Here is a 54503-nt window from a genome sequence, read left to right as displayed (position 1 = left end):
AACGTGCAGCCGCGGTCTTTGGCGTGCAGCACAATTCGCTGACCGGGTGAGGCCAGCCGTTTGGCGTGGTAGAGCCCGATCGCTTTGCCGTTGTCGAAAATCGACAGATAGTGATGGGCATGCGATGCCAACCGGATCACGTCGGACATGGGTAGCAGGGTGCCGCCGCCGGTGCGGGCTTTGCCGGTGCCGGATTCCAGTTCGGCCAGGGTGGTGGACACGATGATGGTGGCCGGCAGCCCATTGTGTTGACCCAGATCACCGGAAGCCAGCAGGGCGCGGGCGGCGGCGAGCAGCGCGTCATGGTGGCGTTGGGCGGTGCTGCGGGTGTCGCGCTCGATGGCCTCTTGGGACGGGGTGCCGCTCACACACGGGGTGGGGTCCTCAGGGTTGCACATGCCGGGGGCGGCCAGCTTGGCCCATATCGCTTCGATGGCCGCCCCCAGCTCAGGCGTGACCCAGCCGGTCAGCTGCGACATCGCATCGGGGTGCTGATTGCCCAGGGCCAGGCCGCGGCGTCGGGCCCGGTCGGTGTCGGTGTAATCGCCGTCGGGGTTCAGACAGTCGGTGAGGCGGTCGGCGAGCTTGGCCAAGTCATCGGGGCGGTGTTCGCCGGCCAGCTGGGCGAGGTGGGCTTCGGCGCGTTCGCGGGTCTCCACGTCCACGGCATCGGGCAGTCGGTGACAAAAGCTGCGGATCACCGCCACGTGCCCGGCTCCGAGGTGTCCGGCGCGCTGCGCGGCGGCGGTGGCGGGCAGCAGCGGTTCGAGCGGTTCGCCGGTGATCGCGCGGCGCGGCCCCAGATCGGCGGCCTCGCCGATACGGCGGGCGGCGTCGGCGCGGGTGATGCCCAGCCGTTCGGCCAGCGCGAACCCCAGCTTGCCGCCCAGTTCGGCTTCGCTGGCCTGGTCGGCGAGTTGGTTGATCAACGGGTGTTCGACGGCGGGCAGCTGGCGGCGCAGCGTCTCACAGCGCTGCAGCATGACCAGGCGCTCGGGAGTGGTCAGCCCGTCAAAGCACAGGTCCAGGGCCCGTTTGAGGTATGCGGTCAGCCCATCGAAGACCTCATCGATCTCGTCGCGGCAACTCGAACGCATGTTCGAATGATATCAGGTCGGGCGGACAACTGCCATAGTCGTCCACAGGTAAAACTGTAGTGACACAAGTGGTTTGAGGGACACCAGTGGCTAAACAACCAAAGCTGACGGCTATTCCAATGGGCGGCGCTGAACGCCTGGCAAACGCGAAGGCGGGCGGCTGGCCGGCCCCGCGCATCCGGCGTTGGCGCTGGACCCCGCAGCCCGACATAATGACGCCAAGTGTGCAGGTGAGCGGCATAGCGGCCAATGTCCGACACACCGGGCACGGCAACCCAGTCACAGAAGCAACACCAGGCACACTGGTAACAACAACGATGCCGGAAGGGTGTTGCCGTGTACCGAGTTTTTGAAGCCCTGGACGAACTGGGCGCGATTGTCGAAGAAGCCCGCGGGGTGCCGATGACGGCCGGCTGTGTGGTGCCGCGCGGCGACGTGCTGGAGCTGATCGACGACATCAAGGACGCCATTCCCGGCGAGCTGGACGATGCTCAGGATGTGCTCGACGCCCGCGATTCGCTGCTGCACGACGCCAAGACCCACGCCGACTCCATGGTGTCCTCGGCGACCACCGAATCCGAGTCGATGCTCAACCACGCCCGCTCGGAGGCCGACCGGATCCTGTCCGACGCCAAGTCGCAGGCCGACCGGATGGTGGGTGAGGCACGCCAACACAGCGAGCGAATGGTCGGCGAAGCTCGCGAGGAGGCAGTCCGCATCGCGGCCTCGGCCAAGCGTGAGTACGAGGCCGCCACCGGCCGGGCCAAGGCGGAATGCGACCGGTTGGTCGAGGAGGGCAACATCTCCTACGAAAAGGCTGTGCAAGAGGGCATCAAAGAACAGCAACGGCTGGTCTCGCAGACCGAAGTTGTGGCGTCGGCCCACGCCGAGGCCACCCGGCTCATCGACTCGGCGCACGCCGAAGCCGACCGGATGCGCGGCGAGTGCGATATCTACGTCGATGCCAAGCTCGCCGAATTCGAGGACTACCTCAACGGCACGCTGCGCTCGGTCAACCGCGGTCGACACCAACTGCGGACCGGTGCCGGCACCCACGACTACGCGACGCGTTAGTCGGGATACCTGGCCGGCGACCCGCCGCGCCCGGCTTCGCCGCACTTGCGATCGCCGGTGGCGGCGACCCGCCCGTAAAATCGCGGACATGCCCAGGCAGCACAGTTCGACACGCCACCGGCACACAACGTCGCCTCTCGCGATCAACGTCGCGCGGCTGCCGCGACGTCCGGGAGCGATGTTTTCGGTCCAGGACACCGTGGCCAGCCCGTCGCGCATCGGGCTGGACTTGATCGCCATCGACCGCGGGGCGCCGATGCAACGGGACCTGCGAGTGGAGTCGGTGTCCGAAGGTGTGCTGGTGACAGGCACCGTGGACGCGCCTACCAGCGGCGAGTGCGCCCGTTGTCTGAGGTCGATCACCGGGCACGTGCACGTCGATTTGACTGAGCTGTTCGCCTACCCCGATAGCGCCACCGACGCGACCACCGAGGACGACGAGTTCGGCCGCGTCGTCGACGACATCGTCGACCTCGAGCAACCGGTCATCGACGCCGTCGGCCTGGAACTGCCGCTGTCGCCGGTGTGCCGCACGGATTGTCCCGGGTTGTGCCCGGACTGCGGGGTCCCGCTGGCCACCGCAGAACCCGACCACCACCACGACCAGATCGACCCGCGCTGGGCCAAGCTGGCCGGCATGGTGCGCCCGGACGAGGACGCGGCGCAGTCGTGAACAGCCTGCTCGAGGCGCTCGGGGCGGACCTGCCCGACGAGCTGTTGACATTGGCGCTGACGCACCGCAGCTACGCCTACGAGCACGGTGGGCTGCCCACCAACGAGCGACTGGAGTTCCTCGGCGACGCGGTGCTGGGGCTGACCATCACCGACGAACTTTTCCGCCGTCACCCCGACCGCTCGGAGGGCGATCTGGCCAAGCTGCGGTCCAGCGTGGTCAATACCCAGGCGCTGGCCGACGTCGCACGCGGGCTGACTGACCAGGGGCTTGGCGCGCACCTGTTGTTGGGCCGCGGCGAGGCCAACACCGGCGGCGCCGACAAATCGAGCATTCTCGCCGACGGGATGGAGTCGCTGCTGGGCGCGGTCTACCTGCACCACGGGATGGATACGGCCCGGCAGGTGATCCTGCGGTTGTTCGGTGGGCTGCTGGACGCCGCGCCAACGTTGGGCGCCGGTCTGGACTGGAAGACCAGCCTGCAGGAGTTGACCGCGGCGCGCGGCTTGGGCGCCCCGTCGTACCAGGTCACCTCCACCGGGCCCGACCACGACAAGGAGTTCACCGCGGTCGTCGTCGTCATGGACACCGAGTACGGGACCGGCGTGGGTCGATCCAAGAAGGAAGCCGAACAGAAGGCCGCTGCAGCAGCCTGGACCGCTCTCGACAGCGCGTGATCTAGATGCCCGAACTACCCGAAGTCGAGGTGGTGCGGCGCGGGTTGGCCGACCATGTGGTCGACAAGACGATCACCGCGATCCGGGTGCATCATCCCCGCGCGGTGCGCCGCCACGAGGCTGGGCCGGCCGATCTCACGGCGCGGCTGCTCGGCACACGAATCACCGGCACCGACCGGCGCGGCAAATATCTGTGGCTGACGCTCGACAGCGACGAGGCGCTGGTCATCCACCTGGGGATGAGCGGACAGATGCTGCTCGGCACGGTCCCCAATGTCAGCCATCTGCGGGTCGCCGGGGTGCTCGACGACGGGACCACGATGAGCTTTGTCGACCAACGCACATTCGGGGGGTGGCTGCTGGCCGACTTGGTGACTGTGGACGACAGCGTCGTTCCCGCGCCGGTGGCACATTTGGCCCGCGACCCGCTCGACCCTCGCTTCGATGCTGCTGCCGTGGTTAACGTGTTGCGGCGCAAGCATTCCGAGATCAAACGCCAGCTGCTCGACCAGACTGTGGTGTCGGGCATCGGCAATATCTACGCCGACGAAGCGCTGTGGCGCGCCAAGGTCAACGGCGCGCGGTTCGCCGACGGATTGAGCCGACCTAAGCTGACGGCGGTGCTGGCAGCGGCCGCCGACGTGATGCGTGACGCGTTGGCGCAGGGGGGCACCTCGTTCGACGCGACGTACGTCAACGTCAACGGGCAGTCCGGCTACTTCGACCGGTCGTTGAATGCTTATGGTCGCGACGGCAAACCCTGCCCACGCTGTGGTGCGGCGATCCGCCGCGACAAGTTTATGAACCGCTCGTCGTTCTACTGTCCGCGCTGCCAACCCCGCCCGCGGCGCTAATCCTTGGCGCGAGCGCGCGTGTCCCCGGGCGACACGCCGGGCAAAATCCCGGGAACACGCACGCTCGCGCCAGGGCCCGGCAACGTCAGTCGAAGATGTCGCGGCGTACCGGTCCCGGCGGCGCGTCCGGGTCGACGAACCATTCTCGGGCAAACAACAGGCCGAACACCTGAGGTGGCAGGCGTAGTAACACCCCGAACACGCGCGCGGCCGCACCGGTACTGCCGATCTGCGAGCGATGAGCTGCCAACGCGTCCCGCTTCTGCCGCGCAAAACGGAAAACACCGATCCGGTGGGTGATGGTTGCCCGCGGAGCGTATGCGGTGCGCACGACGTCCGGCTCATACGGCGCCGGCAGCCGCAGCATGCGAGCGAGATCGCTGATGCGGCACAGCGTTTCCCGCGGCATCGTCACCTCGAGCACTCGCGGCGTGCCAGCGAGTTCGGCGGCGCGTTTGCCGACATGGTGGACCTGCACATGGTCGCGGTGGCGGTAGCCGCCGTTGGATTGGTAGTTCAGCAGCAGGTCTGCGTTTTCGGCGCGAAGTATCGTCGCCAGTCGTAGCGCCGCCTCCTCGACATCCGCTCGCCCGAACCGGACTCGTCCGGGCGGGTCGGGATAGAACTGCGGCCCGTATCCGCTGTCGGCATAGCCGAGGCACTCGACTCGATGCGCTCCGAGAATGCTTGCGCTCAACCGCAATTCGTCCAGACGAGATCTTTCTTCGGCATTGTCCATGTGGCCATCGGTGGCCGTGACGACAACCACGCGGTGCCCTGCTGCCGCCGCTCGGGCCAGCGTGCCGCCGGTCAGGATCACCTCGTCGTCGGGGTGGGCGTGGAATGCGACGACCGTGGCCATGGGTTGCAGTATGCCTGCCTACGGCGCTTTCTCGGTGCGGCGAGATCGACGTTAGCGTCACGTCCACTCGAACTTTTCCGCGCTACCGTCGATCTCGACGCGAAACGTCGCCCGGTAGCACGGTAGAACTGACCCATGACGCAACTGTGGGTGGAACGCACCGGGGTCCGTCGCTACACCGGACACAGCTCGCGGGGCGCAGAGGTCCTCGTCGGGTCCGAGGACGTCGACGGAGTGTTCACACCGGGCGAGCTGCTCAAAATCGCGCTGGCGGCCTGCAGCGGAATGGCCAGTGACCTGCCGCTGGCCCGTCGCCTCGGCGACGACTACCAGGCGGTGGTGAAGGTCTCCGGCCAAGCCGACCGCGACCAGGAGCGCTATCCGTTGCTGGAGGAGACCCTCGAACTCGACCTGTCGGGGCTTGACGCCGCCGAAAAGGAGCGGGTGCTGACGGTTGTGCAGCGCGCCGTCGACCAGGTCTGCACGGTCGGGCGCACGCTCAAGTCGGGCACCACCGTGACTTTCGAGGTGACCAGTGGCTGAGGTTCGGCTCACCGCCTGGGTGCACGGCCGGGTGCAGGGCGTCGGCTTTCGGTGGTGGACCCGCTGCCGGGCGCTGGAACTGGGTCTGACCGGCTACGCCGCCAACCGGCCCGACGGACGGGTTCAGGTCGTCGCGCAGGGATCACGTGACGCCTGTGAACAGCTGTTGCAGCTGTTGCAATCCGGCAAAACACCAGGCCACGTCGACAAAGTTGTCGCGGATTGGTCGCAGCGCGGCGAACCCATCAACGGCTTTAGCGAACGGTAGTCTGCACGCCGTGTACCTCAAGAGTCTGACGCTCAAGGGCTTCAAGTCCTTCGCTTCGCCGACGACTCTGCGTTTCGAGCCGGGCATCACCGCTGTGGTCGGGCCGAACGGCTCGGGCAAATCCAACGTGGTCGACGCCCTGGCGTGGGTGATGGGCGAGCAGGGCGCCAAGACGCTGCGCGGCGGCAAGATGGAAGACGTCATCTTCGCCGGCACCAGCTCGCGGGCGCCGCTGGGCCGTGCTGAAGTCACGGTCACCATCGACAACTCCGACAACGCGCTGCCGATCGAATACTCCGAGGTGTCGATCACCCGGCGGATGTTCCGCGACGGCGCCAGCGAATACGAAATCAACGGCAGCGGTTGCCGTTTGATGGATGTTCAGGAGTTGCTCAGCGACTCCGGCATCGGCCGCGAGATGCACGTCATCGTCGGGCAGGGCAAGCTCAACGAAATCCTGGAGTCGCGGCCGGAGGACCGTCGGGCGTTCATTGAGGAAGCCGCCGGTGTGCTCAAGCACCGCAAGCGCAAAGAAAAAGCCGTCCGCAAGCTCGAGGCGATGTCGGCGAATTTGGCCCGGCTGACCGATCTGACCACCGAATTGCGTCGCCAGCTCAAGCCGCTGGGCCGCCAGGCCGAAGTGGCCCGTCGCGCCCAGACCATCCAGGCCGATTTGCGCGACGCGAAGCTGCGACTGGCCGCCGACGACGTCGTCACCCGGCAGGCCGAGCTCAACGACACCAACGAGGCCGAAACGGCGTTACGCCGCGAGCACGACGAGACCGCCACCCGCTGTGCGGTGGCCTCCGACGAGCTGGCCACGCACGAGAGCGCGCTGGCCCGCCTTTCTGAACGCGCTGAACGCGCACAGCAGACCTGGTTTCGGTTGTCCGCGTTGGCCGAACGGGTCAGCGCGACCATACGCATCGCCAGCGAGCGAGCGCAGCACCTCGACGTCGAGCCCGCTACCACCGGGGGCCCGGACCCCGACGCGTTGGAGGCCGAAGCGCAACAGGTGGCCGCCCAAGAGCAGCGGCTGCTGGCGGAGTTGGCCGGCGCTCGCACCGGGCTGGAGGCCGCCCGGGCGGAGTTGACGCACCGTGAGCGCAGCGCCGCCGACGCCGAGCAGGCACACCTGGCGGCGGTGCGCGCCGAAGCCGACCGCCGCGAAGGTCTGGCCCGGCTGGCCGGCCAAGTCGAAACCATGCGTGCGCGGGTCGAATCGATCGATGACAGTGTCGCCAAGTTGTCGGAGCGCATCGAGGAGGCCGCTACCCGAGCACAGCACGCGGTGGCGGAGTTCGAAACCGTGCAGAGCCGCGTGGGTGAGCTCGATCAGGGCGAGGTAGGCCTCGACGAGCATCACGACCGGATGGTGGCGGCGCTGCGACTGGCCGACGAGCGGGTCGCCGAACTGCAGTCCGCCGAGCGCGGAGCCGAACGTCAGGTGGCATCGCTGCGGGCCCGCATCGACGCGCTGTCGGTGGGACTCGAACGCAAGGACGGCGCCGCCTGGCTTACCGAAAACCGCAGCGACGCAGGTATTTTCGGCACTATTGCAAAGCTGGTCCGGGTTGAATCCGGCTACGAGACGGCGTTGGCCGCGGTGCTGGGCGCGGCCGCCGACGCCGTCGCCGCCGACAGCTTCGGTGCCGCTCGCTCGGCGGTGACCGCGCTCAAGCAGGCCGACGGCGGTCGGGCGGCGATCGTGCTGGGCGACTGGCCGGCCGGCGAGCAGGCCTCGACCGTCACAATTCCCGACGGCGCCCGCTGGGCCGTCGACCTCATCGAGGCGCCACCGCGGCTGCGCGGCGCAATGACTGCGATGCTTTCCGGTGTCGCAGTCGTCGCGGATCTGAGTGCGGCGCTGGATCTGGTGGCGGCAAGCCCGCAGTTGCGCGCGGTCACCCACGACGGCGATCTGGTCGGGGCGGGCTGGGTCAGCGGCGGATCCGATCGCAAGCCCTCGACGCTGGAGGTGGCCGGCGAAATCGACAAGGCCAGTAGCGAACTGGCCGCCGCTGAGACTCAGGTCAGCCAACTGTCCGCCGCGCTGTCGGGTGCGCTCAGTGAGCAGGCCGCGCGGCAGGACGCCGCCGAGCAGGCGCTGGCCGCGCTCAACGAATCCGACGCCGCGATCTCGGCGATCTACGAGCAACTGGGCCGGCTGGGCCAGGAGGCCCGCGCCGCCGAGGACGAATGGCGCAGGCTGTTGCACCAGCGCGAGGAACTGGAGGCCGGTCGCGTTCGGACCCTCGAGGAGCTCGGTGAGCTGGAGACCCGGCTGCGCAACGCCGAACAGACCCAACACGTATCGGCCGCCCAACCCGTCGACCAGCAGGAGATCGCCGCGGCCCGCACTGGTTTGGAGGCCGCCCGCACCGCCGAAGTGGAAGCCCGGCTGACGGTGCGCACCGCCGAAGAACGCGCCAATGCCGTTCGGGGACGGGCGGATTCGCTGCGCCGGGCCGCCGCGGCCGAGCGGGAGGCCCGGCTGCGCGCCCAGCAGGCCCGCGCCGCGCGGGAGCACGCCGCGGCGGTGGCGGCTGCGGTGGCCAACGCCGGCCACCTGCTGGCCGGGCGGCTCGACCAGGTGGTCGGCGCCGCCTCGCGCAACCGCGACGCGCTGACCACCGAGCGTCAGCAGCGGTCGACGGCGGTCACGGCGGTTCGCGACGAGGTCAACACCCTCAACGCGCGGATCGCCACGCTGACCGAGGCGCTGCACCGCGACGAAGTGGCCAAGGCGCAGGCGGCGCTGCGCATCGAACAGCTCGAACAGATGGTCCTCGAACAGTTCGGCATGGCGCCCGACGACCTGGTCGCCGAATACGGCCCCGAGGTCCCGCTGCCGCCCACCGAACTCGAAATGGCCGAATACGAGCAGGCCCGCGAGCGCGGCGAGCAGGTCACCGCGCCGGCGCCGATGCCGTTCGACCGGCCCACTCAGGAGCGGCGGGCCAAGCGCGCCGAACGTGAGCTGGCCGAACTGGGCCGGGTCAACCCGTTGGCGCTCGAGGAGTTCGCCGCGCTGGAGGAACGCTACAACTTCCTGTCCACTCAGCTCGAAGACGTCAAAGCCGCCCGCAAGGATCTGCTCGACGTCGTCGCCGAGGTCGACGCCCGCATCCTGCAGGTGTTCACCGACGCCTACACCGACGTGGAGCGCGAGTTCCAAGGGGTGTTCGCCAGCCTCTTCCCCGGTGGAGAAGGTCGGCTGCGGCTGACCGATCCCGACGACATGCTGCACACCGGCATCGAGGTGGAGGCCCGCCCGCCCGGCAAGAAGATCAAGCGGCTGTCGCTGCTGTCCGGTGGCGAGAAGTCGCTGACCGCCGTGGCGATGCTGGTCGCGATCTTCAAAGCCCGGCCGTCGCCGTTCTACATCATGGACGAGGTGGAGGCCGCGCTCGACGACACCAACCTGCACCGGCTGCTGCAACTGTTCGAACAGCTGCGCACGCAGTCGCAGCTGATCGTCATCACTCACCAGAAGCCGACGATGGAAGTGGCCGACGCCCTGTACGGGGTGACGATGCGCGACGACGGGATCACCGCGGTGATCTCGCAGCGATTGCGCGGCCAGGAGCTGGTGACCGCGGGCTAGCGCCGCCAGCGACCGGCCCTCCGCGGTGTGTGCGGCCCCTGGAACAATGGCGTGGTGTCTGAAGGTCTGTGGATCGCCATCGCGATCATCGCTGCACTGGTCGTCATCGCCGCACTGGTCTTCGGCCTGGTTCGCTACCGCCGGCGACGGATCAGCTTGTCGCAACAGCCAACCGCGCTCGACCGCTCCGGCGGCTACACCACGTCAGCGGGCATCACCTTCAGCCAGACAGCCCCGCCGGTCCAACCGGCCGAGCGCATCGACACCACCGGCCTGCCCGGTGTCGGCGACGACGCGACTATCCCGCGTGACGCCCCGAAGCGCACCGTCGCTGATGTTCAGCTGCCCGAGCCCGAAACCGAAGCACCGCCGGCACCGCCGGCTCCAGCTGAAGCGCCCCCAGCTCCGCCCGCGCCCAAAGCCCCGGACCTCGAGGAGATTGCCCCGGCCGAAGGCCGGTTGGAGCGGCTGCGCGGACGGCTGGCTCGATCGCAGAACGCGTTGGGGCGCAGCATGCTCGGCCTGCTGGGCGGCGGAGATCTCGACGAAGAGTCCTGGGAGGAGGTCGAAGAGACGCTGTTGGTGGCCGACCTGGGGCCGACGGCCACCACGTCGGTGGTGTCCCGCCTGCGCAGCGAGCTCGCCAGCAAAAACGTCCAGACCGAGGCCGAGGCCCGCGCGGTGCTGCGGGACGTCCTGATCAGCGAGCTGCAACCCGGGTTGGATCGCTCGATCCGTGCGCTGCCCCATGCCGACCATCCCTCGGTGTTGCTGGTGGTCGGTGTCAACGGCACCGGCAAAACCACCACGGTCGGCAAATTGGCGCGGGTCCTCGTCGCCGACGGCCGACGGGTGGTGCTCGGTGCGGCCGACACGTTCCGGGCCGCTGCCGCCGACCAGCTGCAGACCTGGGCCGCCCGGGTGGGCGCCGAGGTGGTCCGTGGACCGGAGGGCGCCGACCCGGCCTCGGTGGCGTTCGATTCGGTGGACAAGGGCATCGCCGCGGGTGCCGACGTCGTCGTCATCGATACCGCCGGGCGGTTGCACACCAAGACCGGGCTGATGGACGAACTGGGCAAAGTCAAACGGGTGGTCACGCGGCGCGCCGCCGTCGACGAGGTCCTCTTGGTGCTCGACGCGACCATCGGGCAGAACGGGCTCGCGCAGGCGCGGGTATTCGCCGACGTCGTCGACATCACCGGGGCAGTGCTGACCAAGCTGGACGGAACCGCCAAGGGCGGCATCGTGTTTCGGGTGCAGCAGGAATTGGGGGTGCCGGTCAAACTGGTCGGCCTGGGCGAAGGACCCGACGATCTCGCGCCGTTCGAGCCCGCCGCCTTTGTCGACGCGCTTCTGGGCTGACGCCGGCACCGGTGCGATCGCCAGCGCGGCGCAGCCGGGCGCAGCGGGTCGCACCCATCATCACCGGTGAGCATCCTGTAACGCTGGCGAAACCACGCCGCGTCGGAGCCGAAACAACGACTGCGCATTGTTTGACCAGGTCATTGGTGGCTTCGGCGAAGGAGGTCTGAGCGCGTGGACCAATATCCGATCATGGGGGTGCCGAACACCGGCGATACCGCCTGGATGCTGGCCAGCGCCGCGCTGGTGCTGTTGATGACACCGGGCCTGGCCTTCTTCTATGGCGGCATGGTCCGCGCCAAGAGCGTGCTGAACATGATCATGATGAGCATCAGCGCGATGGGCGTGGTGACGGTGCTGTGGGTGCTCTACGGCTACTCGCTGGCTTTCGGCGACGACGTCGGGTCGATCGCGGGCAATCCGACCCAATACTGGGGCCTGAAGGGACTCATCGGCGTCAATGCCGTCGCCGCCGACCCGGCCGGTCAGTCGGCGGCCGTCGAGATTCCACTGGCCGGGACCGTGCCGCAAACCGTGTTCGTCGCATTCCAGCTGATGTTCGCGATCATCACAGTCGCGCTGATCTCCGGAGCGGTGGCCGATCGGTTGAAGTTCGGCAGCTGGATGCTGTTCGCCGCGCTGTGGGCGACCTTCGTGTACTTCCCGGTGGCGCACTGGGTCTTCGCGTTCGACAAGGTGACGGCGGCGCACGGCGGGTGGATCGCCAACAAGCTGCACGCCATCGACTTCGCTGGCGGTACGGCGGTCCACATCAACGCCGGCACGGCAGGTTTGGTGCTGGCGATCATCCTCGGCAAGCGCCGCGGCTGGCCCGCCATGCCGATGCGGCCGCACAACCTGCCGCTGGTGATGCTCGGCGCCGGTTTGCTGTGGTTCGGCTGGTACGGCTTCAACGCCGGCTCGGCGCTAAGCGCCAACGGCGCCGCCGGCTCGACGTTCATCACCACCACGGTCGCGACGGCCGCGGCGATGCTCGGCTGGCTGCTGACCGAGCGGATCCGCGACGGCCACGCGACGTCACTCGGGGCTGCGTCGGGCATCGTGGCCGGGCTGGTTGCGATCACACCGTCGTGCTCGTCGGTCAACGTAGTCGGCGCACTGGTGATCGGCGCGGCGGCCGGCGTCGCATGCGCATTGGCCGTCGGCCTGAAATACCGATTCGGCTTTGACGATTCGCTCGACGTGGTCGGGGTGCATCTGATCGGAGGCCTGGTGGGCACCTTGCTGGTGGGCTTGCTGGCGGCCCCAGAAACCGTTGCCATAGCCGGCGTCGCGGGCGTCTCGCCGGGTTTGCTCTACGGCGGCGGTTTTGATCAGCTGTGGCGGCAGACCATCGGCGCAGGCGGTGTTCTCGTTTATTCGGCTATCGGCACCGCTATCTTGGCTCTGATCGTGAAATACACGATCGGACTGCGGCTGGGTGCAGAGGATGAAACCTCGGGCATCGACGAAGCTCAACACGCCGAAGGTGGCTACGACTTCGCTGTCGTCGGCAGTTCGGTTCTCGCGCATCACGACTTAGCGGACGGAGCAGAGGGACACCACGATGAAGCTGATTACCGCGATCGTCAAGCCGTTCACGCTGGAAGACATCAAGGCCAGCCTGGAGGAGGCGGGACAACTGGGGATGACGGTCAGCGAAGTCCAGGGCTACGGACGGCAGAAAGGTCACACTGAGGTTTACCGCGGTGCCGAATACTCGGTCGACTTCGTGCCGAAGGTGCGCATCGAAGTCTTGGTGGACGACGTTGCCGCCGACAAGGTCGTCGACAGTATCGTGCGGGCCGCGCGCACCGGCAAGATCGGTGACGGCAAAGTGTGGGTCTGCCCCGTGGAAACCGTTGTACGGGTACGCACCGGCGAGCGCGGGCCGGATGCGATATGAGATTCGCGATGAAGTCCTGCCCGCGGCCGGGCAGCAATGACATCACGTCGTCCCGAGCCGCCAGGGCCGGGGGAGCGCCAGCTGGCGAGGAGCGAAAGTCCCGGCGCGGCAACCGATTTAGTCGCCGCCAGGACTGAGTTACTCGCCGCCGCGCCGGATCAGCTGGACTCGCGCGCCCTGCGCCAAGCTTGGGGGGAGCTGCACGAGTCCTGGCTGGCCGCCAAGGCAACCGAGATCGGCATCACCGGCGGCAGCGGGTTCGCCGTCGTCGCCACGGGTTCTCTGGGCCGTCGTGAACTGTTGCCGTATTCCGACTTGGACCTGGTGCTCATGCACGACGACATGCCGGCAGGGATCGTCGAGCAGACCGCAGAGTCCTTGTGGTATCCGCTGTGGAACGCCAACATTCGTCTAGACCACAGCGTGCGCACGGTCGGCGAAGCGCTAGAGGTCGCGGGCGCGGACATTTCGGCGGGCCTGGCGATGCTCGACATTCGCCACATTGCCGGCGATCAGCAGTTGTCGGCCCGGCTGGTCGACGCCGTCCGGCGCCATTGGCGAACCGGAATCCGTTCTCGCTTCGACGAACTCGTCGAGGCGACACAATCACGGTGGCATCGCAGTGGCGAAATCGCACACCGCGCCGAACCCGACCTGAAATGCGGCCGCGGTGGCCTACGTGACGTTCAACTGCTCGACGCGCTGGCCATCGCCCAGCTGGCCGACCGCTTCCCATCGGATAGTTCGACCGACTCACTGACCGGTGCATACCTCAGCCTGCTCGACGTTCGCACCGAGTTGCACCGGGCCTCGCGCCGCGGGCGTGATCTGCTGCTGGCGCAGTACGCCGACGAGATCGGCGCGGCGCTGCACGTCGGCGACAGATACGACCTATCGCGCATGTTGTCCGACGCGGCGAGGACCATCAGCTACCGCGTCGACGCCGGGTTGCGGACCGCTGCCAACGCGTTGCCGCGTCACGGGATGTCGAGCGTGCGGCGGCTGCTACGCCGGCCACTGGATGACGGCGTCGTCGAGCACGCCGGGGAGGTCGTGCTGGCCCGCCAAGCCCGGCCCGAACGTGATCCCGGTCTGGTGTTGCGAGCGGCGGCAGCATCGGCCGTCACAGGATTACCGATCGCGGCGTCCACGCTGAACCGGCTGGCCCACACTGCAGCCGAGCTGCCCACGCCGTGGCCGCGCGAGGCGCTGGACGACCTCCTGGTTCTGCTGACCGCCGGCCCCGCGGTGGTCACGACAATCGAAGCGCTCGATCGCACCGGGCTGTGGGGCCGACTGTTCCCGGAATGGGCCGCAGTCCGCGACCTGCCGCCGCGTGACGTCGCTCATGTCTGGACCGTGGACCGACATCTGATCGAAACCATTGCCCGGGCAAGGATTTTCACCACCCGGGTGGCGCGGCCCGACCTACTGGTGCTCGCCGCGCTGCTGCATGACATCGGCAAGGGCCGAGGCGCCGACCACAGCGTGGTCGGTGCCCAGTTGGCCACGCAGGTCGGTACCAGGCTAGGGATGTGGCCCTCTGACGTCGGGATGCTTTCGCGGCTGGTGTTGCATCATTTGCTGTTGTCGAAGATCGCCACCCGCCATGACCTGAACGACCCGGAAGTCGTTTCCACCGTTGCGGACGCCCTCGACGGGGACCTGGTACTGCTCGACGTGCTGCACGCGCTCACCGAAGCCGACGCGCTGGCCACCGGCCCCGCCGTGTGGAGCGATTGGAAGGCATCGCTGGTCGGCGAGTTGGTGCGAGCCTGCCGACTGGTGATGGCCGGCGAGCCGCTGCCGCAGCCCGACCCGATCGACCCCGACTACCTCGCGCTGGCAGCCGACCACGGAGTCCACGTCGAGATCGGCAGCGGCGGCGGTCGGCGCACCTACCGGGTGACGATGATCGCCCCGGATCAACGCGGCCTGTTGTCGAAAGCCGCTGGCGTGCTGGCACTGAACAGGCTGCGAGTGCATTCGGCGTCGGTGAACATCCACGACGGTTCGGCGATCAACGAGTTCGTGGTCTCGCCGCACTTCGGGGCGCCGCCCGCGACTGGACTGCTGCGCCAGCAGTTCGCCAGTGCGCTGGACGGCGGTCTCGACGTTCTCGGCGTGCTGGCCCAGCGTGACGGCGACGCCCGGCCGGTCCGTGACGTGCCGACCGCAGTTCCCGCCGACCTGTCGACCGCCCCGCCGCGGGTTTTGTGGTTCGACGGCACCGGCGACCGGCTGACCGTCGAGATCCGGGCCACGGATCGCGCCGGCTTGCTCGCGCGGGTGGCCGGGATGCTGGAGCGGGCCGGAGCGGACATCATCTGGGCAAAGGTCGCCACCCGGGGCTCGACGGTGGACGACACGTTCTGCGTCGTGCTGCCAACCGGCACGGCCGGACAAACCGCCCGCCTGCGCACGGCGATCGAGCGGGAACTGGTCGCGATGCTGCGCGGCGATGCCGCTGAAATTCCATCGACCGTCTGAACCCGGCCGACACTAATTTCTGGCCCACTGCTCGAAGTGAAAACCATATTAAGGTCGTCACGCTCGCGACACACGACGAGCCAAATCCGGTAAATCTTCGGGGCCGCCCGTTAAAAGACAGTTACCCACCTATTCATTGGCGAATTCGGCGGCAAAACTATGAGCAGAAATGGCTAGCTATCCCGCGTCATCGGCGGGTTTATCAGAAGGAGTCCATGACGTTATGACTACACAGCCCGAATCGTTGTCGGCAGCAGTCAAGCAGTTACGGGACACCGGCGTGGCCATGGCGGCGCAGAACGCCGCCGTGGCCATCCCCACAAGCGCAGTACATCCGGCCGGTAGCGACGCGGTGTCGGCAGTGGCCGCGGCGCAGTTCGCCCTGCACGGTGAGATGTATCAGGCGGTCAGCGCCCAGGCCAAAGCCATTCACGAGGTTTTCACCAGCATCCTGGCCCAAGCCGCCAACACCGCCGTCGACAGCTAAACGTGTGCTGGCCGCGTGGGGCGCAGCTTGCCCCACGCGGCTGGCCCGACTATCCGCCCTCAGACGAAGACCGATTTGGGCATCACCGTGGGTTTGACGCCGTAGCGCGGAGCGCCGAAACCGAAGCCGCCCCGCCCGGCCGAGGCCACCGACGGCATCCCCGCTGGCACGGTGGCCACAGCGCTTTCTTCCGCGGCGGCAGCCCAGCCGGTGCCCGCTAGCGTCGCAGCACCAGTGCCGGCCGGGGTCGCCGCAGACCAACCCGCCGGCACCGACAACCCGCCGACCGAGGACGCCTGGCTCAGGCCGGCCACTATCGGCGCCCCGCCCAAGCCGACAGAGCCCGCTGGGCCTGCTGCGCCCGCGAGCATCGTGCCCAAGCCCGCTCCCAGACCCTCCGCACCCGCGGCCTCGGCGGCGACAGCCGCGGGCGCGCTGCCGGCCAGGGTATGTCCCAGTGATACCGCGTTCGGAATGGCAGCCATCACGAACCAGGCGGCGGTGTTGACCGCCCCATTCGTAGCGTTCGACACGAACGGGATGCCCAGGAAGCTGTCGATCGAGCCCAGGAATCCGGTGGTCCCCGCCGTCGCCGCGATGGGGGTGGCCAGTTGCTGCACAGTGGTGGGCAAGGCGGTGACGAGCTGGGAGAGACCGGTTTGGGTGCTGGCGGTAGAGGCTTGGGTGACCGCCGCGGCTTGGGCTGCCAGGCCGACGGGATTGGTGGTCGGTGCCGGCGAGGTCAGCGGTTGCAGAATCCCGGCGCTGGCCGAGGCGGCGGCATAGCCGTACATGGCGGCGGCGTCTTGCGCCCACATCTCGGCGTAGAGGGCTTCGGTGGCTGCGATCGCCGCGGTGTTCTGGCCGAGGAAATTGGTAGCGATCAGCATGGCCAGCTGAGCCCGGTTGGCCGCGATCACCGGCGGCGGCACGGTCATCGCAAAAGCGGCCTCGTAGGCGGCCGCCGAGGCCATGGCCTGGACCGCAGCGTGTTCGGCCGCAGCGGCGGTGGTGTTCATCCAAGCCAGGTAGGGAGCGATCGCTGCGCCCATCGCCGCCGCGGCCGGGCCCAGCCATTCCTCGCCGGTGAGCATGGCGACCACCGACTCGTACGACGCCGCGGTGGTGGCCAACTCGGCACCCAGGCCGTTCCAGGACGCCGCGGCGGCCATCATCGGTGCGGGGCCCGGGCCGGCGTACATGCGGGCGGAGTTGATCTCGGGGGGCAGTGCGGCGAAATCCATGGTGTGCCTCGTTTCTGGGTCGGCGACGCGGAGTGGGTGCCTAGACGACGGCGGGTTTGGGCATGACGGTGGGTTTGACGCCGTAGCGTGGCGCGCCGAAACCGAAGCCGCCCCGGCCGGCGCTGGCCGCCGACGGCATCCCGGCCGGCATCGTGCTCACCGGGGTGCTGTGCGGCGCAGCGCCGGTCCAACCCGCCCCGGTCAACGTCGCCGGGGTTGCGCCCGACACGGGCCCCGTGGGGCCGGCCCAACTCGGCGGCACCGACAGCATGCCGACCGAAGAGGCCTGGCCCACCGCAGCCGACACCGGCGCCGCGATGCCTCCGGTCCCCGTCGGCGACGCCACGCCTGCCAGGAGCGTCCCGTCCAAGCCGCCTGCCAAGCCGCCTGACTCGGCGTCGGCGGCCACCTCGGCAGGGGCATCAAAGAGCCCGCCGCCCGCCATTCCGAGCAGGTTGGATCCAGCAGAAGCCCAGTTCCCGGTCCCGATGTTGAGGATGTTGCTGAGGTTGCCCGACAGGCCACCCGGCCCGGTACCCCCGAGGAGGTCGGTGAGCCACGACAACGGGCCCGAGCCTGACGACGACGACGTGCCCAGTCCACCGAGAAGGCCCGAGAGCCCCGACGAGGTACCGGCCGCGACCGAGTTGGCGGTCTCGGTCTCGCCATACGAACCCGCGCTGATGCCCAGGGTGTGCACGAACATCTCGTGAATCGCCGTGGCTTGGGCGCTGACTTGTTGGTACAGGGCGCCGTAGGCGGCGAACTGGGTCGCCTGCAGCGCCGACACTTCGTCAGCGGCGGCCGGGACCACACCCGTCGTCGGCGCCGCCGCTGCCGCGTTCTGCGCCGCCATCGCCGAGCCGATGCCCTGCAACGTGCCCGCCGCGGCGGCCAACGCTTCGGGATGTGTCGTCACAAAAGTCATGCAATTCTCCTCACAATGCGCGCGGTTCGAAAATGGGAGGCCCGCTGTTGGCGCTCGACCCATTGCACGGTGATGAGGTTTCCGCAGATTGGCAGCCGAGAATGGTGCGGTAACGGTCTCTTAACGGCGATGCCCGGAACTTTAACGAAATCCGACGAGCTGTGAGAATTCGGCAATTGCTCTTTAAACGCCGCGACGCAGAACAGTAACCGTCAGATTTCTTTTACTCCTCAGTTACATTCACGGCGTAGGCCTTATTGTTGGGAATTCGCAACCGCAGCCCCGGCCAGCATCGGACGGCTGTCGCCGTCCCGGCCAGCATCGTCGCCCGGTGGCGTCCAGCTAGCATGGCGGCGTGTTTGAATCGCTGTCCGACCGCCTCACCGGTGCACTGCAGGGGCTGCGCGGCAAGGGCCGGTTGACCGACGCCGACATCGACGCCACCACCCGCGAGATCCGGCTGGCGCTGTTGGAAGCCGACGTGTCGCTGCCGGTGGTGCGGGGTTTCGTCAACCGGATCAAAGATCGCGCCAAGGGCGCCGAGGTCTCCGCGGCGCTCAATCCCGCGCAGCAGGTCGTCAAGATCGTCAACGAAGAACTGATCGGCATCCTGGGCGGTCAGACCCGCCAACTGGCCTTCGCCAAGACGCCGCCCACCGTGGTGATGCTGGCCGGTCTGCAGGGCTCGGGTAAGACGACGTTGGCCGGGAAGCTGGCCGCGTGGCTGCGCGGCCAGGGCCACACCCCGCTGTTGGTGGCCTGCGATCTGCAGCGGCCGGGCGCCGTCAACCAGCTGCGCATCGTCGGCGAACGCGCCGGCGTCGCGGTGTTCGCCCCGCATCCGGGCACCTCCGCCGAAGCCGACCCGACACAGCAGGCCGGCCCCGGTGACCCCGTGGCCGTCGCCGCGGCCGGGCTCAGCGAGGCACAGTCCAAACATTTCGACGTCGTCATCGTCGACACCGCCGGACGGCTGGGCATCGACGACGAGATGATGACCCAGGCCGCCGCCATCCGCGCCGCAGTCGACCCCGACGAGGTGCTATTCGTTCTCGACGCGATGATCGGTCAGGACGCCGTCACCACCGCCGAGGCGTTTCGCGAGGGCGTCGGATTCACCGGTGTGGTGCTGACCAAGCTGGACGGCGACGCCCGCGGTGGCGCGGCGCTGTCGGTGCGCGAAGTCACCGGTGTGCCAATCCTTTTCGCGTCCACCGGCGAGAAACTGGAAGACTTCGACGTCTTCCATCCCGATCGGATGTCCAGTCGCATCCTGGGCATGGGTGACGTGCTGAGCCTGATCGAGCAGGCCGAGCAGGTCTTCGATGCGCAGCAGGCCGAAGCCGCCGCGGTCAAGATCGGTTCCGGCGAGCTGACGTTGGAGGACTTCCTCGAACAGATGCTGGCGATCCGCAAAATGGGTCCGATCGGCAACCTGTTGGGCATGCTGCCCGGCGCCGGCCAGATGAAGGACGCGCTGGCCGCCGTCGACGACAAACAACTCGACCGGCTGCAGGCCATCATCCGGGGGATGACCCCGCAGGAGCGGGCCGATCCGAAGATCATCAACGCGTCGCGTCGGCTGCGCATCGCCAACGGCTCCGGGGTGACGGTGTCAGAGGTCAACCAGCTCGTCGACCGCTTCTTCGAAGCCCGCAAGATGATGTCGTCGATGGTGGGCTCGATGGGAATCCCCGGTCTTGGCCGCAAGTCGTCGTCGCGAAAAAACAAGGGCGGCAAAGGGAAAAAGAACAAGAAGCGCGGCCCCACGCCCCCCAAGGCGCGCAGTCCCTTCGGGCCCGGGATGCCGGCGATGCCCGCCGGCTTCCCCGACCTGTCCCAGATGCCCGAGGGCCTCGACGAATTGCCGCCCGGCCTAGCCGATTTCGACTTGTCCAAGTTGAAGTTCCCGGGCAAGAAGTAGCCGCATGCGGCTCCACGTCCGCGGCCGCGGATTACCCGATGGCGAACCGGTGCAATGGTGGATCGTCGACGGAAAGCTCAGCGCCGAACCGGTCCCCGACGCGGACACCGTTTTCGACGACGGCTGGATCATCCCCGGACTCGTCGACGCGCACTGCCACCTCGGCATTGGTCCCGACGGACCGGTTGAGGTAGACGAGGCCATTCGGTACGCCGAGACCGAGCGCCGCGCCGGGGTGCTGCTCCTGCGTGACCCCGGGGTGCCCATCGACACCCGCAGCCTCGACGACCGTGACGACCTGCCACGCATCATCCGCGCCGGGCGTCATCTGGCCCGGCCGAAACGCTATATCCCAGGCTTGCCGATCGACATCGAGGACGAAGCGCAGCTTCCTGCTGCGGTGGCCGAACAGGCGCGCGCCGGCGACGGGTGGGTCAAGCTGATCGGCGACTGGATCGACCGCGGCATCGGCGATTTGGCGCCGCTGTGGTCCGACGACGTGCTCAAGGCGGCGATCGACACCGCGCACGCCCACGACGCGCGGGTGACCGCCCACGTCTTCGGCGAAGACGCGCTGCCTGGACTGATCAACGCCGGCATCGACTGCATCGAGCACGGCACCGGGCTCACCGACGACACCGTCGAGTTGATGCTCGAACACAACACCGCCCTGGTGCCGACGCTGATCAACGTCGAGAACTTCCCCGGTATCGCCGATTCGGCCGGGAAGTACCCGGTCTATGCCGCCCATATGCGTGACCTGTATGCGAAGAGCAAGCAGCGGCTGTCCGCAGCGCGCGAGGCCGGTGTACCCATCTACGCCGGCAGCGACGCAGGGGGCATGGTCAGCCACGGCCGCATCGCCGACGAGGTCGACGCGCTCACCGGGATCGGGATGACGGCCACCGAGGCGCTCGGCGCCGCCTGCTGGGACGCCCGTCGGTGGTTGGGACAACCGGGACTGGAGCACGGCGCGCCGGCAGACCTGTTGTGCTACCGCGAAGATCCCCGCCGCGGGGCGGCCGTGCTGACCCGGCCGGACGCGGTGATCCTGCGTGGGCGGGTGTTCTGACCGGCGCACCCGGTGACGGCCCGTTAGCATCGAGGCATGTCGTTGGCCACCGGCGCGACGTTTGCTGGATACACCATCCAGAAAATCCTGGGCTTCGGCGGGATGGGCGAGGTCTACCTGGCTCGGCACTCCACGCTGCCGCGCGAGGTCGCCTTGAAGGTGCTGCCCGCGGCGGCGTCAGCCGACCACGGGTTGCGCCAGCGGTTCACCGCCGAAACGCCGACGGTCACGACGCTGTATCACCCGAACATCGTCGAGGTAGCCGACCGCGGTGAATCCGACGGCCAGCTGTGGGTCGCGATGGATTACGTCAACGGAATCAGCGTGGCCCAGCTCGTCGCCGACCAATACCCGGCCGGGATGCCGGCCGGTGAAGCGCTTACGGTCGTCGCGGCCGTGGCCGGCGCGCTCGACTACGCACACCGACGGGGGATTGTGCACCGCGGCGTCAAACCCACCAACATCGTGCTCAGCGATCCGCGGGATGGTGAACAACGGATCCTGTTGACCGACTTCGGACTCGCCCGATATTCGGGGCAGCACCGCGAAACGGCCGCCTACGCGGCACCAGAACAGTTGACTGGTCAATCCATCGACGGGCGCGCCGATCAATACGGCTTGGCGGCCACCGCCTACTACCTGTTCACCGGTGGACCGCCGCCGCATCTCGGCTTCGCGCCGCCGAAGCTCAGCGACCGGCGCCCCGACCTGGCGCGGCTCGACAACGTCTTGGCCACCGCGATGGCCAACAACCCCGCCGATCGGTTCGGTCGCTGCAGCGAGTTCGCCGCGGCGCTGTCCGAGCGGGCCGGCGGGTGGCTCGGCGATCGCAGCCCCGAAGCCGCCTTCACCGTCGTCGACTATCCGGACGACCCGGAGCCCGAAACAGCCGCTGCAACGGCGCCGCCATCGTCAAAGCGCATGCGGCGCTGGGGTTTGCTCGGGTCGGCGGTCGGCGCGGCGCTGCTGCTCTTGGTCACCGGCCTGCTGGCCGGCATCATGATCGGCCGGAAGCACGACGCGTCGCCTCCACAGGCGGACGGCCCCTCGCTGCCTCAGGCTCCGGCGGCCATCCCGACGAGCAGCGCCCCCGCGCTACCTCCGGCCGGCCGACAGCTCGATGGCACCTACCAGGTGGACGTCAACCGTGCCCAGCAGACGTTCAACGATCGGCCTGATCCACAACCGCCCAACGTGACGACATGGTGGGCATTTCACTCGTCGTGCACGCCGACGGGTTGTGTCGCCACCGGGATCCAACTCGACGACCAGGACCACCAGAGCCCACACCAGTCAGCCGGCCTGCGGCCACTTGTCTTCGATTTCCGCGACGGCGCCTGGCAGTCCCGCCCGGAAACGCTGCAGTTTCCGTGCGTCGGACCCAACGGAGCGGCGGACAAGCAGACCATGACCCAGGTGTTGTCACTCGAGCCGCAAAGTCACGGCCCGTTGCGGGGCGTGATGACGGTGACGGTCCAAACCGATGAGTGCGGCCAGCAGGGCGGCCACATCGTGATCCCGGCAGTGGCCGGACGGCTGGGCGCGGTGCCGCCCGCGGTCACGGTGCCCGGCGTCCCGCCAGTCGCCGAATCCCCGACGCCGAGTCCCTCGAGCCCACCCCCACCGGCCAACCCGACTCCGCCCACGCCGGGCCGCTGAACACACCGGACTCAAAAGATTGTGAGTACTTACTATCTATGTTACGGTGGCCGATAACGGCAGCCTGGACGACGCAGAGGAGCGACGCTGTAATGACGTATGACGTGATCGTGCGCGACGGCTTGTGGTTCGACGGCACCGGTAGCCCACCGCAGATCCGGACGCTGGGCATCCGCGACGGCGTCGTGGCGACGATTTCGGCGACCGCTCTCGACGAGACCGGCTGCCCCGAGGTGATCGACGCGGCCGGCAAATGGATCGTCCCCGGCTTCATCGATGTGCACACGCACTACGACGCCGAGGTGCTGCTGGATCCCGGATTGCGGGAATCGGTGCGACACGGTGTCACCACAGTGCTGTTGGGCAACTGCTCGCTGTCGACGGTCTACGCCGACTCCGCTGATGCCGCCGACTTGTTCGCCCGGGTCGAGGCGGTGCCCCGCGAATTTGTGCTCGGCGCGCTGGACGACCACAAAACCTGGTCCGGGCCCGCCGACTACGTGCGGGCACTTGAAGCACTGCCGCTGGGCCCGAATGTGGGCTCGCTGCTGGGGCATTCAGATCTGCGGACGGCGGTGCTGGGACTGGACCGCGCCACCGACGCCACCACCAAGCCCACCGACGCCGAACTCGGCCGGATGGCGGCCATGCTCGACGAGGCTCTCGACGCCGGACTGCTCGGCATGTCCGGGATGGACGCGGCAATCGACAAGCTCGACGGTGATCGCTACCGGTCACGGGCCTTGCCGTCGACGTTCGCGACCTGGCGCGAGCGCCGAAAACTGATCAATGTCCTGCGCAAGCGCGGCCGGATTCTGCAGAGCGCGCCGGACGTCGCCAACCCGCTGTCGGGACTGTTGTTCTTTTTGTCCAGCAGCGGAATGTTCGGCCGTCGCAAGGAAGTTCGGATGAGCTTGCTGGTGTCGACCGACGCGAAGTCGATGCCGGGAGCAGCCATCGTCTTCGGGCCGATCATCCGGCTACTCAACGCGGTCCTTGACGCCAAGGTGCGGTTTCAACACCTTCCGGTGCCGTTCGAGTTGTATTCCGACGGCATCGACCTTCCGGTCTTCGAAGAGTTCGGGGCGGGCACTGCCGCGCTGCATCTCCGCGACCAATTGGAGCGCAATGCGCTGCTGAAGGACACCGCATACCGTCGCAACTTCCGCCGCGAATTCGACCGCCGTAAGCTCGGGCCGACGTTGTGGCACCGCGACTTTCACGATGCGGTGATCGTCGAATGCCCTGACAAGGCTTTGATCGGCAAGAGTTTCGGGCAGATCGCCGACGAGCGCGGCCTGCACCCGCTCGATGCATTCCTCGACGTCCTTGTCGACAACGGCGAGCGCAATGTCCGGTGGACCACCATCGTCGCCAATCACCGGCCCAAGCAGCTCGACAAGCTGGCCGCAGATCCCAGCATCCACATGGGCTTTTCCGACGCCGGTGCGCATCTGCGCAACATGGCCTTCTACAACTACGGTGTGCGATTGCTCAAGCGCACGCTGGACGCCACGCAGGCCGGCGCGCCGTTCCTGACCGTCGAACGCGCCGTGCATCGGTTGACCGCCGAGGTGGCCGACTGGTTCGGTCTGGACGCCGGCACGCTGCGTCAGGGCGACCGTGCCGACTTCGCGGTGATCGACCCGGCCGGTCTCGACGAGTCGGTGGACGGCTACTACGAAGAAAAGGTGCCGTTCTACGGCAATTTGAGCCGGATGGTGAACCGCAACGACGCCGCCGTCGTCGCTACCGGGGTCGGCGGTGCGGTGGTGTTCCGCAACGGCCGCTTCCGCGACGGCTACGGCACGACGGTCAAGTCCGGCCGTTTCCTGCGGGCGGGCACCCGTCAACTCCAGCAGGCGTGAGATGGCCCGAACCCAGCAGCAGCGCCGCGAGGAGACGGTTGCGCGGCTGCTCGACGCCAGTATCGCGACCATCACCGAAGTCGGCTACGCCCGCGCGTCGGCCGCGGTGATTACCAAGCGCGCCAACGTATCTGTCGGCGCGCTGTTTCGGCACTTCGACACCATGGGCGATTTCATGGCGGCCACCGCCTACGAAGTGATGCGCCGTCAGCTCGACGAATTCAGCAAAAAAGTCGCCGAAATACCGTCCGACAAGCCGGTTCTGGAGGCTGCGTTGGCGATCCTGCGCGATCTCACGGCGAATTCCACGAACACCGTGATGTACGAACTCATGGTTGCGGCGCGCACCGACGAAAAACTCAAAGCCACCTTGCAAAACGTCTTGGCGCAGTACGGCGCCAAGATCCACGACGCCGCGAAAGCGCTGCCCGGCGCCGACAGCATCCCCGAAGATGTCTTCCCGGCGCTGGTGGCGGTGCTGACCAACACCTTCGACGGAGCCGCCCTGGTGCGCGCAGTGCTGCCGCAACCTGAGATCGAAGCTCAGCGGATCGCGCTGTTGGCGTCGCTGCTGAGCGGAATGTACGTCGCCGACGCCGCGGCGGACTAGGGCCCGGCTAGATCCCGGACAGCCTGCTCAGCGCATCGTCGAGCGTGCGGCACAGCGACATGATCTCGTTGAGGCCCAGCAGCGTGAGCGGCCGATGGGTGGCCGGCCCGTCGGCGACGACGGCGAAGCGGTTGGTGTCGCCGATGTTTTCGTGGGCGGTGATGATGACACTGATCCCCGCCGACCCGAGGAACTCCACACGGGACAGGTCGACAACCAAGCCGGCCGGGCTTTTTGCCAGCGCGGCATCGAGCGCCTCGGTCAACCAGGGCGCGCTGAGCATGTCCACGCTGCCGCTCACCGAGACCACGGCCAGCTGATCAACCCAGTTCTCGTCGACGTTGAAGTCGTTCTTGCCGGGCTGCGGTGTGGAACCCGGGGGAGCCTGCTGGTGTTCGGCCATCATTTTCCTCGTTCCTTGCACGCTTCTGCGCGCCTGCTTGCGGCGCCGGCATGTTCGGCCGTGGGCTGTGGCCTCAACCCGGTAACCAGCGCCGACGGCTGCCAGCGCATGCCGCACATCCGACTCGCGTACAACAGGATGCCGCGGCATCAGAAGACTAGCCCACAAACCTGCACCCCACAGGGGAGGGGATGGGTTTTCGGAGCGTCGCCGCAGACTTAGCCTCGATCCACCGATGGGCTGCGTTGAATTGAGGGCGCAGGAATTGATCTTGGTTCCGGTGGGTGGGCGTAGGCGATCTGCTGGTCTGCCCAGCTTTCCTGTGGAATCGGGTCGCGCCTTTCACCGGCGCGGCCAGATCGGTGCTGATGCGCCAGATTGTTGCTTCAGGAACATCAATCTGGTGAGTTCAGGCTCAGCCGTCGGCAAGTTTTCTCAGCGCGTCGTCCAGCGTGCGGTACAGCGGCATGATCTCGTCAACACCCAGCAAAGTGAGCGGCCGGTGCGTGGCCGGCCCGTCGGCCACCACCGCGAAGTGGCCTGATTGCGCAATGCCGCTGTGAGCAGCGATGAGAACATTAACCCCGGCTGAGGCGAAGAAATCGACATTGGAAAGGTCGATGATCACGCCGCTCGGTCCTTTGGCGCGCGCGGCGTCGATGGCCTCGGTCAGCCGCGGAGTACTGGCTATGTCGACATCTCCGCTGACGGATACCACGACCAGGTGATCAACCCACGTCTCATCGACTTTGAAATTGCTGTCGTCCAACTCTGGGTGAGAACTCGGTGTAGAGCCGTCTTGTTCGACCATCATGGATCCTCGTGTTCGTTGGGTGTCTCAGCGGGTCTTTCGGCAGGCTGACACCTCACACCGAGGCTATGGCTCAACCCCGTAGGGCAGACGCGGCAATGCGCAGCGCACGCACCAATATCGGCTACTGCACATAAGGATGCCATGGCGTGGGCCGAGCAGCCAATGATGGCAGACCGCAGCCGGGGTACGCGCCGCCGGCTTCGTTCGGTGTCAGCGCGCGGTGAACGCGAGCAAGGCGACGTCGTCGGAGGGCCGCAGCGTCGGAATCAAATCCGCGAATTCCTCGAGGAGTCCAGGAGCGGGCAACCGGACGTGACGGGATGCGAACGCGACGAGCCGATCTTCCCCGAACGAGTTCTCACCGTCGGGGCGTGCCTCGATAATTCCGTCGGTGTAGAGCAGGAGGGTGCAGCCGCGACGCAGACGAAGCGAGCAGGCGTCGAAAACCGCGTCGGCGACGGCTCCGACAAGCATTCCCCGCGCGGATCGCACTTTGTTCACCTCGCCGGAAGCGGCATCGAGCAGTAAGGCCGGCGGGTGACCTCCGGTGGCCACGGCGATCTGGGCTCCATCACCATCCGGCGAGGGCTCTAGGACGCCAAACAGCACAGTGCAGAACCTATTTTCATTCGGATCTCGAACCAGGACGGCATTGAGTTCAGCGAGCGCATCTCTCGGGTCACGGAAACGTAGCGCAGTGGCGCGAAGCGTGTAGCGGATAAGCGATGTGAGTGCGGCCGCTGCGGCACCGTGTCCTTCCACATCGCCGAGGAAGAAGGCCCATCGTCCGCCCCCCAGCGGAAACACATCGTAGAAGTCGCCTCCGACCTGCGTAGGTGACGCCGGATAGTAGTGCGCGGCGAGTGTCAACCCGGGGATATCTGGGAGAGTCGGTGGCAGCAGCGAGCGTTGCAGCACCGCAGCGTAATCCGCGATGGTGTTCCTGTCGCGTTCCGATTGCTCGCGGCGTTCACGTTCGCGGCGGAGCGTATTCAATGCGGAGAGCCGCAGTTCGAGTTCGTCCATGGTGATAGCGGCGAGCTCTGCCAGCGTGGCCATTGCCTCGTCGGTCGGTTCCTGCGGTTCGGTGTCGAGGACATTCACCGTGCCGAGGCGGTGGCCGTCAGCCGTGACGATTGGCGCCGCAGCGTAGAACCGGATGCCCATCTCCCCGTGCACCAGGGGGTTATCTACCGTGCGGGGGTCGGTGAGAGCGTCGCGGACGAGGTAGGTCGCATCGTTGAGGATCGCCGAGGCGCACAGCCCGGGATCGCGACCTATCTGGCTGACGTCCGTCAACCCGTGGGTAGCTTTGAACCAAATGCGATCCGTGTCGACGATGGTCACAGTCGCCATGGCGGTATGGAAAACCCGCGCGGCAATCCGTGCGATTCGGTCGAAGGCGCCATCAGGCGGCGTGTCGAGGATGGAATACCGGGCGACGGCACGCATTCTCGCCGCCTCGACTCGTTCGGCGTCCGACTGCGGAAGCGTCTCTTCGGTAGTCATCTTCTCGTCGCCGCTCCAGCCCCGATCACCGGTGCACGTTCGCCGCTTTCCCACCGAGACCACGCCCCGTCGCGGCCCTGAATGAAGGGTACTTCGCGTGATAGCTCGCCGCCGACTTAGCCTCGATCCAGCGATGGGCTGCGTTGAACTGTGGGCGCAGGAATTGATCTTGGTTCCGGTGGGTGGGCGCGTAGGCGATCTGCTGGTCTGCCCAGCTTTTCCTGTGGAATCGGGTCGGACCTTTCGGCGGGGTGGTCAGGCGGTGATGTCGACGAAGGCCCTGAGTTCAGGCTCAAAGAGCACCGATACCCGACTGGGGGCTCAGCGCAAAGCCCCAGTCGAGCAGGCTGGCGGCCTGATCCCAGTAGGTCGGCCCGCCCTCGCGGACCAGTCCGTACATCATCGCGATCACCAACCGGCGACCGTCGCGCGCGGCGGCGCCGACGAACGTCTTGCGGGCGGCGTTGGTAAAGCCGGTCTTGCCGCCGATCGCGCCCGGATACCGGTAGAGCAGCTCGTCCTGGTTGACGATCTGGTGTTCGCCGTCGTTATCGGTGGGGAACATCGCGGACGGCTGGGCGGTGATCTGCGCGAACACCGGGTTGGCCAGCGCCGCGCGGAAGATGACGGCCAGGTCGTGCGCGGTCGAGGCGCCCGAACCGCCGGGCCCGTCCAGTCCGGACGGCGTTGCCGCGTGCGTGCTGGTCGCGCCCAGGGCGCCGGCCTTGGCGTTCATCTTGGCCACCGCGGCCTGTTGGCCGCCGAGCATGCGCGCCAGCGTGTTCGCGGCGTCATTGCCCGACACCAGCAGCAGACCATCGAGCAACTGGCGTGCCGTGTAGGTGCGGCCGGGCTTGACGCCGACGCAGTTGCACTCGACGTGGGTGTCGGCCTCGTCGGCGACCGCGGTGGAATCCAGGCTCAGCTCGTCAAGAGCGACCAACGCCAGCAACACTTTGATCGTGCTGGCAGGTGGGTGCCCGACGTTCTCGTCGCGCGCGGCCAGCACCCGGCCCGAGTCCAGGTCGGCCACGATCCACGTCTGCGCCGGGCCGTCCGGGACCGGTACCGAGCCGACCGGCTGCACGCTGGTATCGGCCCACGCCGTCATGGGGGAGGCGCTCAGCGCGGTGAGCACAGCCGCGATCGCGGCGACAAGCCTGCGCATGGGCGGTCAGCCTAACGGCCGCCCCACGACGATGCTGGCGGAACGGCAAGGAGTGGGCAATTGGGTCCGGTCGCGTCGTGTTCAATCAATCTCATGTTGAGCCAGGCGGAAGTCTCCGACCGATTGGAGATCCAGCAGCTGTTGGTTGATTACTCCAGCGCCATCGACAGGCGTCGATTCGACGACCTCGATGCGGTATTCATTCCGGACGCATACATCGACTACCGCGCGATGGGCGGCATCGACGGACAGTATCCGCAGGTGAAGGCCTGGCTGGCGGAGGTGTTGCCCAATTTCGCCAACTACGCCCACATGCTGGGTCTGCCCTCGATCCGGATCGACGGTGACTCGGCGAGCGCGCGGACCTTCTGCTTCAACCCGATGGTGTTCGGTGGTGAGACGCCCAGCACGATGCTGTTGGGCCTGTGGTACGACGACGAGTTCGTCCGCACCCCGGCCGGCTGGCGGATGAGCCGCCGCGTCGAGACCAAGTGCTTCGACCGGCGCCCCTGACGATTTCCACTCAACGTCGGCGTTCTGGCACAATGAGCGGCTGCACACGCGAGGCAAAACCGGATCCCGGCATCCTGCCCGGATCGCTGAATTGCAGCGTGACACGCATAGGAGAAGTCGCTAACCATGGCTGTGAAGATCAAGCTCACCCGGCTTGGCAAGATCCGCAATCCCCAGTACCGCATCGCCGTCGCCGACGCGCGCACCCGGCGTGACGGCCGCTCCATCGAGGTCATCGGCCGCTATCACCCCAAGGAAGAGCCGAGCCTCATCGAGATCGATTCCGAGCGTGCCCAGTACTGGCTCTCGGTCGGTGCTCAGCCCACCGAGCCCGTGCTCAAGCTGCTGAAGATCACCGGTGACTGGCAGAAGTTCAAAGGGCTGCCCGGTGCCGAGGGCCGGCTGAAAGTGGCCGAAGCCAAGCCGAGCAAGCTGGAGCTGTTCAACGCTGCGCTGGCCGCCGCGGAGGGGGAACCAAGCACCGAGGCCGCGACGCCGAAGAAGAAGAAGGCTCCCGCCAAGAAGGCCGACAAGCCGGCCGAGGCCGACAAAGCCGCCGAATCCGCGCCGGCCGCCGAGCAGGCCGCGCCGGCCGAGCAGGCCGAGCCAGCCGAGCCGGCCGCCGAAAGCTGATCATGGCCACCGTCGTCGTAGACGCCGTCGAGCACCTGGTCCGCGGGATCGTCGACAACCCCGACGATGTTCGGGTCGACATGGTCACCAACCGCCGCGGCAGGACCGTGGAAGTGCACGTTCATCCCGACGATCTCGGCAAGGTGATCGGCCGCGGCGGACGCACCGCGACTGCGTTGCGCACGCTGGTGGCCGGAATCGGCGGCCGTGGGATCCGCGTCGACGTGGTGGACACCGACCAGTAGCCCTGATGGAGCTGCTGGTCGGGCGGGTGGCGAAAGCGCACGGCATCACCGGCGAGGTCGTCGTCGAGGTCCGCACCGACGATCCCGAGACCCGGTTCGCGCCGGGAGCGGTGTTGCGCGCCAAAGGATCCGACGGCGAGGAGCGCAGCTACGTCGTCGACACCGCGCGGGCGCACGGCGGACGGCTGCTGGTCCGATTGGCGGGGGTAAGCGACCGCGATGCCGCCGATGCGTTGCGCGGAACCCAGTTCCTCGTCGATTCGCAGGATCTGCCGCCCATCGACGAGCCGGACACCTATTACGACCACCAGCTAGAGGGTCTTCGGGTCCGCACGATCACCGGCCAGGACATCGGCACCGTCACCGAGGTGCTGCACACCGCCGCCGGTGAGTTGCTGGCGGTCCGCCGCGCCGAGGCGGGCGAGTTGCTGGTGCCGTTCGTCGGCGCGATCGTGACGTCGGTGTCGCTGGACTCGCACACCATCGAGATCGATCCGCCTGACGGATTGCTGGATTTGGGGCAGTGAGGGGCGCATCGACATGAAAATCGACGTCGTGACGATCTTCCCGAGCTACCTGGATCCGCTGCGACAATCGTTGCCGGGCAAGGCAATCGAGTCCGGGCTGGTTCAGCTCGGGGTGCACGACTTGCGACGCTGGACCCACGACGTACACCGCTCGGTGGACGATACGCCGTATGGCGGCGGACCGGGCATGGTGATGCGGGCACCGGTCTGGGGCGAAGCGCTGGACGAAATCTGCTCGGAGAACACGCTTCTCGTCGTGCCGACGCCGGCCGGCACGCCTTTCCGGCAGCGCACCGCCCAACGGTGGACCAGCGAAACGCATCTGGTGTTCGCGTGCGGACGCTATGAGGGTATCGACCAGCGGGTCGTCGACGATGCCGCTCGACGAATGCGGGTGGAAGAGGCTTCGATCGGCGACTATGTGTTGCCCGGCGGGGAGTCGGCGGCGCTGGTGATGATCGAGGCGGTCATCCGGCTGCTGCCCGATGTCATCGGCAATCCGCAGTCGGTGCACGATGATTCGCATGCCGACGGCCTGCTGGAGGGCCCGTCGTACACCAGGCCGCCGACGTGGCGCGGGCTCGACGTGCCCGAGGTGTTGCTGTCCGGCGATCACGCGCGTATCGCCGAATGGCGGCGGGCGGCCGCGATGCAGCGCACCCGGGAGCGTCGGCCGGATTTAGTGGCCGGGCAGGGTCCGGCCGACTCCGCCGACGGTTAGATCCGACCGGTCGGGAACATCGTCTTGACCGCCTGGGTGATCGTTGCCCGCGCGGTGGCCTCATCGGCGGGCTGCAGCGACTCAATCACCATGATGTAGCGGCGATCTGCGCCGATAACGCCGGTTGACAAGTGCATCCAGTCACTGCCGATGCAGCACATCCAGCCCTGTTTGACGGCAACCGGCTCGGCGTACAAGCCGTCGGGGATGCCGAACCGTTGCGGATAGCCGTCGACGCCGGTCGGGGTGGACCCGGCCAGGTTCTGCACGATGATGTCGGCCTGCGCCGCCGACAAGCCGCCGGACCCGCTGAGCAGCATGTCGTAATAGCGGATCAGATCGGATGCCGAACTCATGGTGTCCCACCAGCGTCCGTCGCCCGGGGGGGTCGTGGCGGTCAACCCGTACCGCTCGGCGACCTCGGCGATGATCGCCTGGCCGCCCCGCTGATTCCAGAATGTCTCGGCAGCGTTGTCGTCGGAGGAGCGCAGCATGATGTCGAGCGCCTGCCGGTCCTCCGGCGACAGCTGGATCTGACCCTGAGTTTCGGCCCGCAGCAGATCGTCGGCGATGAACAACTTGGCCACCGACGCGATGCCGATCAGCTTGTCCCTGCCGTTGGAGAACATCCGGTTGGTGTGGCGGTCGAAAAGCGCAACCGAGATCGTCGCGCCGTCCGCGGCGGCCTCGTCGGTGGCTTGCTGGATGCGCCGTTGCAGCCCGCCCGGCGCACCGGTCGACTCGGCGAACGCCGATTCGGGCGGGATCAGCGCTTGCACCAGCGGTGCCACCCGGCTCGTCCGGTGCTCCGCCGGCCGAGAGGACGACGCGCCGTACACCTTGGCCTCGCAGCCGGCCACCAGCACGCTCAGCGCCGCCGCGGCGGCGATGAGCAGCATCGGGACCCGCGCTCGCATGCGTCTCCTCGGGAGAGTTGCCAAGAAACACCTGAACATCAGGTCGCCACCAGCCGTCCGGCTGCCGGACGCGGTGGTCAGGCCCCTTAATGTGTACCATTCGCCCACCCGATCGGATGGCAGGCCTGACCGGTGATTTTGCCTGATTTCACTGCGTGCGCGCCATCTGGCACAATTGACCAGTTGTCTCCAGCGGTTGCCGGGCGGCCGGGCTGCTTCCGCCTGCTGCGAGATACGCCAAGATGCCCGAATCCATCGGCTCGGTTGACCGCCCTGCGCCGCCGGCGCAGGCAGAAACCCCGGCCGCGAACCGCAAGGAAGTGTCTTCGGAAATGAACACGCTGGACTTCGTCGACAACGCGTCGCTGCGCGACGACATCCCGGGCTTCAGCGCCGGCGACACGGTCAACGTGCACGTCAAGGTGATCGAGGGTGCCAAGGAGCGCATCCAGGTGTTCAAGGGCGTGGTGATCCGCCGGCAGGGCGGCGGTATCCGTGAGACCTTCACCGTGCGCAAGGAGAGCTACGGCGTCGGCGTGGAACGGACTTTCCCGGTGCACTCGCCCAACATCGACCACATCGAGGTCGTGACACGCGGCGACGTCCGTCGCGCCAAGCTGTACTACCTCCGCGAGCTGCGCGGCAAGAAGGCCAAGATCAAGGAAAAGCGCTGAATCGCGGCCGCTTCGACGTCGGGCGGATGCGGCTGACGGCGGTGCGGGCCACCCTGGCTACGCTGATCTGGTGACCGAAACCACGGACTCGTCCTCCGAGCGCGAACCCGATTCCGGTCCGGCGGAGCCTAATGTCGCCACCCAAGAGCCCGCCGCTGAGGATGGCAAGACCAGCGACGAACCGAAGGGCAAAAAGCGGGCGGCGGCGCTGCGCGAGATCGCGATCCTCGCGGCGATCGCGGTGATTCTCTACTACGTCATGTTGACGTTCGTGGCGCGGCCCTACCTCATCCCGTCGGAATCGATGGAACCCACGTTGCATGGCTGCACGGGCTGCGTCGGCGATCGCATCATGGTCGACAAAATCAGCTACCACTTCGGATCGCCGCAACCCGGCGACGTCGTCGTGTTCAAGGGGCCCCCATCGTGGAACCTCGGATACAAGTCGATCCGCTCACACAACACCGTGGTGCGCTGGCTGCAGGACGGGCTGTCCTTCGTCGGCTTCGTGCCACCCGACGAGAACGACCTGGTCAAGCGGGTGATCGCGGTGGGCGGGCAGACCGTGCAGTGCCGCAACGACACCGGGTTGACGGTCAACGGCGCCCGGTTGAGTGAACCGTATCTGGATCCGGCCACGCTGATGACCGACCCGGCGGTGTACCCCTGCCTAGGCAACGAGTTCGGGCCGGTCACCGTCCCGCAGGACCGGTTGTGGGTAATGGGCGACAACCGCACCCATTCGGCGGATTCCCGCGCCCATTGCACCAGCACCCCGGCCGACGCGATGAAGGGCCTGCTGTGCACCGGCGATCCGCTGTCGGGCACCGTGCCGGTCGGCAACGTCATCGGCAAGGCGCGGTTCATCGTCTGGCCGCCGTCGCGGTGGGGTGGTGTGCGTTCGGTCAATCCCCAGCAGAGTCAGTAGCCATGGCCACCACCTGGCCGCCGCGGACCGTGATCCGTAAATCGTCCGGCTTGCGCACCTTGGAGTCCGCGCTGTACCGCAACGGTTTGGGTCCGGTAGTCGGGGTCGACGAGGTCGGCAGGGGAGCCTGCGCGGGCCCGCTGGTGGTCGCGGCGTGTGCGTTGGGTCCGAGTCGGTTGGAAAGTCTTGCGCTGCTTGATGATTCGAAAAAGCTCACGGAAAAAGCACGGGAGAAGCTGTATCCGCTGATTCGCCGTTATGCGCTGGCCTACCACGTGGTGTTTATCCCGTCGACGGAAGTGGACCGGCGCGGAGTGCACGCGGCCAATATCGAGGGCATGCGACGTGCGGTGGCCGGCCTGCGGGTGCGCCCGGGGTATGTGCTCTCCGATGGTTTCCGGGTGCCGGGACTGCCGGTGCCATCGCTGCCCGTTGTCGGCGGCGATGCGGCCGCCGCCTGCATTGCCGCTGCCAGCGTGCTGGCCAAGGTCAGCCGCGACCGGCTGATGGTGGCGATGGATGCCGAGCATCCCGGTTACGGCTTCGCCGAGCACAAGGGCTACAGCACGCCGGCCCACTCCGCGGCGTTGACCGAGTTGGGTCCCTGCGCCGAGCACCGCTATTCGTTCATCAACGTCCGCCGGGTGGCGACCGGATCGGGTACCCGGGTAGTGGCCGAGTGCCGGCCCGGCGATCCCGGCCAGCCGGACCCGGCGATGGGGCTAGCCTGACGATGCGGTCCACCCAAACGGCCCGGGACAGCCGGGTAATCACATCTAGCCGAGTAAAAGGACGACCGAGCAGATGAGTGCCGAAGATCTCGAGAAGTACGAAACCGAGATGGAGCTCTCGCTCTACCGCGAATACAAGGACATCGTGGGCCAGTTCAGCTATGTCGTGGAAACCGAGCGGCGGTTCTACCTGGCTAATAGCGTCGAGATGGTGCCACGCAACGCCGACGGCGAGGTGTACTTCGAGCTGCGCCTGGCCGACGCGTGGGTGTGGGACATGTACCGGCCGGCGCGGTTCGTCAAGCAGGTGCGGGTGGTCACCTTCAAGGATGTCAACATCGAAGAGGTGGAAAAGCCCGAGCTGCGACTGCCCGAGTAGCCGCGGGTCAGTTACCCAGCGACGGCTGCTCGTCGCTGAACACCGGCTTGCCGCGATGCTCGATGACCGTTCGGGCCACATCGGCGAGCTTGATGTTGAGGTCCTGGGAATAGCGTCGCAGTACGTCGAACGCCTCGTCCTCGGATACCCCGTGTAGCAGCATCAACATCCCCACCGCCTTGCCGATCTCCCGGTTGCTGAGCAAGCCCCGTCGCAGGGTGGCGACGTCCTCGCCCTGAGAGATCGCGTTGATGGCCACGCTGGCGAAGGAGGCCAACACGATCGCCTGACCGGCGGACTGGGTGTCAAAGGCGTTGGCGGTGTCGCTGAACAGGTTCAGCGCGCCGGTCTTACGGCGATCCACCAGGATCCGAAAGCCCATTGCCCCGCGCACCGGCGTCTCGTCGAGCAACCGAGCAGCCAGTTTGGGCCACTGGCACGGCGTGGTGAGGTCGGTTTCGATCTGCGGAGTCTCCTCCTCGATGGCGTCGACGCATGGGCCGTCGCCGACGTCGCGTTCCATGTCGTCGATGTGGTGCGCGATGCGGTCACTGGCGCCGACGGTCACATAGCGATCGCCACGTCGCACCAGCAGGCTGGCGTGATCGCAGCCGGAGACAGTCAGCGTCGCCGCGACGCAGATGGCCGCATACACTTCGCTGGGACCCGAGCCTTGGTAGATGATCTCGGCCAGCGCGGCGAACACCGTCGCGGGGTCGGCTTTGACGGGCTGGGGAATTGCCTCGAAACTCGTGTTGACCTCGTCTGCCACGTTATTCCTCATTTCAGGTGCTGCCCCCATTGAGGAACTCGCACATCGCCCGACGACTGGTCGGCCGGACACCACCGTATACCGGGCGTGGGCCCAGCTGGGTGGATCAGGTGATAACCGTTATGTCATCCCGCGGCCGGCGAGCGGGGTATCACGCTGGTCGGACGCAGCCTTGCGGCGACGTTACTGACGCCACGTCCTGCCAGCGTACCCAGCAGCGCTTCGCCGAACATGCCGGGCGCCATACCTGCTGGGGCCGCCGGAGCCGCCGAAGCCCCCGATAACCCCAGTCCCGTCACGCTGACCGGCGGGGTGGCGGTGGCGGCCCAGGTTTGCGGTACGGACAAGGTGCCGACCAGGCTGGCCCGGCCCATGGCCGCCGATATCGCCGGCCCGCCAATGCTCACCGGACCTGACGACGCCGCCGGAGCACCCCACACCGCCAAAAACGGTCCGATGCCCTGGGCCTCGTCGCGCAGCGCGTTGACCGCCAGGGCATGGTTGGTCACCCCGATCGAGCTTCCGGAAAACGACGCGCTGGTCGTGGAGGCGATCGCGCTCGTGGTGGCCGTCGTATTGGTCAAGACATCAACCGGTGTGACGGCCGCTGGGGCGGCGGCCGCTGCGGCGTTCGCGGCCGCCGCGGTTTGCGCGGCCGTTCCGGCCGGGTCGGTGGTGCGCGGCGGGTCGGTGAATGGAGCCAACCTCGACGCGGTTGCCGACGAGGCGGCATAGCCGTACATCGCGGCGGCATCCTGGGCCCACATGGCGTCGTATTGCGCTTCGGTGGCTGCGATTGCTGGGCTGTTCTGCCCGAAGAAGTTGCTTGCCACCAGCGACTGCAACTGTGCGCGGTTGGCTTCGATCAGCGGCGGCGGGACCGTCATCGCAAACGCCGTCTGGTAGGCGCTCGCCGCGGTCGTGGCTTGGACGGACGTGAGTTCGGCCTGGGCTGCGGTGCTGTGCATCCATGCCACATAGGGCGCGACCGCGCCCGCCATCAGCGTTGACGACGGGCCCTGCCATCCGGCGGTGGTCAGGCCGGTGATCACCGCGCCGTAGGCGCTGGCCGCCGAGGTCAGCTCGTGGGCGAGCTGGCCCCACGCCGAGGCAGCGGCCAGCATCGGGCCAGAGCCGGGGCCCGAATACATTCTGGTGGAGTTGACTTCCGGAGGGAATAGGCCGAAGTCCATGTCTGGCAACCTTTCTCACGTAATAGCAGCGTTGTTTGTTATCCAGCGGCGGGTGAGCGGACGATCACGGGTTTGCTTTTTGCGCGCGGACCGTCGAACCCGTAGCGAGACAGCGTCCCCAACACCGACTGACTGAACGCACTGCCCGGAACCGGGGGCGGCGCGGAGCCCACAGCGGCGGTGTTGGCCCCAGAGCTGGTCAGCGTCAACGAGACTGGGCGGGCCTCGGGTGCTGCCGAGGCCCATGCGGGTGGCACCGACAGCGATCCGACCAGGGCGGACCGGCCCATTGCCGCCGACACCGCTGATCCGCTGATCCGGGCGGGGGCGGTCGCCACCAGGCGGCCACCGAACTGGGCAGTGCTTTCCGCATCTCGGGCCTCTTGGAACGCGAGCCGCGCGTTCTGGATCGCGATGCTTCGGCCGGTGTTCGCGGCGTTGCTGGCCGACATGGCGGTGTTCACCATCTTGGGCACCGACAGGCCGACGCTGTAGGCGGACATCAGCGACGGCGGGTCCGACGCGGAGGCCGCGGCATGGGCGACGGCGCCCGCCTGGGCCACCGTCCCGGCGGGGTCGGTGTTGGGCTGCGGCGAGTTAAACGGCGTCAACTGGGCCGCCGCTGCCGAGGATCCGGCATATCCGTACATCGCCGCCGCGTCCTGGGCCCACATCTCGGCGTAATGCGCTTCGGTGGCAGCGATCGCCGGGCCGTTCTGGCCGAAGAAATTTGTGGCGACCAATGCCATCAGCAGGCTGCGGTTAGCCGCGATCACCGGCGGCGGCACCGTCATCGCGAACGCCATCTCGTAAGCCGCCGCCGCCTCGTTGGCCTGCACCGCGGTTTGCCCGGCACGCGCGGCGGTGCTGTGCAGCCACGATACATAGGGGGCCGTAGCGGCGGCCATCGACAGCGATGCCGGCCCCAGCCAGCCGCCGCCGATCAGCTCCGCGACGATCGACCCGTATGCCGTTGCAGCGCACGACAGCTCGACGGCCAACACATCCCAGGCCGTCGCGGCCGCCAGCATCGGCGCCGGGCCGGGACCGGAATATATTCTGGCGGAATTGACCTCCGGCGGTAAGGCCCCGAATTCCAGCACGGGTGTGCTCTGCTCATCCGGTCGCGACGGCGTTGGCGGCCTCGGTGGCCGCATAGGAGCCGGCACTGGTTCCCAGCGTGGCCACGAACATGTCGTGGATTGCGGTGGCTTGGGCGCTGACCGCTTGATACATCTGTGCGTGGGCCGCGAACTGCGCCGCGGTCAGTGCCGACACCTCGTCGGCAGCGGCGGGAACTATCCCGGTGGTGGGCGGGGCCATCGCGGCGTTCTGGGCGCTAATCGTCGAGCCGATGCTCTGCAGGCTGCCGGCTGCCGCTGTCAACACTTCCGGCTGTGCGGTAACGAAAGACATGACTGTTCCTTTCCCGTAAAAGACGCTGGTCGTTTGACGAAGATGCGGAAAATGTGCCGGAGGTGCACGGGCAGGGACATGCTGCGCCACACAGCATTTCGAGTACCGGGTCAGATCGGAATGTCGTGCCATTGGCCGCTACCCGCCTTCCACCCCGAGTCACTCACGGGTAGAAGCCATCAGCCAGGTGCGGCGGTTAAGGCGAGCTTCATCGCCTAGCGGGATGCTACGCCGCGGCCGACAATACGCGCAATCAGTTGGGGATCAATGCGCAACTGGGGATAACCGGCCGCTGAAGCGCGGTGGGTGACCGGGCCGTGTCAGTGCGGTCGCGCAGGGTGGCTGCATGACGACGTTGACGCGCACCCAGTTGGGAGCCCTCGGCGAGCAGTTGGCAGCCGATCACTTGAGCGGTTTGGGATTACAAATCCTGGCCTGCAATTGGCGGTGCCGCTACGGCGAGCTGGATGTGATCGCCGTTGACCCGGCCGCGCATGCGGTCGTGTTCGTCGAGGTCAAAACCCGCACGGGGGACGGCTTCGGCGGCCTGGCCTATGCGGTCACCGAGCAAAAGGTGCGCCGGTTGCGGCGGCTGGCAGCTGCGTGGCTGGCCAGTCAGGACCGCCGCTGGGCGGCGATTCGCATCGACGTGATCGGCGTGCGGATCGGTCGCCGGCGTACGCCGGAGATCACCCACCTGCAAGGGGTCGGTTGATGGCGCTGGGGCGTGCGTTTTCGGTCGCGGTGCGCGGGTTGGACGGCGAGATCGTCGAGATCGAAGCTGACATCACCTCGGGCTTGCCGGGCGTGCACCTGGTCGGCCTGCCCGACGCCGCCCTGCAGGAGTCCCGCGACCGGGTCCGGGCAGCGATCACCAATTGCGGCAACAGTTGGCCGCAGGCTCGCCTGACGTTGGCGCTGTCACCGGCCACGCTGCCGAAAATGGGTTCGGTCTACGACGTGGCGCTGGCGGCGGCGGTGCTGTCGGCGCAGCGCCAAACGCCCTGGCAGCGGCTGGAGACGGTGGTCCTGCTGGGTGAGTTGGCGTTGGACGGCCGGGTCCGGCCGGTGCGCGGCGTGCTGCCGGCCGTGCTGGCAGCCAAGCGCGACGGCTGGCGAACCGTTGTGGTGCCGGCGGAGAACCTGGCCGAAGCCAGCCTGGTCGACGGCATCGAGGTGTGGGGTCTGCACACCCTGCGCCAGTTGCAGGCCTGGCTCGGCGGGTCGACGCGGCTGGACGAGCGGATCAGCGGCGCGATCCCGGTACCCGAGCCGTCGGCGGACCTGGCCGACGTGGTGGGTCAGTCCCAAGCGCGGTTCGCTGTCGAGGTGGCCGCCGCCGGGGCGCATCACCTCATGCTCACCGGGCCGCCTGGTGTCGGCAAAACGATGCTGGCGCAACGCCTTCCGGGTCTGCTGCCGTCACTGTCCGACAGTGAGTCGCTGGAGGTCACCGCGATCCATTCGGTGGCCGGTCTGCTCTCGGATGCCACACCATTGATCACCCGGCCGCCGTTTGTGGCGCCGCATCACAGTTCCAGTGTCGCCGCACTCGTCGGCGGTGGATCGGGCATGGCCCGGCCCGGCGCTGTCAGCCGCGCACACCGCGGCGTGCTGTTTCTCGACGAGTGCGCCGAGATCGGCGTCAGCGCGCTGGAGGCGCTGCGAACACCGCTGGAGGACGGCGAGATTCGGCTTGCTCGCCGCGAGGGCGTGGCGCGCTACCCGGCCCGGTTCCAGCTGGTGCTGGCGGCCAACCCCTGCCCGTGCGCGCCGGCGGACCCGCGGGACTGCATCTGCGCGGCCGCGGTCAAACGGCGCTACCTGGGCCGGCTGTCCGGGCCGCTGCTGGATCGCGTCGACCTGCGGGTGGAGATGCATTCCGTGCGCACCGCGGCGTTCTCGACGGCGCAGACCGAGTCGACGGCGCAGGTGCGCAACCGGGTAGCGGCGGCTCGGGCCGCGGCGGCGGAGCGCTGGCGAGCACACGGGTTTCACACCAACGCCGAAGTCAGCGGACCGTTGCTGCGGCGCAGATTCCGGCTCGGCAACACGGCGATGGCGCCGCTGCGCGCGGCCTTGGATCGCGGGCTGCTGAGCGTCCGCGGCGTCGACCGCACGCTGCGAGTCGCGTGGACGCTGGCTGATTTGGCCGGCCATGCATGTCCGGGGCTCGACGAGGTGGCCGCCGCGCTGAGCTTCCGCCAAGCCGGAGTGTCGCGATGAGCGATCCGACACTGCAGGCCTGGGCCTACCTGTCGCGCGTTGCCGAGCCACCGTGCGCTGAACTGGCCGGGTTGGTCGAGCGGGTGGGGCCCCGGGAGGCTGCCGACCGGATTCGGCGCGGCCAGGTTGACGACGCCTTGGCGCGGTTCACCGAGGCGAGACGCGAAATCGACCGGGCTGCCGAAGATCTCGAGCTACTTGTCCGTTGCGGCGGCAGGCTGATCACACCCGACGACGACGAGTGGCCGATGTTGGCGTTCGCCGCATTCGGCGGCGCTGCCGTCGCCGCCAAACCGCAGGGCAGAGTGCCGATGGTGTTGTGGGCGATCGGGCCGGAGCGGCTGGATCAGGTCGTGGGCCGCGCGGCGGCCGTCGTCGGCACCCGCGCGTGCACGACGTACGGCGAGTGCGTGGCGGCTGATCTGGCGGGCGGGCTGGCCGAGCGCGACGTGGCGGTGGTGTCGGGCGCGGCCTACGGGATCGACGGCGCGGCGCACCGGGCGGCGCTCGCCGCAGACGGCGTCACGGTCGCCGTTCTTGCCGGCGGCATCGATATCCCTTATCCCGCAGGGCATTCCGGACTGCTGCATCGGATCAGCAGACATGGGCTGCTGGTCACCGAGTATCCACCGGGCGTGCGGCCGGCCCGGCACCGGTTCTTGACCCGCAACCGGCTAGTGGCAGCCTGTGCGAACGCGGCCATCGTGGTCGAGGCCGGTTTGCGCAGCGGCGCAGCCAGCACCGCCGCCTGGGCCAGGTCGCTCGGTCGGGTCGTCGGCGCGGTACCCGGGCCGGTGACTTCCTCGGTGTCGGCGGGTTGTCATGCCCTGCTGCGCGACGGCGCCGAGCTGGTCACCCGGGCAGAAGACATCGTCGAGTTGGTGGGCCGCATCGGCGAATTGGCATCCGAGCCGTCCCGGCCGACCACCGCGCTCGACGGCCTCAGCGACATCGAACGCCACGTGTATGAAGCGCTGCCGGGTCGCGGCGCCGCCTCGATCGACGAGATCGCGGTCGCGGCGGGGCTGACGCCGGCGCGGGCGCTGGGCCCGTTGGCGATGCTGGAGCTCGCCGGGCTGGCCGAGCGCCGCGAAGGCCGGTGGCGCATCGTGCGTCAGGCGGCGCGGCTCGTATAGTCGACGGAGTGGCCGGTCGACCAGTGCACACCTTCGAAGTGGTGCGCAGCGAGGAAGTCACCCCGCACATGGTCCGGGTGGTGCTCGGCGGCAGCGGCTTCGACACCTTCACTCCCAGCGAGTTCACCGACTCCTACGTCAAGCTGATCTTCGTTGCCGACGACGTGGACGTGGCCGGCCTGCCGCACCCGTTGACGCGGGACAGCTTCGCCGAGCTGCCCGCCGAACGGCAGCCCGTCGTCCGCACCATGACCGTGCGCCGCGTCGACTCGGCGGCGCGTGAGATCGCGATCGACATCGTCGTGCACGGTGAACACGGGACAGCCGGGCTGTGGGCGGTCGGGGCCGAACCCGGCCAGCCGGCCTATCTGATGGGGCCCAGCGGCGCCTACACCCCGGACCCGGCCGCCGATTGGCATCTGTTCGCCGGCGACGAATCAGCGCTGCCCGCCATCAGCGTGGCACTGGAAGCGTTGCCTGCCAACGCCGTCGGCAAGGTGTTCATCGAAATCGCCGACCCCGAGGACGAGATTTCGCTGACCGCGCCCGAGGGCGTGTCGGTCAACTGGATCTACCGCGGCGGGCGCGCCGACCTGGTTCCCGAGGACCGCGCCGGTGACCACGCCCCGCTGATCGAGGCGGTCACCACGACACCGTGGCTGCCGGGGCAGGTGCATGCCTTCGTGCACGGCGAGGCGCAGGCCGTCATGCACAACCTGCGGCCCTACATCCGCAAGGACCGTGAAGTCGACGCCAAATGGGCGTCGATCTCGGGTTACTGGCGGCGCGGCCGCACCGAAGAGACGTTTCGGCAGTGGAAGAAGGAACTCGCCGCTAAAGAGGAAGCCGAAGCAGGAGGCTGACCGCCGACTGGCATCCTCACTGTCATGGCATTCGGCGATTACCAGTTCGAGATCTACCTGCAAGGCCTCGCCGGGGTGGTGCCCAAGCTGCCGATGGCGTTCGCCGAACTGGAGGCCAAGGCCCATGCCGCCATGCCGCCGTCGGTGTGGTCGTATGTCGCCGGCGGCGCGGGCGACGAGCGCACCCAGCGGGCCAACTGCGAGGCGTTCGAGCGCTGGGGACTGATCCCACGGATGTTCGTCGGCGCCACCCAGCGCGACCTGTCCATCGAACTGTTCGGGATGACGCTGCCCTCACCGGTGTTCATGGCGCCCATCGGGGTCATCGGGATCTGCGCCCAAGACGGCCACGGCGATGTGGCCACCGCCCGCGCGGCCGCCCGCACCGGCATCCCGATGGTCACCTCCACGTTGACCGCCGACCCGCTGGAGGACGTCGCCGCCGAATTCGGCGACACCCCCGGCTTTTTCCAGCTGTACACCCCGACCGATCGGGAACTCGCCGCCAGCCTGGTGCATCGCGCGGAGGCCGCCGGTTACCAGGGCATCATCGTCACGCTGGACACCTGGGTGCCCGGCTGGCGGCCGCGCGATTTGTCGACCGCCAACTTCCCGCAGCTGCGGGGACATTGCCTGAGCAACTACACCAGCGATCCGGTGTTCCGGGCCGGGCTGCAGCAGCCGCCGGAAGACGATCCGCGAGCCGTCGTGCTGCGCTGGGCGCAGGTCTTTGGTAATTCGCTCACGTGGGACGACCTTCCGTGGCTGCGCTCGCTGACGAGTCTGCCGCTGATCGTCAAGGGCATCTGCCACCCCGAGGACGCTCGCCGCGCCAAGGACGGCGGCGTCGACGGCATCTACTGCTCCAATCACGGCGGGCGGCAGGCCAACGGCGGGCTGCCCGCGCTGGATTGCCTGGCGGCCGTCGTCGATGCCGCCGACGGCCTGCCGGTGCTGTTCGACTCCGGCATCCGCAGCGGCGCAGACATCGTCAAGGCGCTGGCGCTGGGCGCGACGGCGGTGGGTATCGGCCGCCCGTATGCCTACGGGTTGGCGCTCGGTGGAGTCGACGGCATCGTGCACGTGCTGCGCGCGCTGCTGGCCGAAGCCGATCTGACCATGGCCGTCGACGGCTACCCGACACGGGCTGATCTGACTCGCGAGGCGCTGCGGCGCGTCAGCTGAGCCCCACGGTCGCCGTCTGCGACCGTGGGGGAGTGGAGACGGTCCTCGACGAGTTCGACGACTATTTGGCGCTGCAGCGCAATCGCTCGGCGCACACCCGTCGTGCCTATCTGGGCGACGTGCGGTCGTTTTTCGCCTTCGCCGAGGAGCATGCGCCTGGCTCGGGCCTTGGCGCGCTGACCCTGCCGTTGTTGCGGTCCTGGCTGGCTACCCAGGCCGCTGCGGGTACAGCGCGCACGACGCTGGCGCGCCGCACGTCGGCGGTCAAGGCATTCACGGCCTGGGCCGTGCGCGGTGGCCTGTTGACCGCGGACCCGGCCGACCGGCTGCAGGTGCCCAAGGCGCATCGCACGTTACCGTCGGTGCTGCGCCAGGATCAGGCGTTGGCCGCCATGGCCGCTGCGAAATCCGGTTCGCAGCAAGGCGATCCGTTGGCGTTGCGGGACCGGCTGATCGTCGAGTTGCTCTACGCCACCGGGATTCGAGTCAGCGAGCTGTGCGGTCTGGACATCGACGACGTCGACACGGCGCATCGGCTGGTCCGCGTGCTCGGCAAGGGGGACAAGCAGCGCACCGCGCCGTTCGGGGAGCCGGCGGCCGAGGCGTTGACCGCCTGGCTGGCCGACGGCCGGCCCGCACTGGTCACTGCCGAGTCCGGGCCGGCGCTGCTGCTGGGTGCGCGGGGCCGGCGGCTCGACGTGCGGCAGGCCCGCACCGTCGTGCACCAGACGGTGTCTGCGGTGGCCGGGGCACCCGACATGGGCCCGCACGGATTGCGGCACAGCGCCGCCACGCATCTGCTCGAAGGCGGCGCGGACCTGCGTGTCGTGCAGGAATTGCTGGGCCACTCCAGCCTGGCCACCACCCAGCTCTACACCCACGTCACGGTCGCTCGGCTGCGGGCCGTCCACGACCAGGCCCACCCGCGGGCCTGAACGCCATCGCCGAGTGTGGGCTTGTGACACGCTTTTCCGCGAAATGCGTGCATCAATCCCACACCGGCGATCAAGACAGCGGCTTGAGCCGGATCGGCGTCGACGCCAGCAGCCCGAGTGGGTCGACATAGTCGGCTCGGGCCGCCGGGCCCCACATCGCGCCCCAGTGCAGGCACGCCAAGCTTCCGCACCCGGGATGGCCGGGCTGCAATGCGCCGATCACCGTCGAGCTGGCCACCCGTTGGCCGACCTGGACAGCGGCTCGGACCGGCTCGTAGCTGGTATGCAAGCCGCCCGGATGGGCCAGCGACACCACCGGCCGACCGGCCAGCATCCCGGCGAACACCACCGTCGCGTTGCCCGCCGCGTACACCGGCTGGCCGGCGGCTCCGGCCAGGTCAACGCCCCGATGCCCGGGATTCCAGTTCGGCGAGGGCGCATCGAAGCGGTGCACGACTGCCGGGGGTGGCCGCAGCGGCCACTGCAGCCGGACGTCATCGGCCGCTGCCGGGGCGGCGCACAGCAGCGCCAACAGCAGCACCACAAGGAATCGCACCGGCTCAGTCCAGTGCGCAGCGAGCCGGCCCGCCAGCCAGGCTGTGGACAAAGCACCTGCTGAAACCGTGTAAACTCGGCGGCGCAGCTCGCCCGAGCGGGCTGACTTCGCGTGTCTGCAGCCGAACGGATGCCGCGCGGTCCCGTCCGAGAACGGGTCCGGCATCCCGCAGACACCAGGGCCCGGCTTCACCCGTCGCCGGGCGACAACCGACACAACATAAAGGCATCAGCATGGCCGTAGTAACCATGAAGCAGCTGCTGGACAGCGGCACCCACTTCGGGCATCAGACCCGTCGCTGGAACCCCAAGATGAAGCGGTTCATCTTCACCGACCGCAACGGCATCTACATCATCGACCTGCAGCAGACCCTGACGTTCATCGACAAGGCGTACGAGTTCGTCAAGGAGACCGTCGCCCACGGCGGCACCATCCTGTTCGTCGGCACCAAGAAGCAGGCGCAGGAGTCCATCGCCGCCGAGGCCACCCGCGTCGGGATGCCGTACGTCAACCAGCGCTGGCTGGGCGGCATGCTGACCAACTTCTCCACCGTGCACAAGCGGCTGCAGCGCCTCAAGGAGCTCGAGGCGATGGAGCAGACCGGTGGCTTCGAGGGCCGCACCAAGAAGGAAATCCTCGGCCTGACCCGGGAGAAGAACAAGCTGGAGCGCAGCCTGGGCGGTATCCGCGACATGGCCCGGGTGCCGTCGGCGGTGTGGGTCGTCGACACCAACAAGGAGCACATCGCCGTCGGTGAGGCCCGCAAGCTGGGCATCCCGGTGATCGCGATCCTGGACACCAACTGTGACCCCGACCAGGTCGACTACCCGATCCCGGGCAATGACGACGCGATCCGCTCGGCGGCGCTGCTGACCAAGGTGATCGCCTCGGCGGTGGCCGAGGGGCTACAGGCCCGGGCCGGGCTGGGCCGCGGTGACGGCAAGCCGGAGGCCGACTCGGCCGAGCCGCTGGCCGAGTGGGAGCAGGAGTTGCTGGCTGCGGCGACGGCCCCCGCCGGCGAGACCCCTGCGCAAACCGAAACCACCACCACGGAAGGCTGAGATGGCGAACTTCACCGCTGCCGACGTCAAGCGACTTCGCGAGCTGACTGGCGCCGGCATGCTCGACTGCAAGAACGCGCTGGCCGAAACCGACGGCGACTTCGACAAGGCCGTCGAGGCGCTGCGGATCAAGGGCGCCAAGGATGTCGGCAAGCGCGCCGAGCGCGCGACCGCCGAAGGCCTCGTCGCCGCCAAAGACGGCGCGCTGATCGAGCTGAACTGTGAGACCGACTTCGTCGCCAAGAACGCCGAGTTCCAGCAGCTGGCCGACGAGGTGGTCAGCGCTGCCGTCGCCGCCAAGGTTGCCGACGTCGAGGCGCTCAAGAGCGCGCAGGCCGGGGACCGGACCGTCGAGCAGGCCATCGCCGAGCTGTCGGCCAAGATCGGCGAGAAGCTCGAGTTGCGCCGCGTCGCGTTCTTCGACGGCACCGTCGAGACCTACCTGCACAAGCGGTCGGCCGACCTGCCGCCGGCGGTGGGCGTGCTGGTGGAGTACACCGGCTCGGACCAAGAGGCCGCGCACGCAGTCGCCTTGCAGATCGCCGCGCTCAAGGCCCGCTACCTGTCCCGCGACGACGTGCCCGAAGACGTGGTAGCCAGCGAACGCCGCATCGCGGAGGAGACCTCGCGCGCCGAGGGCAAGCCCGAGCAGGCACTGCCCAAGATCGTCGAGGGCCGGCTGGGCGGATTCTTCAAGGATGTCGTGCTGCTGGAGCAGCCGTCGGTATCCGACAACAAGAAGACCGTCAAAGCCCTGCTCGACGAGGCCGGTGTCACCGTGACGCGATTCGTCCGCTTCGAGGTCGGTCAGCAGTAGCATCAGCCGGATGCAACACGTACACGCATTCGGCGACGATGCCCTCGGCGATCTCGACGCGGTTTCCCTGGCAGAGGCCATCCAGGCCGGCAGAGTGTCCCGCGCCGAGGTCATCGAGGCTGCCATCGCCCGCACCGAGGCGGTCAACCCGACCCTGAACGGCTTGGCCTATGAGGCATTCGACCGCGCACGGGACGAAGCGGCCGCGCCCCCGAAAGCGGGTTTTTTCAGCGGCGTGCCGACGTTCATCAAAGACAACGTCGACGTGGCCGGCATGCCGACCATGCAGGGCACCGACGCGTGGGATCCCCGCCCAGCTGCCGCCGACGGTGCCTTCGCCCGGATGTATCTGGCCACCGGGCTGAACTCGCTGGGCAAAACGCAGTTGAGCGAGTTCGGTTTCAGCGCCGCCGCCGAGCATCCCCGGCTGGGCGCGGTCCGCAACCCGTGGAACACCGACCACACCGCCGCCGCGTCCTCGTCGGGGTCGGCGGCGTTCGTGGCCGCCGGGGTGGTGCCGATCGCGCACGCCAACGACGGCGGCGGGTCCATCCGGATTCCGGCAGCCTGCAACGGCCTGGTCGGTCTCAAGCCGTCGCGCGGCCGGTTGCCGCTGGACGACGACTTCCGCCAAATGCCGGTGCGCATCGTCTACAACGGCGTGGTGACCCGCTCGGTGCGTGACACCGCCGCCTTTTACCGGGAAGCCGAACGCATCTGGCCCAACCCCAAGTTGTCGGCGATCGGTGATGTCACCGGCCCCGCCAAGCGGCGGCTGAAGCTCGCGGTCGTCACCAAGTCGATCGGCAGGGAAGCCACCCCGGAGGTGCGTGAGCTGACCTTGAAGACCGCTGCCTTGCTGGAGGAACTGGGCCATCGGGTGGAATACATCGAAAACCCGCCTGTGCCAGCCTCTTTCGCCGACGACTTCCTGCTGTACTGGGCGTTTTTGTCCACCGCGCTGGTGCGCCGGGGGCGGCGCGTGTTCGGCCCCTCGTTCGACAGCACCCGGCTGGACAACCTGACGCTGGGCCTGGATCGCTACGCCATCCGCCGCCTGCACCGGCTGCCGCTGGCCATCGCCCGGCTCGCCGCTTCGTCACGGCGCAGCGCGCGGTTCTTCCGCGGCCACGACGCATTGTTGACGCCGACGCTGGCCACCGAGACGCCGCGCGTCGGGCACCTTGACCCGACCGCGGACTACCAGCAGATCATCGACCGGCTGATGGAGTGGGTCGCGTTCACACCGCTGCAGAACGCCACCGGTGATCCGGCGATCTCGTTGCCGCTGGCCCACACTGCCAATGGGTTACCGCAGGGCATGATGTTCTCCGCGGAGCGCGGCGCCGAGGCCCGGCTGCTGGAGTTGGCCTACGAACTTGAAGAAGCGCGGCCGTTTGCCCGCATTCAGGCCGGGGCCGCCTAGCTTTGGCTTTGCGCCCAGTGTGAAGTTAAGTTCACGCTCGATGCCGAGCGTGAAGCCAGTCTCACGCTCGGCATGTTAGTCGGATCCCAGCGCTTCGAGCATCCGCTTGAACTCACGCTGCTCGGACGCCGACAGCTTGCTCAGTATCCGCGCGTCGGCTTCTCGCACTGCCGCTTCGGCGCGCTTGAGCAGCGCCCGGCCGGCGGTGGTCAGCGTGGCCGGCAGCGCCCGCCCCGACGGCACCGTCGCCGGCCTGGCCACCACGTCGACGTCTTCGAGCTTGCGCAGAACCGTGTTCATCGCCTGCGGTGTGACGTTGGTCTGCCGCGCCAAGTCAGCACTAGACATCCCCGGATACATGGAAAGTATTCGCATGCATACGAATTCGGGCAGGGTCAGTTCGAGTGGGCGCAGTACCGCGGCTACTTCCGGACGCAGCGCGGCGCCCACCCGGTACAGCAGATAGCCGAGTGGTGCATCCTCAATCCGTCCCATGTCAACAATCTTGACATATATCAGGTAAGTTGATATACCGGACGGTATGACTGAAACCAAGAACTTCGATTTCGACTTTGATCCGGCCTACCGCGGCGAGGCCGAGCAGTTCGGCGTGGGCGTCCGGCCGCCGTGGAGTCTCGGCGAACCGCAGCCCGAGATCGCCGCGCTGATCGACGCGGGCAAAATCCGGGGTGACGTGCTCGACGCCGGCTGCGGTGAGGCCGCGCTGGCCCTGCACCTGGCGGCATTGGGACACCACACCGTCGGGCTGGACGCCTCGCCGACCGCGATCGAATTGGCCAAGGCCGAAGCTGCCAAGCGCGGGTTGACCAACGCCTCCTTCGAGGTCGCCGACATCTCGGCGTTCACCGGCTACGACGCTCGGTTCGACACGATCGTCGACAGCACGCTGTTTCATTCGATGCCGGTCGAGCTGCGCGACGGATACCAGCGCTCGATCGTGCGCGCCGCTGCTCCCGGCGCGTCGTACTTCGTGCTGGTCTTCGACCGCGCGGGGATGCCGGACAGCCCGGCCAATCCGGTCACCGAGGACGAACTGCGCGACGTGGTCTCCAAGTACTGGGTCATCGACGACATTCGGGCCGCCCGGATTCACGCCAATTTCCCCGACGGCGTTTCCGCCGAGTTTCCGGTGGTGGATCTGCGCGACGAGGGCAACGGGCGCAAGTCGGTGCCCGGTTGGCTACTCTCCGCGCACCTCGGCTGAGCGGCGGCGGCTCACAACCGCAGCAATTGGCTGAACTCGTCGAGGTGGGCCCACACGTCGAGCGGTCCGGCGTAGATCGCCGCGGCGCCGGCGTGTTCTAGTGCCTCGCGGGCGATTCCGCCGCTGAGCACCGCCGCAGTCGGGACGCCGGCGCGGCGACCCGCCTGTACATCCCATACCGTGTCGCCGAGAAAGACGGCCTGCGACGGTTGCGCTCCGACGCACTCCAGCGCGCTGGCGACGATGTCTGGATCCGGCTTGGCCCGGTCCGCATCAGCAGCCGACGTCACGGCGGCGACCAGGTCTTCCGCGTCGAGCACGCTGCGCAGCAAGGCAAGCTCGTCTTCACCGGCCGAGGTGGCGAGTACCGCGCGCCAGCCCTGTCGTGCGATCGCCTCGAGCAGTTCGCGCGCGCCGGGCAGCGGGCGTAGCGTCGACCCGCTGTCGAGGAAGTAGCGGGTGTGTGCCTTCTCGACCTGTGCGCCGTGCGCGTCGGCCAATTCGTCGCCGAGCAGGATGCGGACGAGTTCGGAACCTGACCGGCCGATGAGTCCGTGGATGCGCCAGCAGGGCACCTCCTTGCCGATGTCGAGAAAGGCGCGATGCCAGGCGACGACGTGATGAAAGTTGGAATCAACCAGCGTGCCGTCGACGTCGAACAAGACAGCCGGTTTGTCACCGGCGCCGCTCTCACGCGTCGGCTCGACCTGGGCGGGTTGCGCCATTACGAACAATCCTTCCGTGGATGGTGGGCCGCCATTGGGTACCCCGTCGGCGGCCGGCCGACGCGGCCGGTAACCCGTCGGGGATTGCCGGGCCTCGACTTCGGGTAACCGGCGTGCGAAACCCGACTCGAGGAGTGGCAGTGGGCGATGTGACGGACATGGCCAAGCGCGCGCGTCAGGAAGCCGATGCGTATCGCGGAGACAGCTCCCGCCCGTTGGGCGGCTACCTGGTGGTTATGGCCATTTACGGTACGGTCGTCACGCTCACGGCGGTGATCGCCGCAATCACCGGCCGCCGGCTGCCCGACCGCTGGCGGACCCAGGATCTGCTGACGGTGATGTGCGGCACCCATAAGCTGTCCCGCACGCTGACCAAGGACGCGGTGACCAGCCCGCTGCGAGCTCCGTTCGCTCACTACGCCGGCACCGGCGGTCCCGCCGAAGTTCAGGAGGAAACCCGGCACTCCAGCCAATTGCGGCACAGCCTGGGTGAATTGCTGACGTGCCCGTTCTGCCTGGACATGTGGGTGGCCACCGGGTTCGTCATCGGGCTGATCTTCGCGCCGAGGTTCACCCGCCTGGTTGCGGGCAGCTTCACCGCGCTGGCCGGCGCCGACTTTTTGCAGCTCGCCTATGCAATGGCGCAGCAGTCCGCTGAGGGTTGAGTACAAGGAGGTCCGTCATGCCCAAGACAACCAAGAGCGGCAAACCCAAGCAGAGCGAGTTGCCGAGCACTTTGCAACGTTCCAGCGCCAAGGCACAGCGCACGTTCTCCAAGGCGCACGACGCGGCCGCCAAAGAGTACGGCAGCGAGCAGCGTGCCCACCGCGTTGCCTATTCCGCGCTCAAGCACAGCTTCGAGAAAGTCGGCGATCGTTGGTTGCCGAAGAAGAAGAAAGGCCCGTCGGACAAGCGCGCCGAAAGCGGTGGACCGCAAGCCAAGGGACCGACGGCGGAGGGCGTGGATGCCAACGCCAGCAAGAAGCATCTGCTCGACGTCGCCCGTCGTCTCGACGTCCGGGGGCGGTCCACGATGAATAAGTCGGAACTCGTCGACGCGATCAAAAAGCACAACCGTCGTGTCCGGGGCCGGTGATCAGCCGGCGCGCAACCGGCTGGCCCGGGCATCGGGCGAGATTTTGTTGTGGTGGGTGGTCACCGCCGTTGTGTGGCTGGCGACGCTGACTTCTCGCACGCCCGCCGAATTGTTGGTGATGGTCGGGTGCACGCTGCCCTGTGCAGTGGCAGCGCGGTTGGCGCGGCAAGCCAATGGAGGGCATTGGCGGTTCCGAATCGGTTGGGCCCGTTGGATTGCCATGGTGGCGCGCGCCGTGCCGGTGCAAGCGATCCAAGCGTGGGGGTATGCGCTCAACGCGCTTCCCGCCGTTCGGGTGCGGCGCCGGCGCGGGGTGATCAGTGCCGTGGTGTTGCCGGTCGAAGCCGAACCCGTGGCGTCGGCGCGCCGCGCGGCGGCGGTATTGGCCTTTGCCACCACGCCGGGAACCGTTGTGCTCGATAGTGATCCGTCGCAAGGGACCGTACTACTGCATCGAGCCCGGCCACGACCTGACCGGCTGTCGGCGGCGGTGCAGCGATGACCGCGGGTGAACTGGCAGCGGTGCTGGTGTTGCTCGGCGTGTTCATCCCCGGCGCGTGGATGGCTTGCCGCGGCCAACCGCATGCCCGGCTGGTGGGCCTGGAGTTCGCCAGCATCGGTGCGACGATCGCCGTGATGCTGATTGCCGTTGGGTGGCAACGTGACTTGGATCTGATCGTGGCGCTGGCGCTGGCAGTGGTGACGTTGCCGGGGACTCTGGTGTTCACCCGGCTGTTGGCGGGTAAGTCGTGATCGCCTGGGTGCTGGTCTTCGCCGGCGTCGCGGTGATGGCCTGTTCGGCGCTGGGGGCGGCGGCATTGCCGCGGGTGTTCGACCGGCTGCATTTGTTGACCGCGACGACGTCGTTAGGGGTGCCGCTGACCGGTATGGGACTGATTGTATCGCAAGGCTTTTCGGAGTCGTCGGCGATGATCGCCGTGACGATTGCGATCATCGTGGTCAGCTCCCCGGTGATATCGGCGGCGACGGCTCGCTTGACGGCACAGCACGAGCGGCTGGTGGACGAGGAGTCGCCGTCGTGACCGTCCTGCTGACGGTTGTGGTGACATTGGTCGGGGTGGCCGGGACGATCGTCGCGCTGACCGACCGGCCGGAGCGCCAGGCGATACCGTTGTCGGTGTTCGGGCTTGCGCTCACAGTGCTGTTCGTGGTGCTCCAAGCCCCTGATGTCGCGTTGTCGCAACTGGCCATCGGTGGCGTGGTCGTTCCGCTGATGGTCATGCTGACGCTACGGGCGGTCCGTCGCCAGGCTTCCGACAGCGACGAGCCCCGACAGCAGGAGGCGGCCCCGTGAGTCGCGGCCTGCGCACCACGCTGTTCCTCGCCGGCGCGGCGGGGCTGGCGATCCTGATGTGGCTGAGCTTCGCCCAGCTGCCGCCGTTCGGCCAAAGCCAGCACCTGTACCGGGATTTGGCGGTGCCGGCGGCCATCTCACGGGCCACCGCCAACGTCGTCGCATCGGTCAACTTCGACCAGCGTGCCCTGGACACGCTGGGGGAGGAGACAATTCTGCTCGGATCGGTGACCGGGGTGATGGCCTTGTTGCGCCCCGCCATGGAAGAACGTGAGTACCACACGTCGGGCCGCCGCACAGCGCTGGACGCAACCCGCGTGGTCGGCTATCTGATGCTGCCGGTGACGATCGCGTTGGGCATCGACATCGTCGTGCACGGCCATCTCACCCCGGGCGGTGGGTTCCAGGGCGGGGTGGTGCTGGCCGCCGGGTTGCACCTGCTGTACATCACCGGCAGCTTCCGGGCGCTGGATCGGCTGCGGCCGGTCAACGTATTCGACGTCGGGGAGGCGCTGGGCGCAGCGGCTTTCGTGGCGATCGGGTTGGCGGGCCTGGTCTTCGGCGGTGTCTTCCTGGCGAACCTGCTGCCCACCGGGCAGCTGGGCAACCTGTTTTCCGCTGGCTCGGTGCCGTTGCTCAACCTTGCGGTCGGCGTTGAGGTTGCGTGCGGGATGACGGTGCTGCTGGCGCAATTTCTGGCCCAGGAGATCACCGTCGCCAAGCGGGGTGACAACTCGTGAGCGTCTACCCATATTGTGTGGCGGGCTGGCTGGTGTTGATCGGCGCACTGGGAGTTATGCGCAGCCGCAACCTGATTCACGCCGTGGTATGCCTGTCCGTCGCTCAATCCGGAACTTATGTGCTGCTGCTGGCAATCGGATACCAGCGTGGTGCCGCACCGCCGATCTTCGCCGGCTCGAACCCGCCACCACCGACCGGCGTGGTCGATCCCGTCGTCCAAGCGATGACGTTGACCGACATCGTCATCCAGGCGACGGTCACCGCGCTGTTGTTGGCGCTGGCCATTCAGATCCATAAACGGCACGGCACTTTGGATCCCGACAAGTTGTCGGCGCTGAGGGGCTGAGCGCGCCGTGCAGACGTCCGCGGCCATGCTGTTGCCACTGCTGGTCGCGGTGCCGATCGTCGCGGGATGTCTGCTGCTCGCGCTGGGCGGACGGGTATCCGG

General features: G+C 67.8%; 60 protein-coding genes, 2 pseudogenes and 1 riboswitch (1 of these 63 only partly in view). Of the genes and pseudogenes, 45 read left to right on the top strand and 17 right to left on the bottom strand.

The window, feature by feature from the left end; all coding sequences use genetic code 11:
* Window positions 1-1097, bottom strand: a 1097-nt coding sequence (locus A5707_RS18415; RefSeq protein ID WP_065015873.1) for a 13E12 repeat family protein, incomplete at its 3' end; no start/stop codon positions are given.
* Window positions 1098-1433: 336 nt separating this feature from the next.
* Between A5707_RS18415 and sepIVA the strand changes: the two genes are divergently transcribed.
* From sepIVA to mutM, 4 genes are all read left to right on the top strand, one after another.
* A complete protein-coding gene (sepIVA, locus tag A5707_RS18410; RefSeq protein ID WP_065015872.1) occupies window positions 1434-2171 on the top strand; it encodes a cell division protein SepIVA in 738 nt (245 codons plus the stop codon).
* A gap of 88 nt (window positions 2172-2259) precedes the next feature.
* A complete protein-coding gene (locus A5707_RS18405) occupies window positions 2260-2844 on the top strand; it encodes a YceD family protein (protein WP_082969541.1) in 585 nt (194 codons plus the stop codon).
* The gene (gene rnc / locus A5707_RS18400) at window positions 2841-3521 is read left to right on the top strand and encodes a ribonuclease III (protein WP_065015870.1); all 681 of its coding nucleotides are present in this window, start codon (window positions 2841-2843) and stop codon (window positions 3519-3521) included. Before A5707_RS18405 ends, rnc begins: the two co-directional genes overlap by 4 nt.
* Before the next feature lie 5 nt (window positions 3522-3526).
* The gene (gene mutM, locus A5707_RS18395) at window positions 3527-4375 is read left to right on the top strand and encodes a bifunctional DNA-formamidopyrimidine glycosylase/DNA-(apurinic or apyrimidinic site) lyase (protein WP_065015869.1); all 849 of its coding nucleotides are present in this window, start codon (window positions 3527-3529) and stop codon (window positions 4373-4375) included.
* 85 nt (window positions 4376-4460) lie between these two features.
* Here the strand turns inward: mutM and A5707_RS18390 are convergent, their stop codons facing one another.
* Window positions 4461-5237 carry a PIG-L deacetylase family protein gene (locus A5707_RS18390; RefSeq protein ID WP_065015868.1) on the bottom strand — a complete coding sequence of 259 codons (777 nt, stop codon included), beginning with the start codon at window positions 5235-5237 and terminating at the stop codon, window positions 4461-4463.
* A 135-nt stretch (window positions 5238-5372) separates the two neighbouring features.
* On the opposite strand from A5707_RS18390, the gene A5707_RS18385 reads away from it, so the two are divergent.
* The 8 genes from A5707_RS18385 (at window position 5373) to A5707_RS18355 (ending at window position 15900) form a co-directional block, all read left to right on the top strand.
* Window positions 5373-5780, top strand: a complete 408-nt coding sequence (locus A5707_RS18385; protein WP_065015867.1) for an OsmC family protein — start codon at window positions 5373-5375, stop codon at window positions 5778-5780.
* Window positions 5773-6048, top strand: a complete 276-nt coding sequence (locus A5707_RS18380) for an acylphosphatase (RefSeq protein ID WP_065015866.1) — start codon at window positions 5773-5775, stop codon at window positions 6046-6048. The genes A5707_RS18385 and A5707_RS18380 overlap by 8 nt, the downstream gene beginning before the upstream one ends.
* Before the next feature lie 10 nt (window positions 6049-6058).
* Window positions 6059-9655: a chromosome segregation protein SMC gene (gene smc, locus A5707_RS18375; protein ID WP_065015865.1), complete on the top strand. Its 3597-nt coding sequence runs from the start codon at window positions 6059-6061 to the stop codon at window positions 9653-9655.
* Window positions 9656-9709: 54 nt separating this feature from the next.
* Window positions 9710-11017 (top strand): signal recognition particle-docking protein FtsY, encoded by a 1308-nt coding sequence (gene ftsY / locus A5707_RS18370; RefSeq protein WP_065015890.1) that lies wholly within the window; start codon window positions 9710-9712, stop codon window positions 11015-11017.
* A gap of 174 nt (window positions 11018-11191) precedes the next feature.
* Window positions 11192-12715 carry an ammonium transporter gene (locus A5707_RS18365; protein ID WP_156658111.1) on the top strand — a complete coding sequence of 508 codons (1524 nt, stop codon included), beginning with the start codon at window positions 11192-11194 and terminating at the stop codon, window positions 12713-12715.
* The gene (locus A5707_RS23465; protein ID WP_232000753.1) at window positions 12603-12923 is read left to right on the top strand and encodes a P-II family nitrogen regulator; all 321 of its coding nucleotides are present in this window, start codon (window positions 12603-12605) and stop codon (window positions 12921-12923) included. The genes A5707_RS18365 and A5707_RS23465 overlap by 113 nt, the downstream gene beginning before the upstream one ends.
* Window positions 12924-12959: 36 nt before the next feature.
* Window positions 12960-15413: a [protein-PII] uridylyltransferase gene (locus A5707_RS18360; protein WP_065015864.1), complete on the top strand. Its 2454-nt coding sequence runs from the start codon at window positions 12960-12962 to the stop codon at window positions 15411-15413.
* Between the two features lie 223 nt (window positions 15414-15636).
* Window positions 15637-15900, top strand: a complete 264-nt coding sequence (locus A5707_RS18355) for a PE family protein (RefSeq protein WP_065015863.1) — start codon at window positions 15637-15639, stop codon at window positions 15898-15900.
* A gap of 59 nt (window positions 15901-15959) precedes the next feature.
* On the opposite strand, the gene A5707_RS18350 is transcribed toward A5707_RS18355, so the two are convergent.
* From A5707_RS18350 to A5707_RS24610, 3 genes and pseudogenes are all read right to left on the bottom strand, one after another.
* Window positions 15960-17144, bottom strand: coding sequence for a PPE family protein (locus A5707_RS18350; RefSeq protein ID WP_065015862.1), 1185 nt, complete (start codon window positions 17142-17144; stop codon window positions 15960-15962).
* A gap of 40 nt (window positions 17145-17184) precedes the next feature.
* Complete coding sequence (locus tag A5707_RS24790) at window positions 17185-17589, bottom strand: PE/PPE C-terminal domain-containing protein (RefSeq protein ID WP_269455156.1); 405 nt, start codon at window positions 17587-17589, stop codon at window positions 17185-17187.
* Between the two features lie 186 nt (window positions 17590-17775).
* A pseudogene (locus tag A5707_RS24610) lies at window positions 17776-18072 on the bottom strand (PE family protein); the annotation flags it as partial.
* 355 nt (window positions 18073-18427) lie between these two features.
* Between A5707_RS24610 and ffh the strand changes: the two are divergent.
* The 5 genes from ffh to A5707_RS18320 are packed head-to-tail and all read left to right on the top strand — an operon-like array spanning window position 18428 to window position 25205.
* Window positions 18428-19996, top strand: a complete 1569-nt coding sequence (gene ffh, locus A5707_RS18340; RefSeq protein ID WP_065015860.1) for a signal recognition particle protein — start codon at window positions 18428-18430, stop codon at window positions 19994-19996.
* Between the two features lie 4 nt (window positions 19997-20000).
* Window positions 20001-21068, top strand: a complete 1068-nt coding sequence (locus tag A5707_RS18335; RefSeq protein WP_065015859.1) for a metal-dependent hydrolase family protein — start codon at window positions 20001-20003, stop codon at window positions 21066-21068.
* Between the two features lie 36 nt (window positions 21069-21104).
* Window positions 21105-22727 (top strand): serine/threonine-protein kinase, encoded by a 1623-nt coding sequence (locus tag A5707_RS18330; RefSeq protein WP_065015858.1) that lies wholly within the window; start codon window positions 21105-21107, stop codon window positions 22725-22727.
* A gap of 38 nt (window positions 22728-22765) precedes the next feature.
* Window positions 22766-24595 (top strand): N-acyl-D-amino-acid deacylase family protein, encoded by a 1830-nt coding sequence (locus A5707_RS18325; RefSeq protein WP_419866442.1) that lies wholly within the window; start codon window positions 22766-22768, stop codon window positions 24593-24595.
* A 1-nt stretch (window position 24596) separates the two neighbouring features.
* On the top strand, window positions 24597-25205 hold the full coding sequence (locus A5707_RS18320; RefSeq protein WP_065015856.1) for a TetR/AcrR family transcriptional regulator: 609 nt from the start codon (window positions 24597-24599) through the stop codon (window positions 25203-25205).
* Window positions 25206-25212: 7 nt separating this feature from the next.
* On the opposite strand, the gene A5707_RS18315 is transcribed toward A5707_RS18320, so the two are convergent.
* The 4 genes from A5707_RS18315 to A5707_RS18300 all read right to left on the bottom strand — a co-directional run bounded on the left by A5707_RS18315 (window position 25213) and on the right by A5707_RS18300 (window position 29099).
* Complete coding sequence (locus A5707_RS18315) at window positions 25213-25611, bottom strand: STAS domain-containing protein (RefSeq protein ID WP_419866441.1); 399 nt, start codon at window positions 25609-25611, stop codon at window positions 25213-25215.
* A gap of 412 nt (window positions 25612-26023) precedes the next feature.
* The gene (locus tag A5707_RS18310) at window positions 26024-26422 is read right to left on the bottom strand and encodes an STAS domain-containing protein (protein ID WP_232000749.1); all 399 of its coding nucleotides are present in this window, start codon (window positions 26420-26422) and stop codon (window positions 26024-26026) included.
* 210 nt (window positions 26423-26632) lie between these two features.
* Window positions 26633-27874, bottom strand: coding sequence for a PP2C family protein-serine/threonine phosphatase (locus A5707_RS18305; RefSeq protein ID WP_232000748.1), 1242 nt, complete (start codon window positions 27872-27874; stop codon window positions 26633-26635).
* 349 nt (window positions 27875-28223) lie between these two features.
* The gene (locus A5707_RS18300) at window positions 28224-29099 is read right to left on the bottom strand and encodes a D-alanyl-D-alanine carboxypeptidase family protein (RefSeq protein WP_065015855.1); all 876 of its coding nucleotides are present in this window, start codon (window positions 29097-29099) and stop codon (window positions 28224-28226) included.
* Window positions 29100-29192: 93 nt separating this feature from the next.
* Here A5707_RS18300 and A5707_RS18295 point away from each other — a divergent pair, with 93 nt between their 5' ends.
* From A5707_RS18295 to trmD, 5 genes are all read left to right on the top strand, one after another.
* A complete protein-coding gene (locus tag A5707_RS18295) occupies window positions 29193-29612 on the top strand; it encodes a nuclear transport factor 2 family protein (RefSeq protein WP_065015854.1) in 420 nt (139 codons plus the stop codon).
* 126 nt (window positions 29613-29738) lie between these two features.
* On the top strand, window positions 29739-30245 hold the full coding sequence (gene rpsP, locus A5707_RS18290) for a 30S ribosomal protein S16 (protein WP_065015853.1): 507 nt from the start codon (window positions 29739-29741) through the stop codon (window positions 30243-30245).
* 2 nt (window positions 30246-30247) lie between these two features.
* Window positions 30248-30490 (top strand): RNA-binding protein, encoded by a 243-nt coding sequence (locus A5707_RS18285; protein WP_065015852.1) that lies wholly within the window; start codon window positions 30248-30250, stop codon window positions 30488-30490.
* 5 nt (window positions 30491-30495) lie between these two features.
* A complete protein-coding gene (rimM, locus tag A5707_RS18280; RefSeq protein WP_065015851.1) occupies window positions 30496-31017 on the top strand; it encodes a ribosome maturation factor RimM in 522 nt (173 codons plus the stop codon).
* 13 nt (window positions 31018-31030) lie between these two features.
* The gene (trmD, locus tag A5707_RS18275) at window positions 31031-31738 is read left to right on the top strand and encodes a tRNA (guanosine(37)-N1)-methyltransferase TrmD (RefSeq protein WP_065015850.1); all 708 of its coding nucleotides are present in this window, start codon (window positions 31031-31033) and stop codon (window positions 31736-31738) included.
* On the opposite strand, the gene A5707_RS18270 is transcribed toward trmD, so the two are convergent.
* Window positions 31735-32655 carry a hypothetical protein gene (locus A5707_RS18270; RefSeq protein ID WP_065015849.1) on the bottom strand — a complete coding sequence of 307 codons (921 nt, stop codon included), beginning with the start codon at window positions 32653-32655 and terminating at the stop codon, window positions 31735-31737. The genes trmD and A5707_RS18270 overlap by 4 nt on opposite strands.
* A 332-nt stretch (window positions 32656-32987) precedes the next feature.
* Between A5707_RS18270 and rplS the strand changes: the two genes are divergently transcribed.
* From rplS to A5707_RS18250, 4 genes are all read left to right on the top strand, one after another.
* A complete protein-coding gene (gene rplS, locus A5707_RS18265; protein WP_065015885.1) occupies window positions 32988-33329 on the top strand; it encodes a 50S ribosomal protein L19 in 342 nt (113 codons plus the stop codon).
* 70 nt (window positions 33330-33399) lie between these two features.
* On the top strand, window positions 33400-34257 hold the full coding sequence (lepB, locus tag A5707_RS18260) for a signal peptidase I (protein WP_065015848.1): 858 nt from the start codon (window positions 33400-33402) through the stop codon (window positions 34255-34257).
* Between the two features lie 2 nt (window positions 34258-34259).
* Window positions 34260-34988, top strand: coding sequence for a ribonuclease HII (locus tag A5707_RS18255; protein ID WP_065015847.1), 729 nt, complete (start codon window positions 34260-34262; stop codon window positions 34986-34988).
* Window positions 34989-35061: 73 nt separating this feature from the next.
* Entirely contained in the window at window positions 35062-35367 is a 306-nt protein-coding gene (locus A5707_RS18250; RefSeq protein ID WP_012393608.1) for a DUF2469 domain-containing protein, read from the top strand.
* 7 nt (window positions 35368-35374) lie between these two features.
* Here A5707_RS18250 and A5707_RS18245 read toward each other — a convergent pair whose 3' ends face one another.
* The 4 genes from A5707_RS18245 to A5707_RS18230 all read right to left on the bottom strand — a co-directional run bounded on the left by A5707_RS18245 (window position 35375) and on the right by A5707_RS18230 (window position 38748).
* Window positions 35375-36151 (bottom strand): GAF and ANTAR domain-containing protein, encoded by a 777-nt coding sequence (locus A5707_RS18245; protein ID WP_065015846.1) that lies wholly within the window; start codon window positions 36149-36151, stop codon window positions 35375-35377.
* A gap of 113 nt (window positions 36152-36264) precedes the next feature.
* Window positions 36265-37332: a PPE family protein gene (locus A5707_RS18240; protein ID WP_065015845.1), complete on the bottom strand. Its 1068-nt coding sequence runs from the start codon at window positions 37330-37332 to the stop codon at window positions 36265-36267.
* 38 nt (window positions 37333-37370) lie between these two features.
* The gene (locus A5707_RS24785; protein ID WP_082969544.1) at window positions 37371-38432 is read right to left on the bottom strand and encodes a PPE family protein; all 1062 of its coding nucleotides are present in this window, start codon (window positions 38430-38432) and stop codon (window positions 37371-37373) included.
* Between the two features lie 16 nt (window positions 38433-38448).
* Window positions 38449-38748, bottom strand: a complete 300-nt coding sequence (locus A5707_RS18230; RefSeq protein ID WP_065015843.1) for a PE family protein — start codon at window positions 38746-38748, stop codon at window positions 38449-38451.
* 163 nt (window positions 38749-38911) lie between these two features.
* A riboswitch (Fluoride riboswitch) is annotated at window positions 38912-38973 on the bottom strand.
* Between the two features lie 121 nt (window positions 38974-39094).
* On the opposite strand from A5707_RS18230, the gene A5707_RS18225 reads away from it, so the two are divergent.
* Genes A5707_RS18225 through A5707_RS18200 form a run of 6 tightly spaced genes read left to right on the top strand, consistent with a single transcriptional unit; the run spans window position 39095 to window position 45093 of the window.
* Window positions 39095-39463 carry a YraN family protein gene (locus tag A5707_RS18225; RefSeq protein WP_065015842.1) on the top strand — a complete coding sequence of 123 codons (369 nt, stop codon included), beginning with the start codon at window positions 39095-39097 and terminating at the stop codon, window positions 39461-39463.
* Complete coding sequence (locus tag A5707_RS18220; protein WP_065015841.1) at window positions 39463-40974, top strand: YifB family Mg chelatase-like AAA ATPase; 1512 nt, start codon at window positions 39463-39465, stop codon at window positions 40972-40974. Before A5707_RS18225 ends, A5707_RS18220 begins: the two co-directional genes overlap by 1 nt.
* Window positions 40971-42110, top strand: coding sequence for a DNA-processing protein DprA (gene dprA, locus A5707_RS18215; RefSeq protein WP_065015840.1), 1140 nt, complete (start codon window positions 40971-40973; stop codon window positions 42108-42110). The genes A5707_RS18220 and dprA overlap by 4 nt, the downstream gene beginning before the upstream one ends.
* Before the next feature lie 8 nt (window positions 42111-42118).
* Window positions 42119-42973 (top strand): siderophore-interacting protein, encoded by an 855-nt coding sequence (locus tag A5707_RS18210; RefSeq protein ID WP_065015839.1) that lies wholly within the window; start codon window positions 42119-42121, stop codon window positions 42971-42973.
* 24 nt (window positions 42974-42997) lie between these two features.
* The gene (locus A5707_RS18205) at window positions 42998-44158 is read left to right on the top strand and encodes an alpha-hydroxy-acid oxidizing protein (protein WP_065015838.1); all 1161 of its coding nucleotides are present in this window, start codon (window positions 42998-43000) and stop codon (window positions 44156-44158) included.
* Window positions 44159-44190: 32 nt separating this feature from the next.
* Window positions 44191-45093, top strand: coding sequence for a tyrosine recombinase XerC (locus A5707_RS18200; protein WP_065015837.1), 903 nt, complete (start codon window positions 44191-44193; stop codon window positions 45091-45093).
* A 73-nt stretch (window positions 45094-45166) separates the two neighbouring features.
* Here the strand turns inward: A5707_RS18200 and A5707_RS18195 are convergent.
* Window positions 45167-45625, bottom strand: a pseudogene (locus A5707_RS18195) (M23 family metallopeptidase); the annotation flags it as partial.
* 257 nt (window positions 45626-45882) lie between these two features.
* On the opposite strand from A5707_RS18195, the gene rpsB reads away from it, so the two are divergent.
* From rpsB to A5707_RS18180, 3 genes are read left to right on the top strand one after another with little or no spacing between them, the layout of a single operon-like run.
* Window positions 45883-46710, top strand: coding sequence for a 30S ribosomal protein S2 (gene rpsB / locus A5707_RS18190; RefSeq protein ID WP_065015836.1), 828 nt, complete (start codon window positions 45883-45885; stop codon window positions 46708-46710).
* Between the two features lies 1 nt (window position 46711).
* Window positions 46712-47527 carry a translation elongation factor Ts gene (gene tsf / locus A5707_RS18185; RefSeq protein WP_065015835.1) on the top strand — a complete coding sequence of 272 codons (816 nt, stop codon included), beginning with the start codon at window positions 46712-46714 and terminating at the stop codon, window positions 47525-47527.
* 10 nt (window positions 47528-47537) lie between these two features.
* Window positions 47538-48953 (top strand): amidase, encoded by a 1416-nt coding sequence (locus tag A5707_RS18180; protein WP_065015834.1) that lies wholly within the window; start codon window positions 47538-47540, stop codon window positions 48951-48953.
* Between the two features lie 75 nt (window positions 48954-49028).
* Here the strand turns inward: A5707_RS18180 and A5707_RS18175 are convergent, their stop codons facing one another.
* Window positions 49029-49448 (bottom strand): MarR family winged helix-turn-helix transcriptional regulator, encoded by a 420-nt coding sequence (locus A5707_RS18175; RefSeq protein WP_065015833.1) that lies wholly within the window; start codon window positions 49446-49448, stop codon window positions 49029-49031.
* 46 nt (window positions 49449-49494) lie between these two features.
* Here A5707_RS18175 and A5707_RS18170 point away from each other — a divergent pair, with 46 nt between their 5' ends.
* Window positions 49495-50178, top strand: coding sequence for a class I SAM-dependent methyltransferase (locus tag A5707_RS18170; RefSeq protein ID WP_065015832.1), 684 nt, complete (start codon window positions 49495-49497; stop codon window positions 50176-50178).
* A gap of 11 nt (window positions 50179-50189) precedes the next feature.
* Here A5707_RS18170 and A5707_RS18165 read toward each other — a convergent pair whose 3' ends face one another.
* The gene (locus A5707_RS18165; protein WP_065015831.1) at window positions 50190-50903 is read right to left on the bottom strand and encodes an HAD family hydrolase; all 714 of its coding nucleotides are present in this window, start codon (window positions 50901-50903) and stop codon (window positions 50190-50192) included.
* 158 nt (window positions 50904-51061) lie between these two features.
* Between A5707_RS18165 and A5707_RS18160 the strand changes: the two genes are divergently transcribed.
* The 9 genes in view from A5707_RS18160 to A5707_RS18120 are tightly spaced (at most 17 nt apart) and all read left to right on the top strand, a layout consistent with a single transcriptional unit that may run on beyond the window.
* Window positions 51062-51568: a DUF1360 domain-containing protein gene (locus A5707_RS18160; protein ID WP_197495369.1), complete on the top strand. Its 507-nt coding sequence runs from the start codon at window positions 51062-51064 to the stop codon at window positions 51566-51568.
* Between the two features lie 17 nt (window positions 51569-51585).
* Window positions 51586-51999, top strand: a complete 414-nt coding sequence (locus A5707_RS18155; RefSeq protein WP_065015829.1) for a ChaB family protein — start codon at window positions 51586-51588, stop codon at window positions 51997-51999.
* Window positions 51983-52501 (top strand): hypothetical protein, encoded by a 519-nt coding sequence (locus A5707_RS18150; protein WP_065015828.1) that lies wholly within the window; start codon window positions 51983-51985, stop codon window positions 52499-52501. Before A5707_RS18155 ends, A5707_RS18150 begins: the two co-directional genes overlap by 17 nt.
* Window positions 52498-52752 (top strand): hypothetical protein, encoded by a 255-nt coding sequence (locus tag A5707_RS18145; protein WP_065015827.1) that lies wholly within the window; start codon window positions 52498-52500, stop codon window positions 52750-52752. Before A5707_RS18150 ends, A5707_RS18145 begins: the two co-directional genes overlap by 4 nt.
* Entirely contained in the window at window positions 52749-53042 is a 294-nt protein-coding gene (locus A5707_RS18140; RefSeq protein ID WP_065015826.1) for a monovalent cation/H(+) antiporter subunit G, read from the top strand. The genes A5707_RS18145 and A5707_RS18140 overlap by 4 nt, the downstream gene beginning before the upstream one ends.
* Window positions 53039-53314 carry a DUF4040 domain-containing protein gene (locus A5707_RS18135; RefSeq protein WP_065015825.1) on the top strand — a complete coding sequence of 92 codons (276 nt, stop codon included), beginning with the start codon at window positions 53039-53041 and terminating at the stop codon, window positions 53312-53314. Before A5707_RS18140 ends, A5707_RS18135 begins: the two co-directional genes overlap by 4 nt.
* A complete protein-coding gene (locus A5707_RS18130) occupies window positions 53311-54054 on the top strand; it encodes an MnhB domain-containing protein (protein ID WP_065015824.1) in 744 nt (247 codons plus the stop codon). Before A5707_RS18135 ends, A5707_RS18130 begins: the two co-directional genes overlap by 4 nt.
* Window positions 54051-54401, top strand: a complete 351-nt coding sequence (locus A5707_RS18125; protein WP_065015823.1) for a sodium:proton antiporter — start codon at window positions 54051-54053, stop codon at window positions 54399-54401. The genes A5707_RS18130 and A5707_RS18125 overlap by 4 nt, the downstream gene beginning before the upstream one ends.
* Before the next feature lie 7 nt (window positions 54402-54408).
* Window positions 54409-54503, top strand: the start of a protein-coding gene (locus tag A5707_RS18120) for a complex I subunit 5 family protein (RefSeq protein WP_197495365.1). The gene runs 1720 nt beyond the window's last position; the window shows 95 of its 1815 coding nt (coding positions 1-95); the start codon lies at window positions 54409-54411; its stop codon lies off the right edge, out of view.

The sequence above is a fragment of the Mycobacterium kyorinense genome (assembly GCF_001672775.1).
GTDB classification, from domain to species: domain Bacteria; phylum Actinomycetota; class Actinomycetes; order Mycobacteriales; family Mycobacteriaceae; genus Mycobacterium; species Mycobacterium kyorinense_A.
Note: the sequence above shows the minus strand (reverse complement) of the source record. Positions and strands in the feature narration are given on the sequence as shown.

What these genes read in the sequence shown, in the direction of transcription:
- A5707_RS18405 (WP_082969541.1), top strand. Translation starts at nt 2,260, where the DNA reads ATGCCCAGGCAGCACAGTTCGACACGCCACCGGCACACAACGTCGCCT.
- mutM (WP_065015869.1), top strand. Translation starts at nt 3,527, where the DNA reads ATGCCCGAACTACCCGAAGTCGAGGTGGTGCGGCGCGGGTTGGCCGAC.
- A5707_RS18390 (WP_065015868.1), bottom strand. Translation starts at nt 5,237, where the DNA reads ATGGCCACGGTCGTCGCATTCCACGCCCACCCCGACGACGAGGTGATC.
- A5707_RS18385 (WP_065015867.1), top strand. Translation starts at nt 5,373, where the DNA reads ATGACGCAACTGTGGGTGGAACGCACCGGGGTCCGTCGCTACACCGGA.
- A5707_RS18360 (WP_065015864.1), top strand. Translation starts at nt 12,960, where the DNA reads ATGACATCACGTCGTCCCGAGCCGCCAGGGCCGGGGGAGCGCCAGCTG.
- A5707_RS18355 (WP_065015863.1), top strand. Translation starts at nt 15,637, where the DNA reads ATGACTACACAGCCCGAATCGTTGTCGGCAGCAGTCAAGCAGTTACGG.
- A5707_RS18350 (WP_065015862.1), bottom strand. Translation starts at nt 17,144, where the DNA reads ATGGATTTCGCCGCACTGCCCCCCGAGATCAACTCCGCCCGCATGTAC.
- A5707_RS24790 (WP_269455156.1), bottom strand. Translation starts at nt 17,589, where the DNA reads ATGGCGGGCGGCGGGCTCTTTGATGCCCCTGCCGAGGTGGCCGCCGAC.
- A5707_RS18335 (WP_065015859.1), top strand. Translation starts at nt 20,001, where the DNA reads ATGCGGCTCCACGTCCGCGGCCGCGGATTACCCGATGGCGAACCGGTG.
- A5707_RS18330 (WP_065015858.1), top strand. Translation starts at nt 21,105, where the DNA reads ATGTCGTTGGCCACCGGCGCGACGTTTGCTGGATACACCATCCAGAAA.
- A5707_RS18325 (WP_419866442.1), top strand. Translation starts at nt 22,766, where the DNA reads ATGTTACGGTGGCCGATAACGGCAGCCTGGACGACGCAGAGGAGCGAC.
- A5707_RS18320 (WP_065015856.1), top strand. Translation starts at nt 24,597, where the DNA reads ATGGCCCGAACCCAGCAGCAGCGCCGCGAGGAGACGGTTGCGCGGCTG.
- A5707_RS18315 (WP_419866441.1), bottom strand. Translation starts at nt 25,611, where the DNA reads ATGATGGCCGAACACCAGCAGGCTCCCCCGGGTTCCACACCGCAGCCC.
- A5707_RS18310 (WP_232000749.1), bottom strand. Translation starts at nt 26,422, where the DNA reads ATGATGGTCGAACAAGACGGCTCTACACCGAGTTCTCACCCAGAGTTG.
- A5707_RS18305 (WP_232000748.1), bottom strand. Translation starts at nt 27,874, where the DNA reads ATGCGTGCCGTCGCCCGGTATTCCATCCTCGACACGCCGCCTGATGGC.
- A5707_RS18300 (WP_065015855.1), bottom strand. Translation starts at nt 29,099, where the DNA reads ATGCGCAGGCTTGTCGCCGCGATCGCGGCTGTGCTCACCGCGCTGAGC.
- A5707_RS18295 (WP_065015854.1), top strand. Translation starts at nt 29,193, where the DNA reads ATGTTGAGCCAGGCGGAAGTCTCCGACCGATTGGAGATCCAGCAGCTG.
- rpsP (WP_065015853.1), top strand. Translation starts at nt 29,739, where the DNA reads ATGGCTGTGAAGATCAAGCTCACCCGGCTTGGCAAGATCCGCAATCCC.
- A5707_RS18285 (WP_065015852.1), top strand. Translation starts at nt 30,248, where the DNA reads ATGGCCACCGTCGTCGTAGACGCCGTCGAGCACCTGGTCCGCGGGATC.
- rimM (WP_065015851.1), top strand. Translation starts at nt 30,496, where the DNA reads ATGGAGCTGCTGGTCGGGCGGGTGGCGAAAGCGCACGGCATCACCGGC.
- trmD (WP_065015850.1), top strand. Translation starts at nt 31,031, where the DNA reads ATGAAAATCGACGTCGTGACGATCTTCCCGAGCTACCTGGATCCGCTG.
- A5707_RS18270 (WP_065015849.1), bottom strand. Translation starts at nt 32,655, where the DNA reads ATGCGAGCGCGGGTCCCGATGCTGCTCATCGCCGCCGCGGCGGCGCTG.
- rplS (WP_065015885.1), top strand. Translation starts at nt 32,988, where the DNA reads ATGAACACGCTGGACTTCGTCGACAACGCGTCGCTGCGCGACGACATC.
- A5707_RS18255 (WP_065015847.1), top strand. Translation starts at nt 34,260, where the DNA reads ATGGCCACCACCTGGCCGCCGCGGACCGTGATCCGTAAATCGTCCGGC.
- A5707_RS18250 (WP_012393608.1), top strand. Translation starts at nt 35,062, where the DNA reads ATGAGTGCCGAAGATCTCGAGAAGTACGAAACCGAGATGGAGCTCTCG.
- A5707_RS18245 (WP_065015846.1), bottom strand. Translation starts at nt 36,151, where the DNA reads ATGAGGAATAACGTGGCAGACGAGGTCAACACGAGTTTCGAGGCAATT.
- A5707_RS18240 (WP_065015845.1), bottom strand. Translation starts at nt 37,332, where the DNA reads ATGGACTTCGGCCTATTCCCTCCGGAAGTCAACTCCACCAGAATGTAT.
- A5707_RS18230 (WP_065015843.1), bottom strand. Translation starts at nt 38,748, where the DNA reads ATGTCTTTCGTTACCGCACAGCCGGAAGTGTTGACAGCGGCAGCCGGC.
- A5707_RS18225 (WP_065015842.1), top strand. Translation starts at nt 39,095, where the DNA reads ATGACGACGTTGACGCGCACCCAGTTGGGAGCCCTCGGCGAGCAGTTG.
- A5707_RS18220 (WP_065015841.1), top strand. Translation starts at nt 39,463, where the DNA reads ATGGCGCTGGGGCGTGCGTTTTCGGTCGCGGTGCGCGGGTTGGACGGC.
- dprA (WP_065015840.1), top strand. Translation starts at nt 40,971, where the DNA reads ATGAGCGATCCGACACTGCAGGCCTGGGCCTACCTGTCGCGCGTTGCC.
- A5707_RS18205 (WP_065015838.1), top strand. Translation starts at nt 42,998, where the DNA reads ATGGCATTCGGCGATTACCAGTTCGAGATCTACCTGCAAGGCCTCGCC.
- rpsB (WP_065015836.1), top strand. Translation starts at nt 45,883, where the DNA reads ATGGCCGTAGTAACCATGAAGCAGCTGCTGGACAGCGGCACCCACTTC.
- tsf (WP_065015835.1), top strand. Translation starts at nt 46,712, where the DNA reads ATGGCGAACTTCACCGCTGCCGACGTCAAGCGACTTCGCGAGCTGACT.
- A5707_RS18180 (WP_065015834.1), top strand. Translation starts at nt 47,538, where the DNA reads ATGCAACACGTACACGCATTCGGCGACGATGCCCTCGGCGATCTCGAC.
- A5707_RS18175 (WP_065015833.1), bottom strand. Translation starts at nt 49,448, where the DNA reads ATGGGACGGATTGAGGATGCACCACTCGGCTATCTGCTGTACCGGGTG.
- A5707_RS18170 (WP_065015832.1), top strand. Translation starts at nt 49,495, where the DNA reads ATGACTGAAACCAAGAACTTCGATTTCGACTTTGATCCGGCCTACCGC.
- A5707_RS18165 (WP_065015831.1), bottom strand. Translation starts at nt 50,903, where the DNA reads ATGGCGCAACCCGCCCAGGTCGAGCCGACGCGTGAGAGCGGCGCCGGT.
- A5707_RS18160 (WP_197495369.1), top strand. Translation starts at nt 51,062, where the DNA reads ATGGCCAAGCGCGCGCGTCAGGAAGCCGATGCGTATCGCGGAGACAGC.
- A5707_RS18155 (WP_065015829.1), top strand. Translation starts at nt 51,586, where the DNA reads ATGCCCAAGACAACCAAGAGCGGCAAACCCAAGCAGAGCGAGTTGCCG.
- A5707_RS18145 (WP_065015827.1), top strand. Translation starts at nt 52,498, where the DNA reads ATGACCGCGGGTGAACTGGCAGCGGTGCTGGTGTTGCTCGGCGTGTTC.